The organism is Luteolibacter pohnpeiensis, assembly GCF_016595435.1.
Classification (GTDB): domain Bacteria; phylum Verrucomicrobiota; class Verrucomicrobiia; order Verrucomicrobiales; family Akkermansiaceae; genus Luteolibacter; species Luteolibacter pohnpeiensis.
Genome location: NZ_JAENIJ010000002.1, coordinates 173,014 through 230,684, shown reverse-complemented (window position 1 = coordinate 230,684; position 57,671 = coordinate 173,014). Strand labels below are relative to the sequence as shown.

Here is a 57,671-nt window from a genome sequence, read left to right as displayed (position 1 = left end):
AGGCAGCTCCTGCTCCGGCGGAGATCCCGACCATTATTGAAGAGGTGGCAGCCACCGAACTCGTGGTCGAGGAAACGGTCAGCCCTGCAGAGGATGTGGTGGAAGCACCGGCTCCTGCTGCTGAAGCGGAAGTCGTCGCTGAGCCCCCTGCGGCTCCTGTCGAAGAAACCGCACCTGCGCCAGTCGAAGAAGCTGCTGCAGAACCTGAAGAGGAAAAGAAATCCGCCGAATAAGCGGTTCTTTGATTCGATCAATCTACTGAAAATCAATACCCTGCCGCGGAAATTCCGGGGCAGGGTATTTTGTTTTCGTTTCCGAAAAATCTAAAATTACAGCCCGCTTTTCTGAATCAGCGCGCGCAATTGGGTCTGGAATTCCACGATATCCGCTTGGCTCGGACGGTAGCCAGGCTTGTCGGTATCGAGGCCCGGCCGGCCGGCTTCATCCACCACCCAGATGCCGGTTTCCCCATCGCTGAAGGTCACTTTTCCGCTGACCAATGCGCCTGGAAGAGTGATTTGATCCATGCTGACGGAAACTTTGCCGGTTGCGACGACTTCGACAGGTTCTTCAGGCTTAGGCTCTTCGGCCTTTTTCTCTTCCTTGAGCTCCAAGCCGAGATCGAGAACCAGAAAACGCGTGTCCATGTAGGTGATGCTGATCCCGAACTCATCCTTCAGGTTTTTCTGCAGGTCTGACATGGTGGCTCCATCGGCCGCCCAGCGGGTGAGAGCGTCTTTTTGATCCGGAGTAAGCTTGCTGGCGCTGAACATGCGTCACTGTTGGGCAATCCTGGCGAAATTACCAAGCCTGAATCATCAGGATTTCTTGATTCCGGTGCCGTTGCGGCGCGCCTGCACTGCCAGGTTGAACGCCTCCTTTTCGCCGTGGCGTTTCACGGAAAACCGGATGCTCTTGCGCTGGCCCGGGCCAGGGGACCAGGTCGCCTGCCAGAAATGGTAGGTCACGCCTTGGGCTCCGTGAATCGTGACTTTGGAAACTCCAACAACCCCCGATGAATTCCGCGAGGAGCGCGAGCAAACACGGGCCCGGTCGTCCTCGGTGAACTTTTCGAGTAAATCATCACGCCACTTTTTTGCGGCATCCAGTGACTGCTCAGATCCGCCGTGGCCTCGATCCGCAAAGTATTTGGCGTAGCGGGTCCCATGGCGCTGCAGCCGGACCTGCCAACCGAAGGTGCTTGAATCCGCGCGGTCCATGCGCGTGATCGCAAAAGTGTCGGTTGTATCTTTCATCGTCGGTCGCAAACTCCGGGCGTTTTGTTAGCTTGTCAAACGATGCTGCTTGTTCAGATGCCGATAGCGCTGGAATCTCTTTTGCGTGCGTGAGATTTTGGCCAAACATTTTGGATTCGAGCACTTCCGCGAAGGGCAGGAAGCCGTGATCGAACGCCTGATCGAGGGAAACTCCGTGCTGGCGGTTTTTCCAACCGGAGGCGGTAAATCGTTATGCTACCAGCTGCCTGCGTTGCTGTTAGATGGACTGACTCTGGTGGTATCACCGCTCATCGCGCTGATGAAGGACCAGGTGGATGCGCTCACCCGGCGTGGGATTTCCGCAGCGAGACTGGATTCAACCCTGGGGGCTGCAGAGGTGGCCGAAGTTTTTCGCAAACTCCAAAAGGAAGAGCTGAAATTGATCTATGTCGCGCCGGAGCGGCTTTCTAACGAAACTTTCCGGAAGCGGTTGAAAGGATTGCAGATCGCACTGTTGGCGATTGATGAAGCTCACTGCATCTCCGAGTGGGGGCACAATTTCCGGCCGGATTACCTGAAGCTGGCCGGTCTTGCCCGGGCGCTGAAAATTCCCCGTGTTTTGGCGCTCACGGCGACTGCGACCCCCAAAGTCTCGCGTGAAATCCGCAAGCATTTCAAAATCGCCGCCTCGAATCATGTCCAACTCAGTTTCCACCGCTCAAATCTCGATCTGCGGGTGACTCCCTGCGCCGCTGGCGAGAGGAAGGAGTTGTTGTTAGACCGACTGCGGAGTTCCCAAGGAGCGGCGATCGTTTACGTGACGCGACAGGAAACCGCCGAAGAAATTGCGACTTTCTTGAACCGGAATGGCTTGGCCGCGCGTGCCTATCATGCCGGGCTGCCAGCGGAATTCCGCTTCGATGCCCAACAAGCTTTCATGGCAGGTACGACGAGAATCGTAGTTGCCACCATCGCCTTTGGCATGGGGATAGATAAGTCGGATATCCGGCAAGTGATCCACTACAACCTGCCGAAGAGTCTGGAAAATTATACGCAGGAAATCGGTCGTGCCGGTCGCGACGGGCAACCCTCGGTGTGCGAGCTTCTGGCGTGTGGGGACGATCTCACGGTGCTGGAAAATTTCATCCACGCGGATGTCCCATCATCGCGGGCGTTGTCGAATCTGTTAGATCGGATTTTGCGATTGGGTGATGCTTTTGACGTTTCGGTCTACGATCTATCCATTACCTGCGACATCCGTGCAGTGGTGGTGGAAACGGTGCTCGCGTATTTGGAAACCGACCGGGTGATCGAGGCTGGCGGAACATTCTATGCAACCTATCGCGCCAGATTGTTACGGACGGAGGAGCAGATTTTGGCAGGAAGACCAGCCGCCGAACGCAAACGTGTGAAAGCATTGTTAGATGGTGGTGTGATGAGCCGCTATCAACTCACCTTCACTCCAACGGAGCTGGTAGAAACATTAGGAATGCCACGTGAGAAAATCGTGAAGATGCTGGGTGATTTGGAAGCGGCGGGGGATTGCACGCTGAAAGTTTCCGGTGTTCGAAAAGCTTTCCAATTGGGCAAGCATGCGGTGGAGGTGAAGGAGCTAGGCGAGCGGATGAGCGCATTTTTCCAAGCTCGTGAATTGGCGGATTTGGCGAGGCTGAAGCAAGTGCTGGATCTATCATCCTGCCGCTCCTGCCTGACGGGATATCTCACCAAGCATTTCGGCGAAAAGCTGGCGGAGTCTTGCGGGCATTGTGATCGATGCCGTGGAATCCCTGCACGAAAGGTTCACCGGTCCGTGCCACACGCGATAAGCATGGATGAATTGGAGGTAATCCAAGGATTGTCCAACGAAGGGCATGCCGGCCTTGCGACTCCCCGGCAACTGGCACGCTTTTTATGCGGCATGACCAGCCCGGCGACACTGCGCTCAAGACTGACGAAACATGATGCGTTCGGATTGTTAGATCGCCTGCCGTTTGAGGATGTGATGGCCATCACGAAAACGGTTTAGCAGCGCGATGATTTGAGCATTCGCGCCCAGATGTGAATAGACCTGCCAGGATGAGTCGGGTCAGACAGTGATGAATTCTAGTCGTGGTTTTCGAAATCTGCACCAGATGACCAGAATATTTGTGCTGGTGTATGGATCATCGGGAGTCGGTAGGTCTATCTTGGTTTGGTTCGGGGGGTTTTGGAGTTGGAGCTTTCATTGGTCAGCTAACGGAATCGGTTAGCTCAATGTATCGCGCAGCCATTGGTGCAGCGCTGCAGCTTCGTTCGAAATCGGAATGGCGGACTTTTCGCGATCGGCGAGGACGGCAAGGCGCTCCGGGATTTCGACACTGCCAGGGCCGAGCTCGGTTTCCATGACATCGATGAATTTCGCCGGATGCGCTGTTTCCAGGGAAAGCGTTGGGTGGCCGGCGTGGGTTGCCCGCCATTGACGAGCAGCCAGCCAGGCGACGGCGCCGTGTGGGTCGAGCTCGTAGTCATGCATCGACTTCACTTCGCGGATCGCAGCACGGGTTTGCTCATCGCTGAACGAGACTCCGTGGATGCGGGATTTCATGTTGTCCCAGGAATTTCCGGTCAATGCCTGCATGCGAACGAAGTTCGATGGCGAACCGACGTCCATGGCGTTGGAGATGGTGGCGATGCTTGGGTGAGGCTCGTAGTTGCCGCTGCGGAGGTAGCGCGGGACGACATCATTGCGATTGGTGGCGGCGATGAAATGTTCCACCGGCAGGCCGAGTTGGGCGGCGAGAAGTCCAGCCGTCAGGTTGCCGAAATTTCCCGATGGTACGACGAACACCGGATTGACTCCTTCTGGGAGCTGGGAAGCACTATAAATGTAGTAGAAACTCTGCGGGACGAGCCGAGAAAGGTTGATAGAGTTCGCCGAAGTGAGATTGAACTTTCGGGCCAGATCCTGATCCAAAAACGCCGACTTTACCATCGCCTGGCAATCATCGAAAGAACCATCGACTTCAAGTGCGGTGATGTTGCCGCCAAGTGTGGTGAGCTGCTTTTCCTGCAATCCTGAAACCTTGCCCTTGGGGTAGAGAATGACCACGCGGGTGCCGGGGACATGGTGAAAGGCAGATGCGACAGCGCCTCCAGTATCGCCCGAGGTGGCAACCAGAACTGTCAGCTCCTGATCGTCATCGCGGGTCAGCCATGCCATCAGCCGTGCCATGAATCGCGCTCCGAAGTCCTTGAACGCGAGGGTTGGTCCGTGGAATAGCTCCAGGATGAAATCGCCCGGTGCAAGCATCGTCAGCGGCGCGTCGAAGGTCAGGGTGCCTTCGACGATTTCCCGCAGCGCGGCAGCCGGGACGTCTTCGCCAAAGAACGCATCCGCCACGGCGAAACCCATTTCCTGGAAGGAAAGGTGGCGCCAAATGGTCCAGAAATCCGAACTCAAGACCGGCAGTTGATCCGGCATGTAAAGGCCGTTATCTGGCGGCAGGGAGCGCAGGATGGCTTCCTTGAGGCCGACCTGGTGCGAGGGATTGTTGGTGGAATGGTAGAGCACGGCGGTAGCGGTGGAGACTGCGGTTGGGTCAGGAAATCACGTGCACCCCTTTGGTGTTGATGCGGGAGATGTAGGCTTGGCTGTTGAGCGGGATGGCGGCGAAAATACCGGAGATGGCATCTGCCACTTTTTTCGCGCTTTGTTCTCCTTCGCACAGCGCGAAAACCGAAGGGCCCGCACCGGAGATGGAAAAGCCAAGCGCGCCGGCGGCGAGCGCAGCGCGTTTCGCTTTGTAGAAATCCGGGATCAGCTTTTGGCGACGCGGCTCGGCGATCACATCGTGAATGGAGCGGGAGATCAGGCCGTAATCTTCCTGGATGAGTCCGCAGAGCAGACCTCCCAAGTTGCCGATTTGCTGGGTCGCGTTTTCCAGCGGGATCTCTTTTGGCAGAATTTCCCGGGCGACTTTGGTGAGAATCTCAATGTCGGGGTGAACGACGGCAGCCCAGAGGTTTTTCGGGGCCGGAAGTTGGGCAACGTCCAACTCCGAGTTGGAACGGATGAAGACGATGCCACCGAGCAGGCAAGGGCCGACGTTGTCCGCGTGCCAAGCGCCGTCTGCGGACGCTTCACCAGCCATCGCGAAGGGCAATAGCTGGTTTTTGGTCAGCGGCTCGCCGATCAGTTTGTTCACGGCGAAAGCACCCGCGACGGCGGAGGCTGCGGATGATCCGAGGCCGGACCCGAATGGCATTTTCTTATGAATTTCCATCTCGATGCCGCGATCGGTCATTCCCAGATGCTTCAGCAGATCCAGTGCCGCGACACCGGCGGTGTTTTGCGCCGGATTTTTTGGCAGCTTGCCATCGTCCCCAGTAATCTTGGTGATGTGAAGGCCGGGTTTTTCTCCGTGGCGGACGACGATTTCATCGCCCGGAGCATCGATGGCGAAGCCGAGCACGTCATAGCCGCAAGCGACGTTGGCGACGGTAGCCGGGGCGAAAACGCGGATTTCAGATTTGGCGGACATGGGTTGTGGGAATGGGTTGGCCGATTGGCGGGCGCGGAGAATGGGCTGGAAATGCGATGTGATTCAAGCTTTCCCCGCGTGGGCTCAATGCTTTACATCGTAGATGAGGAACTTGTTCACGAATGGCTTGAGAACGCCGTTGAGTTGCTTTTGGTGAATCGGGTTTTGATCGTAGTCGCGCAGGGACTTTTCCGAATCGAACCGGACGACATAACAAACGTCGAATGAGTCATCCACGACGTCACGCGGGCTTTCGAGCGCGGTGCCGGGATCGATGGAAATCACGCCAGGAATTTCGCGCAGCGGCTCGGCGGCCTCGAGCAAAGTCTTTTGATCATCCGTGTTCCCCGGGCGTTTTTGCCACATCAGCACGACGTGATCCACGCTACCTGGTGCCGCATGGGGTGGGGTGGCGCAGGATGAGAAAGCGGCGGCGGTGGTGATGGCGAGTAGAAGTTGGGTAAGTTTCATGGTGACGCAGGAGTTTCTCGCATTTGAAATGAAGGGCGAGGTTTTTAATGGGTTGCGATCCGTGATTGAGGAAGCGAGACTGGCTCCCGGATTTCTGCACTTTCGATATGAGGAGACTTTTCGCGTTATTGTTGCTGGTTTTGGTTTCGGGATGCGCCAGTAGCTCGAAGTCGTTCTACATGCTCACGGCGGAAGGCCCTGCGCCAGCGGGCGGAGGGCGTGGGATCGGGGTCGGCCCCGTCACGGTGGCGGAGTATCTGGACCGGCCGAATTTGGTGATTCAGGAGTCGGAAAACTCACTGGCTGTCGCCGAAGATCATCGCTGGGCGGGAGATTTGCCGACATCGGTGGCACGGGTGACGGCGACCAATCTCGGACGGAAACTTTCCACCGGAAATGTCCGGGTTTATCCGTGGCAAGGAGATGATGGTCTGTCGAACCAAGTCACCTTGGACATCCGCCAACTTCATGCCGGAGCGGATGGTTATGCCGTATTGGAGGCTGGCTGGCGTGTTTATTCCCTGCCGGATCGACGCTTGGTCGCTTCCAAAACCTTCACGGATCGCGAAGCGCTGGAGCGGGATGGTTACGAAGCCATGGTCGCTGCGGAATCGCGCCTGCTGGGAAGGTTGGCGGATGAAATTGCGAAATCGATCCGTTAAGCGGGTTTCGGACCTTCCTCGATCGCTTCTCCCTCAACCGCTTCCTCAGCGGTTGCGGTGATCACGGTTTCCGCTGAAACTTCAGCAATCTCGGACTCTTCGCTTTCCGCAGCTTCCGATAAAGCGACTGTCTCCTCGCTGGGCGGGGCAGGGGTTTCTTCGGGAGCTTCCGTTTCCGCTGCGGGCTCTTTGTCAGGCAGGCGGCCGTTGTTCTCAAGGAGCACAATGACCTCCTCCTGCACTGCTTCGATTTGATCAAGCGGAAGATCAGGGTCTTTGATGATGAGCACCTCGCCCGTTTTGCGATGTTCGTAGACCCGGAGGATTCCGTTCGGGGTTCGTTGGCTGTCGGTTTCGCGCAGGAGCTTCTGGCGCTCCAGCATGATCGCCAGAATGTAGCGGGTGTTTTCGGTGTAATCCTCGTCTTCCTCGACCAGCCGCTTCAGAATATCCTCGGCGCTGTCTTTGCGGATGGCTTCCGCTTTTTCCACGGTTTCCGGGGCGGCGTAGGCGGTGCGCCAAAAGGAGAACGGCTTTGGATCTTCTTCGCTGGTCGGGTATTCAGCCCAGGCATCGGTGCAGAAATCGCGGCGCAGGTAGCCACTCGATTCCGGGTCCGGGAACAGGGCGGTGACGATGATTTCCCCGTCGACAAAGCGACGTTGAGTCACGCTGCATTCACGGGATCTGGAGCGGATGTGCCAAGGTTCAGCGAGTGCCATGGGGGTGGGAAACGGGTGAAAACTTCAATCGGTGCCGGTCAGAGAGCGGATGGCTTGGTAAATCGGGCGGCCGTTGATGCGGCGCTGGAAGAGATAGATGCCGATCAAGGCGAAAATCAGGTTCGGTAGCCACGCTGCCAACGCAGGCGGGAGAATTGAGGCTTCCCCCAGAACCAGAGAAACGTTCGAAAACAGCAGCATTAACGCGGAAAGGACTACGGCGACAAACACGCTGCCACCGGGGCCACGGCGGGAGAAATGAATGGCCAATGGCGTGGCGAGCAGCACCGTCACCAAGCAGGTAAATGGGAGAGCCCAGCGGTAGTGCCACTGGGTTTGATAGGGTGCTGGATTGATCGAGACGTTGTTCGACGTATTGGCGGAGAGCCAGGTGGTGAGGTCGGGCACGCCGAGATAGGTGGGAGAAAGTCCCGGTTTGATGAGTTGCCATGGGGTTTCTTTCCAACCCGCTTTGACTTTTGGTTCGGCGGATTTGGTGAAAATCGGCGGCTCGCCCGGAGTAAATTCCGTGGTGGTGGCGCCGTTGAAAATCCACTTTCGGGTATCGGGCTGCCAGGTCGCATTTTTGGCGGAAAGCCTGGTCTTCAATGACCCGTCCGCGCGGGTGGTGGTGATTTCCACATTACGCAGTGGCTGGCCTTTTTCGTAATCCGGCGGGAATGCGCCGACGAGCCACAGGCGCCGTTTGTCGGCATTGTAGTAGAGAACGTCCGCTGCTTCTTTCGGCGATTTGCCCAAGGCGGTATCGAGAATTTTATCTTTGCTGCCTTCGGCCACGGGGGCCCATTGGTAGTTCAGGCCAATGCAAAGCAGCGTGCCAAAAAGTCCGGCAATGATAAGCGGAGCGGTGATGCGGATGATGCCACGCCCGCTCTGGACCATCGCCACGATTTCACGGGTCGATGAAAGGTGGCCCAGGCTGTAGAGCAGCGAAAGCAGCAGCGCATAGGGCATCAGGAAAAGAACGATGGCGGACGATCTGGCGGAGTAAAATTGCGCCATCGTCTTGGCCGGATTTTTGGTTTCCAGGAAATCGCCGATGTTGTCCTGGAAGTCGATCAGCAGCCAGACGATGAGCAGCGCGCTCATGCAGATCAGAAAAATGCTGAAGAAACGCCGTGCCACGTAACGGTCGAGCGTTCCGCCGAGACAGTAGCAAATACCCGCCACGGCGGGCAGGAAGCAAAGACCGGCCAGGATCGGGATGCGGGCCAGGTGGCTGGTTGCATCTGCGTCAGGAAATCCGCTGATCTGGCTACGAACGGCTTGCTGCTCGGCCGGGAGCAACAGCATGCAGGCGATCGCTCCAAGAATCGCAAGTCCGATCGGCAGGAGGTATCGCTGGAATTTGGGGCGGGGAAACGTCATGAAGGGCCGTGCGTCAGGATGGCGATTCGCAAGGGGCGGTGGGAAGTGAAAAGTGCTGCCCGGGATAGATGCTGCTTGGCAGATGGTGGATTGCGGGATGCGATGGAGCGGCAATGATTTCGATCACGGAAGGGCAGCCGGTTCCCGGCCTGAATGAAGCGGTGCGTGAGGCATTCTCTTCCAAGGGCGTATTGGCGAAATCCCGTGACTTCGAATACCGGCCACAGCAGCAGGAGCTGGCGGTGGCTGTGGCCGAGGCACTTGCATCGGGTTCGCCGTTGGTGGCGGAAGCTGGCACGGGGGTTGGCAAGAGCCTGGCGTATTTGCTCCCCGCCGCAAGATTCGCTCTGGAAACCGGACGCAAGGGGGTGATTTCCACCCACACCATCAATTTGCAGGAACAGTTGGTGCGGAAGGATATTCCGATTGTGCGCAAGATTTTGGGCGAGGAATTGCCGGCGGTGCTGTTGAAGGGACGGCAGAATTATTTGTGCCCGCTGCGACTTGCCCGCGCGCTGGAGCAGGCGGGCGATTTGTTCACCAGCAGTGAAACTGAAGAGTTGAATGCGATCCGTCAGTGGGCGGAGAGCACCCGCGATGGGACCTTGAGCGATCTCAATTTCCAGCCACAGATGAAAGTGTGGTTGCAGGTTTGCAGCGAGGCGGCGCTTTGCACCTCCCGTCACTGCGGGCCGCGTGGGAATTGTTTTTTCCAGGAAGCCCGGAAGGCTGCGGCCGATGCGAAATTGGTGGTGGTCAATCACACTCTTTTCTTTGCCCTGATGAATAAAGAGGAGTTGGTGGTGGAGGAGGGGAGCAAGGTGAACGGCTTTTTGTTCCCAAACGATTTTGCGGTGCTGGATGAGGCCCATACGATTGAGCAAGTGGCGGCGGTGCAGCTGGGATTGCGGGTTTCGCAAGCGGGGCTGCGATTTGATTTGCAGCGGCTTTATCATCCGCGCACGCGCAAGGGCTTGCTGAAGTCGTTTCGCAAGGCATCCGCGATGTTGGCGGTGGAGGATGCGCTTGTCGCCTCGGACCGGTTTTTCCATGAGCTTGGAAGTCATGCGAAATTCGGCAATTTCGCCAAGGAATGCCGGGTCCGTGAGCCGGAGATGGTGCCGAACAGCTTGGCTCAACCGTTGCGTGATTTGTGGCAACAAATCGACCTCCTTGCGGCAGACGTCGAATCGGATTCGACCAAGGCCGAGCTGCAGGACGCGTCCAGGCGGCTGCGCGAAGCTCATGGCGCGGTCAGTGTGTTCCTTGATCAGGCCGAAACCGACAGTGTGTATTGGGTGGAAAAGTCAGGCCGCGATGAAACGCAATACAGCTTGCACGGAGCGCCCGTGAACGTCGCCAACCGCTTGCGGCCGCTGTTGTTTTCGGAAAAGAAGAGCGTGGTGTTGACTAGTGCGACCCTCGGAGTGGGGGATCCGGAGCTTCAGTATTTCCGCGGTCGGGTGGGGGCTGAAAGTGCCCGTGCGTTGAGCATCGGCAGTCCATTTGATTACCAACGGCAGATGCAGGTGAAGATTTACAAATCCATCCCTGATCCGGGAACGCCTCGCTATGAAGAGCTTTTGGTGGATGGAATTCGTGATGCGGTGACGCGGAGTGATGGCCGTGCCTTCGTGCTTTTCACCAGTTATAAGACCATGCGCGACGCGGCGCAGAAGCTGGCGGGCTATTTCAAGAAAAAGGGCTGGCGATTGCTGGTGCAGGGGGAAGGCCTGCCGCGCCATCGGATGATCGAGGAGTTTCGAGCCGATGTAAGCAGCGTGCTTTTTGGAACGGACAGCTTTTGGACGGGGGTCGATGTGCCGGGCGAATCACTTTCCAATGTCGTGGTGACCCGGCTGCCATTCGCGGTTCCGGATCATCCCCTCACGGCTTCCCGGCTTGAGGCGATTCAGGAGGCGGGTGGCAATCCATTCATGGAATATTCGGTTCCCGAGGCGATTCTGAAGCTGCGCCAGGGAGTCGGGCGTTTGATCCGCACGGGGAAAGATAGCGGGTTGGTCTGCATTTTGGACAACCGGATCGTCACCAAGCGCTATGGATCGATGTTTCTGAAGGCATTGCCGGATGCACCGGTCGAAATCATCCGCTGAGGATGGGGCATTAATGACCGCTGCCAGATGCGGAGATCGCTTGTTTCAGAAGTTGGGCAGGCCATTGACCAGGTGCGGTGGGGGCGTCCCCTAAATACCCGTAGTTCAAAACGCTGCCGCTTTGTGCGCAGAGCAGACGCGACGAGGGGGCGAGGGGACCCATCCCCATGGTGGCGACGGCAATGCCATGGTTTTCGCTCTGGAAATCTGCCAATCGGGCCAAATCGGCCGGACAAGTGACGCGGGCTGCGGCTTTAAATACGGCTGCGCCAGCCGCCGCTGCCTTCTCAAGAGCGTCTTTCAACGCCTCTGTCGGCGGCAATTGGGTGAAATCGTGGTAAGAGGCAACCCATGGGACGGCTTCTTTACGAAGTTCATCCAGCAGATCTTTCATCTCCGAAATGCTGGCAACTTCGATATCGATCAGTGCCACATCGGGCAATGCGAGGCGCAAAAGTTCCATTCGGGAGGCGGCATTGAGCTGGTTGGCGCCGCCCTCATCTTCGCGCCTGGCGGTGAATAAAAGTGGAATGCCCCCAAGGTGTGCCCAATCCGTTCGAGTGGGTCTAATCCCTTGCTGAATCAGCAAATCCAGGCGGATTTCGGCCAAATCGCACGAGGCTTCGGCATTGGATTTGGAGCAATTTGCCAAGGCTTTGGCCGATCCGAAACTCCCTACGACAGTTCCTGGAGAAATCAAATCGGTGGAGTGGAAAATTGGCATGCGCAGATCAATAGTCCCAATCGCCGGGCCGTCAATTGATTGCGTAAATCGTGGGATTGTTTGAAAATCCACGATTATTTTTTATTCATTCTTAGTCCTTTTCTCTGGTCAACCCGAAGCCCGTTTTCCTAGGTTTCAGGAAACCTGAAACGCATGCAGTCTTTTCTTAGAAAAATTCTTACTACCGCCGCCACAGCTTCGGCTTTCGTCCTGATTTCAGGCACTGCGCTTGGTCAAAAAGCAAAAGTTGATGTGGAGAAGCCAGTTTTTGATGATGTTCCATCGCCTGATGTGCAGATCAACAAGAACAAGTCATTCAAGCCAAAGAACTGGCTCGAAGTTGAGGCAAAATTGAATGTGAAAATGGCTCCCGCGCCACCGTCCAACACTTGTGAAAAGTTGACGGTGAAGTGGTATGTTGCCATTGCGAATCCAGAAAAACGCGGCACCTACCTGCTGCTGACAAAGGATGTTGATTATGTGAACGTCCCTCTGGAAGAGGATATTTTTGTTTCCATCTACCTTTCTCCGGCATCTTTGAAGCGCATTACTGGCACGGATCGTGGTGGTAAAAGTGCGGTGGAGCTCCTGGGTTTTGAAGTCCTCGTCAATGGCGAAGTGGTCGGGCAGGAAACCAACAAGGGTAAAGTCGGCTGGTGGAGCACTTCTTCCGATAAGATTTCCCGCAGCGATACGGTCCAGTTGCTTCCAAAGTCCAAGACCCCGTTCAGCATGTTCTGGTGGGATCGTTATGCTGAAGAAGCCAGCACAACTAAGTAATCGCCTGCTTTCGTGAATCGATATCGGTTCACGAAGCCCTCGCCTTCGGGTCTGGAATCAGCCCGCATCCCTTTCAAGCTCTAGATTTTTCTCTCATATCCAACCTTATCATGGCTGACTCTAACGCCACCGTCGCCCTAAACATCGGTTCCCAGCGCATCAGCATGGCCGTTTTCGATACTTCGAAAAATGGCAGTCTGATCCTGAAGTCTTACGACTCGGAATCCATCGCCGCGGATCCTGCACTGGATGCCGCAAGAATTTCACAAACCCGCGTTGCTATTGCGAACCTCACGCAGCGCCTGAAAGTCTCCAAGAGCAAGGCTCGTTACGCGATTTCAGGTCAGTCCGTGTTCACTCGCTTTGTGAAGCTGCCACCTTTGCAAGATGATAACATCGAGCAATTGGTGACTTTCGAAGCTCAGCAACACGTGCCATTCCCGATTGATGAGGTCGTCTGGGATTACGAGTTGATCGACAATCCGGTGGAAAAGGAAGTCGTGATCGTCGCGATCAAGGCGGATGCGTTGGATGAGATCAACGATGCGGTCAATGAAAGCGGATTGGCCACTGCTGAAGTGGATGTTTCGCCGATGGCGATCTACAATGCATTCCGCGCTTCATATGGTGAGCCTGCGGAAACGGTATTGCTGATCGATATTGGAGCCAAAACCAGTAACCTGCTTTACATCGAAGGTAAGCGCTTTTTCACCCGCAGCGTGAGCGTCGGTGGTGCTGCTGTGACCTCGGCGATTGCCAAGGAATACGGCGTTGCTTTCAATGATGCCGAGCAACAGAAAGTTGCGAACGGGATGGTTGCTCTGGGTGGTGGTCACACCGCCCAATTGGATGAAAGCGTTGCTGCACTTGCTGGCACGATCCGGAATGCTCTTACCCGACTTCCTTCGGAAATCACCCGGACGACCAATTACTACCGCAGTCAACATGGTGGCAGTGCTCCGCAGCGAATCATCATCGCCGGCGGTGGTGCGAGCCTCCCTTACACCCTGGAGTTCCTGCAGGAAAAACTGAACCTGCCAGTCGAGTTCTTCAATCCTCTGCAAGCGATTTCCTTTGGTAAAGGAGTCAATGCGGAAGCGCTGAAAGGCGAAGCTCATCAAATGGGTGAGTTGATTGGTCTCGGTCTTCGCGGCGTTGGCAAATCCTCGATCAATATCGATCTGGTTCCTGCGGTTATCGAAAAAGCCCGTGCGGATCAAAAGCGGAAGCCATTCCTGATCGGTGCAGCAGCCCTGCTCCTTCTTGGTGTTGGTGGCTGGGCTGGAATGCAGCACCTCGCTGCCAACAAGGCAGAGGAGAAGGCGAACGCGATGAAGGAAACTCAAGAGTCTCTGGAGCCTTACAACAACAGCATCAATTCCCTTCTCAAGAAAGAGGACGATTTGCGCAAGATCGCAACGACCTATACCGATGCCGAGCGCGATCATACTTACTGGTATCAACTCCTGACTGAAGTCGAGACGGCCTTCGGAAGTGATGTGGTCTGGGTGACCGACTTTGAGCCACTCGTTGGCTACAATCCAATTCCGGAAGACACTCGCGGCGTCAATGGTCGTTCCGTAGTCAAGCCTGACTTCGTCAGTGTTCCTTACGGCACCAGCTGCCTGGCAGATATCCAAGTGGAAGTGCCTACCAAAGGTAAAAGTAAGAGCAAGAGCCGCAACCAGAAGACGGAAGCTCCTACCATCAATGCAATCCGCATGCGCGGTTTCTGGCTTGAGAATCCGAAGAGCCAGACGGTTGTTTCGGATTTGTTAGCTCGCCTTCGCGCTCAGCCTGACAAGTTCACTTTCATGGCTCCTTTCAACAAGGAGATGGTGGAATTGAAGGACGAGGAAATCCTCAAGGTTGCCGTTACGGGAGAAGGACCGGAATTCGGTCTGCCATTTGAGATCGACCTACCCCTTGCTCGCAAGATTGCGATTAAATAAAGAAAACACCTTTCAAGCCACATCATGAGTTGGATCAAAGAAAATCAATTTGTCGCGGTGCTTGGCGGCGCTACCCTCGTTGGGGCGATCGCACTGGTAGCTGTGGGAATGGCCGGTTCCTCGAAATACCAGAAAGCAAGCGAAGCTTATCAAGCTTCTGCGGATCAAGTTGCTACCTATGAGAGATTGCCGCTCTACCCGAGTGAGGCAAACCGCAACGGTAAAACCAAAGCCTTGGCTGATTACCGGGAAGAAGTCCTTTCGCTGCAGCAAAAGTTTGATGCTTTCAGACCTGCAATGCCCCTTGAGAATATATCTCCTCAAGAGCTGACCACCCGGGTGATTTCATCCAACGCGGGCGTCAAAAGTGCTTTCACTGACAATGGTGCAACCGTTCCCGATGCATTCTTCCTCGGATTCGAATCCTACAATGGCACGCTTCCTCGTGAGGCTTCCACTGGGATCCTAAATTATGAGCTGGAAGCGGCTACGGAAATGACCACAGCTTTGGCTGAATCGAAGCCTACGGCCTTAGTAAACTTCCTCCGTGTTCCTCTGCCTGAAGAAGAAGGTGGTAAGTGGGAAGCTGACAAAGGCGCAACTTCCCGTCCGCTTTCCTTCGAAATCACATTCAGTGGTTCGGAAGAATCGCTTCGTGAATTCCTCACCAAACTGTCGAAATCTGAGAAGTTCTACACCGTTCTTCGGACCATTCGCGTGGTGAACGAAAATATCGAGCCGCCGAAGTCGACCGATGCTAAATTCGAAACTCCAAAAACAGCCATCGGCGGTGCAGCAGGTGCTGCAGCTGCAGATGATGATCCATTTGGGTTCTCTTCACCTGGAGATAGTGCAGCACCGGCAGCAGGAGGTGACTCCGCGGCGCCAGCTACGCCGGCCCCAAGTCCTGAGCGCATTTTGAGTCAGGTCCTCGGTAAAGAGAATCTTGATGTTTTCATCCGTCTCGACGTTCTTCAATTCCTTCCAGCCAAGGAGCTTCCTACGATTTCAAGCCCACAGTAATCCATGTCCTGGTTATCTCAAAATTATGAAAAAGCCGCCATTGGCGGTGCTGCAGTGATCGCACTCGGCCTGGCAGCCGTTGGCTGGATGAAGGTCGGATCTGTCGAAGAGACTTTCGATATTACCCCTAAAGGTGCCGGAAATAACAATCCTGCGGTAGCGTCCGCAGAGCTGGTTCCTGGTGCAATTGCTTCCCGGGACATGGATTTGACCCAATCACGGGTCGAAGCAAATGGCCGGAAGGTCGATTTCTTCACCGGCATTCCTCTCTACGTCAATCGGAACGCGCCTAACAAACCAGTCGATCCTTATACCAGTGAAGAAATTCATGCCGGTATTCCGAACAGCTGGTGGCTGACCTACAATCTGGATCCAGGTTTCGGTGATTCGCCTCAGCGCGACTCCGACGGTGATGGATTCACGAACCTGGATGAGTATCAAGGTCACACCGATCCCACCGATCCTAGTTCTTATCCATCGATTGTTGCCAAGTTGATGTTTGTCCGCGATGAAAGCGTGACCTGGGTTCTCCGTCCGGGATTTGATGTCAGCGGCGGTCGCACCTTCAACTACAAGGATAGCAACAAGCAAACGGCGAGGGTCACCGCGACCAACGCGGTGCAGCCGGGTGGCATATTCTTCAATGATGAAGGTGTGGTTAAAAATCGCTTCAAATTCCTCGATGTGCAAACGCGCGACGTGATGAATGAAAAAACGAAGCGCGAAGAAAAAGTTGATTTCATCCGCGTTGAAGATCAAAAGCCGAATAAGGCTGGCCTCGTTTATGAGATTCCAAAATTCAGTGAGCGCGACGAAGCCAAGTATTATCAATACGATCGCACCGCGGTTTTCACTCTGGAAGCGCTTGGGAATGAAGGACAAGAGTTTAAGGTCGAAGAAAATACCACCTTCGCTCTCCCACCTGGTTCAGCTTCTGAAAATTACCTGCTTAAGTCAGTTACACCTGAACAAGTTGAAGTGGAATACACCACATCAGATGGGGTGAAAAAGACTGTTGTTATTCCTAAAGGGCAGCTGCCTCAGATGAATCAGTGATAAATCCTCAAAAAAGCTCTTTCCATATTCTCAAAACATCGCCAGAAAACCTCCACCAACTATGCAAAAAACGCCAATGATTCGATCCAGTCGCACCGCCCTCGCGTTGATGGCCGTCGCATCCTCCATGCCGGTCACCATCTCGATTGCGAACGCTGGGGAAGACGCGGGCACCTCCAGCTACAGCAGTCTTGCCCAGCGGGAAATGATTCGCCGCCAGGAAGCTGTCACGGATGGTGATCGCCTGCTTGCTGAGGGCCGCGAAGCCTACGCCAAAGGAGATTTCCAAACTGCGGTTGATAAATATCGCCAAGCTTTGGATCGCCTTCCAGATGCGCCGACTCTTGCTGATCGTCGTGCAAGTTATACCGCACATCTTACCGATGCGAGTGTCGCGCTCGCTCAGAAGAATCGCAAGGAAGGCAAACTTCCAGAGGCACGTGCACTTCTTGAGAATGTTCTTTCTCCAAGCGTCGATCCGAACAACGCACTTGCTAAGCAAGAGTTGGACTATCTCGATGACCCGATCCGGACCAATCCTGCTTCGACCTACGAGCACACTCAAAACGTCGATAAGGTACGCAAAGGTCTCTACATGGCCGAAGGTAACTACAACCTTGGCAAATACGACGAAGCAAAAGCCAATTACGAAGATGTTCTTCGGATTGATCCATATAACTCCGCTGCACGCCGCGGGATGGAGAAGATTGCTGCAACCAAGACCGATTATTATCGCGCTGCTTATGATCAGACCCGCGCAGAGCTTCTGATGCAAGTGGATGCAGCTTGGGAACTCACGGTTCCTGCTCAAGCTCCAACGTTGATCAACGATCAGGGGCCGATCGACACACGTGGCGGTTCAGCCCTCATCAACGAGAAGCTTCGCCGCATCATCATTCCACAGATTGATTTTGAAGATGCTACCGTTGACGAAGCGATTGAATTCCTTCGTCAACGTGCTGCTGAGCTTGATACGACCGAGCTTGATCCTACCAAAAAAGGTATCAACTTCGTGGTTCGCCAAGGTTCCAGTGCGGGTGGCGCAGCTGACGCTGGCTTGGATGCCGGTGCAACTGGCGGTCTCGGTGGTGGCAGTGATAGCAGCGCTCTCCGGATTTCAAATCTCCGGTTGACCAACGTTCCTCTCGCTACGGCGCTGAAGTACATTTGCGATGCGACGAAGCTCCGTATCAAAGTTGACGATTATGCAGTCACTCTTCTTCCTGCTACCTCCACAGGTGAGGATGTCGTATCCCGTAACTTCCAGGTATCTCCTGATTTCGGTGCAAAACTGAGCGCAGGCGTTGATAGTGGTGGATCCGGTGCTGCTGCTGATGATCCATTTGCAGACAATTCGAACAGGCAACCTAGCTTGGTAGCTCGTCCGTCAATCCAAGAGCTCCTGAAAAAGGCCGGAGTGAGTTTCCCAGATGGTACTTCAGCGAACCTCAGCGGTTCCGGTATCCTTGTGGTCCGCAACACCTCCACCGAATTGGATAAAGTTGAGCAACTTGTCGAGGCATACTCGGAAAAGAGTCCTAAGCAAGTCAACATCACCACCAAGTTTGTTGAGATTTCTCAAGAGAACACCGATGAACTCGGTTTCGACTGGCTGGTTTCTCCATTCGGCTTGAACGCTAACAGCGTGTTCGCAAGTGGCGGAACGATCGGTAACGGAGCTGCCAAAATTGGTAGTGATTTCGTGAGCGCAGTTGGGTCTCAGGATGGTCTTCTTACGACAGTTTCCGGTATCAGCGGTTCCTCTGATAACGTTACGAATATCGTGACTGGCGGTCTTCGCAGCGGTGATTCTGCTATCAGCAGCGACGGTATCGATGCGATCCTCAACAACCCGAACCGGACTTCGGAAAGCTCAAGTGCTGCTCCTGGTATCATGGCTCTCACCGGTCTTTTCTCAGACGGGCAAGTGCAAATGATCATGCGCGGTCTCGCTCAGAAGAAGGGAACTGACCTCATGACTGCTCCTTCGATCACGGCACGCTCCACGGAGAAAGCCACGATCGAGATCATTCGTGAATTTATCTACCCAACTGAATACGAACCCCCAGAACTTCCAAACAGTGTGGATGCTACCGGCGGAACCACTTCCGTTGGCTTGGGTGGAAGCAGCTCCGGTATCTTCCCAGTTACTCCTGCAACTCCGACCGCTTTCGAAACTCGTAACACGGGTGTTACCCTTGAAATCGAGCCTACAATCGGTGCAAACGATCTGATGATCGACCTCCGCTTTGCTCCTGAGATCGTTGAGTTCGAAGGATTCATCAACTACGGAAGTCCGATCCAATCGCCATCTTCCAACGTTCTTGGTGAGCCTGTGACCGTTACGATCACGGACAACCGGATCGAGATGCCTGTCTTCTCGTCCCGCCGCGTTTCTACCGCTCTTACCATTTTCGACGGCTACACCGTCGCAGTCGGTGGTCTGATGCGCGAAGATGTCCAACACGTCGAAGACAAAGTGCCTATCTTTGGTGACATTCCAATCGTCGGTCGCTTGTTCCAGTCGAAGTCTGAGAATCGCATCAAGAGCAACTTGATCGTTTTCGTGACCGCGAAGATCATCGATCCTACCGGAACTGCAGTCCGTAAGGCAGATGAAGTGGCTGCAATGCCAGCATCGACCGATACCATGGATGGTAGCCTTCTTGGTGGTCATCCTTAATCGGGATCACTCATTCATCATGACGACAGGCGGGGAAGAAATTCCCCGCCTGTTTTTTTATGCCATCACAGCACTTCCCATTGCGGTTCTGGGTGGGATGCATAGGCTGAATTGCTCATTGAGATGAAAGTTTGCGTGCTTACCGGAGGGATCGCGTCAGGGAAGTCGACGGTTGGAAAGATTCTGCTAAGCCAGCTTCCCACCGCTGTCTTGTTTGATAGCGATCGGACGGTTCGGAGTTTGCTGGAGGGTGATCCACGGATTCGTGAGCAGATTGGCGAGGGATTTGGGCCCCAGGCGCTCACGGAAACCGGGGTGAATCGGGATTTTTTGCGATCGCGAGTTTTCGGAGATGCAAAAGCTCGTCTTCAGCTGGAAGGCATCCTCCATCCACGGGTGCGGAAGGAATGTCTTGATTCTCTTCGTGAAGCGCGGAATACTGGCGCAGGGATATTCATTGCGGATGTTCCCCTGTTTTTTGAAACCGGTTTCGATTTCGGTCAGGATCAAGTCCTCGTCGTTGCCTCGTCACGTGCCACCCAAATTCGAAGACTTCGAGAGCGCGGTGGGTTTGATGATTCATTGATTGAACACGTTTTGTCCGCGCAGTTGCCGGTGGAAGAAAAGATACGCAAGGCTGATGTGATTTTCTGGAACGAGGGACCTTTGTCCGTTCTCGAAGCCCAAGTCGGCCGTTTTTCCAAAGATTATCTGATGACTAATACCAATGAGAGCGAAGCTCCACACACGGATGTGGCCGCTTCAGAAGCAGCAGCTGTGCAAGTGCCGTCTGCTCCGATTCCGACTTCGATCGATATCAATGAATTCCGATTGAAGTCTTTGTCGGATTTACAGGCGATGGCGGAGGTGGTGCCGACTCGGATTGCCGGCGGCATTACCAAGAGCCAATTGATTTATGAGCTGCTGTGCTTTTACGGTCGCGAAGGGGCGGAGCTCGTTTGCGAAGGGGTGGTGGAGCCTGCGAAGGAAAACTTTGCGATGCTGCGTGATCCGCTGCGGAGTTTCCGCCCAGGCGCGGATGATATTCATATCCACTCCAACATGCTGCGTGAGTTCGGCATTCGTCCGGGTCAACTGGTGAAGTTGAAGGCGAGAATTCCGCGGGAGAGGGATAAGTTTTTGACGACGGAAGCGATCCTCGAAATCGAAGGAATTCCAGCTGCTGAATTTCAGCAAACGAAAGATTTTGATCATTTGACGCCGCTGTTTCCGAATGAGCGGATTCACCTCGAAGGTGAAGGCCCGGATTTCATCGGAGTGCGATTGATCGATCTGATCGCGCCGCTTGGTAAAGGCCAACGCGGGATCATCGTTGCTCCGCCTCGTGGTGGTAAGACGATTTTGCTAAAGCAGATCGCTCGCTCGATTCAGCTGAATCATCCGGAAGCAGAGTTGTTGATTCTGTTGCTGGATGAGCGCCCGGAAGAGGTGACTGACTTCGAGGAGACCGTGGGTGCTGAAGTTTTTGCATCGACCTTCGATGAGCCTGCAAAGCGTCATGCTCAAGTGGCGGACTTGGTTTTGGAAAGGGCGAAGCGCCTGGTGGAGCAGAAGAAGGATGTGATTCTGCTGCTCGATAGTTTGACGCGACTTGCTCGTGGTCACAACTCCGCATCGCAGGGTGGCCCGATTGGTAGCGGTGGCTTGAGCCCGGCTGCACTGCAAAAGTCTCGCAAGTTTTTTGGCACGGCGCGCAATGTGGAAGAAGGTGGTTCACTCACCATTCTAGCGACCGCGCTTGTCGAAACGGAGAGTCGTTTGGATGATGTGGTGTTCGAAGAATTCAAGGGAACCGGCAACATGGAGGTGCGATTGGATCGCGAACTCGCGGAGCGCCGCGTGTTTCCAGCCATCCACATTCCACAGTCGGGAACGCGGAACGATGATCGACTTTACCATCCGGATGAGTTTTTGAAAGTCGTCGATATTCGCAAGCAACTCGCGCAACTTCCGATCGGCGACGCGCTGACCAGTTTGCTGAGCAATCTGAAGGGGACCAAAACCAACGCGGAACTCGTGCTTCGAGGCTTGCGTTGACCGTCGCCAAAGATTGATTCTTGCAACTGTCCCATTGACACGTATCTGAGTGCTGCTAGCCTCCCGCGCCTTGCGCTGGAGGTTGGACGTATTTTCTATGTCGGCTCCGGCTCCAGTCTACAACCCGACATTCAATACAACGATGGCAACCAAGAAGAAGGCAGCTAAGCCCGCAGCCAAGAAAAGCGCTACCAAAGCCGCCAAGTCCGCGGTGAAAAAAACGGCAGCGAAGAAATCAACCTCCGGCAAGTCGACGAAATACGTCTACACATGGGGTGCCGGCAAAGCCGATGGCGATGGTAGCATGAAAGCCCTTCTCGGTGGTAAAGGTGCGAACCTCGCTGAGATGACCAAGATCGGTCTTCCAGTTCCAGCCGGTTTCACCGTGACGACGGAAGTCTGCACCTACTTCTACGACAACAAGCGTACTTATCCTGCTGTGCTTCGCGCGCAGATGGAAGCGGGTATCGCCAACATGGAGAAGATCATGGGCTACAAGTTCGGTGATTCCGAAGGCTTCCCACTTCTCGTCGCCGTGCGTTCCGGTGCACGCGATTCGATGCCGGGCATGATGGACACCGTTCTCAACCTCGGCCTCAACGACAAAACCGTCGCCGCTTTGGCCAAGGCAACCGACAACGAGCGTTTCGCTTGGGACTGCTATCGCCGCTTCATCCAAATGTATGGTGACGTGGTTCTCGGCGTTCAAAAGACTCCAGATGAAGATCACGAGCCATTCGAAGCGGTGATCGAAAAATACAAGCACGAAGCATACGGCAGCGACATCGTTGACTCCGATCTGACTGCTGAAGACAACAAGGAGCTGGTTTCCCGCTTCAAGACTCTCGTCAAAGACCGCACCGGTCACGGCTTCCCGGAAGATCCATGGGAACAGCTCGAAGGTGCTGCCGGCGCTGTGTTCGGTTCATGGATGAACGACCGTGCGATCGTTTACCGCCGCAAATACGGCATCCCTGCCGCATGGGGAACCGCTGTGAACGTTCAAGCGATGGTCTTCGGTAACACCGGCCCGAACTCCGGTTCCGGTGTGGCCTTCACCCGTAACCCTGCGAACGGTGAAAACGTTCTCTACGGCGAATTCCTCGTGAACGCCCAAGGTGAAGACGTCGTCGCCGGCGTTCGCACTCCAGACGAAGTTTCTGGCATGGCTGAAGCATTGCCTGCCGCATTCAAGGAGCTGATGAAAGTCCGCGCGATCCTTGAGAAACATTTCCGCGATGTGCAGGACGTTGAGTTCACCATCCAAGACGGAAAGCTTTACATGCTCCAAACCCGGAACGGCAAGCGCACCGCTGCTGCTGCTCTCAAGTTTGCAGCTGACATGGTGAAGGAAAAGCTCATCAGCTGGGAAACCGCTGTGATGCGCAACCCTGCTGACCAGCTGGATCAATTGCTTGCTCCGGTCTTCGACATTAACGAAGCGAAGAAAGCAACCGTGATCGCAAAAGGTCTCCCAGCGGGTCCTGGTGCTGCTTCCGGCAAGATCTACCTCAATGCCGACCGCGCGGTTGCCGCTGCCGAGAAAGGCGAGAAGGTTCTCCTCGTTCGCGTCGAAACCTCCCCGGAAGACCTTCGCGGCATGATCGCTGCGGAAGGTATCCTCACCGCTCGTGGTGGTGTTTCCTCCCACGCCGCACTCGTTGCCCGCCAAATGGGCAAGGTCTGCGTTTGCGGTGCTTCCGCAATCGAAGTCGACTACGACAAGAAGACCGTCACCGCAGGCGACCAGGTTTTCAAAGAAGGTGACTTCCTCTCCATCGACGGAACCGCAGGCACTGTTTACGGTGGCGAACTCGCAACCGAGCCATCCGAGATCATCACCGGTCTCATCAACAACAAGAAGGCATCCCAAAAGACCGAGAAGTTCCAAAACTTCGTCCAACTCATGGAATGGTGTTCCAAGGCGACCCGCCTCGGCGTCCGCACCAATGCCGACACACCAGAGCAAGTGAAGAACGCCGTGGCATTCGGCGCAGAAGGCATCGGCCTTACCCGCACCGAGCACATGTTCTTCGAAGGCGACCGGATCGACGCGATGCGCGAAATGATTCTCGCCAACACCGAGGAGGATCGTAAGAAAGCTCTCAAGAAGCTTCTTCCTCATCAACGCAAGGACTTCTTCGGCATCTTCAAGGCGCTCGAAGGCAAGCCAGCGACCATCCGCTTGCTGGACCCACCACTTCACGAATTCCTTCCAAACACCGAGGAGTCACAAGCAGACCTCGCTGAGAAGATGGGCGTGCCGGTTGAGGAAATCTCGCACCGCGTGCACGAACTCCACGAGCAAAACCCAATGTTGGGTCACCGTGGTTGCCGTCTCGCCATTTCCTATCCGGAAATCGCCGAGATGCAGGCACAAGCGATCTTCGAAGCTGCTGCCCAGTGCGTGAAGAAAGGCATCCCAGTGAAGCCTGAGGTCATGGTCCCACTCGTCGGCTACGCTCGTGAGTTGGAACTGCAAGTGAACATCATTCACCGCGTTGCAGCTGAAGTGAAGGCAGACAAGGGTGTCGAGTTTGACTACCTCGTCGGCACCATGATCGAAGTCCCACGTGGCGCGCTCACCGCTGACGAAATCGCGAAGCACGCTCAGTTCTTCTCCTTCGGCACCAACGACCTCACCCAAACCGCTCTCGGCGTCAGCCGCGACGACATGGGCTCGTTCCTCAGCAGCTATCAGGAAAACGACATCTATCCGAAGAACCCATTTGCCTCGCTCGACACCACCGGTGTTGGTCAGCTGATGGAAATCGCGGTGGAAAAAGGCCGCTCGGTCAAGCCGGACATCAAGCTCGGCATCTGCGGTGAGCACGGTGGTGATCCAGATTCGGTCACCTTCTGCCACAAGCTCGGCCTTGCTTACGTTTCCTGCTCGCCATACCGCGTGCCGGTTGCCCGCCTCGCTGCTGCTCAAGCCGCCATCGCTGAATCGGCTGGTGCAAAGCCAGCTAAAGCGAAGAAGGCTGCCAAGAAAGCCGCGAAGAAGAAGTAATTCTTCAAGTTCCTAGAACTTCCCAAGCCGTCCCGGACCACCGGGACGGCTTTTTTTATGCCTCGATTTGAGCCTGTGGCGTATCGGTTTCCTTGACGCATGACTCCCAAAGGCTGAATGCTCTCCGCAGATGAACGACTCACTCCGTCCTTTTTCCAGTCCAATGCTCGATGGCCCGGACCGTGCGCCAAGCCGCGCCATGCTCTACGCCGTGGGCTTTCAGAAAGAAGATTTCTCGAAGCCGCACATTGGCATCGCATCCACCTGGAGCCAGGTCACCCCTTGCAACATTCACATCGACAAGCTTGCTGAGGAGTCAGCGAAAGGCGCGGATGCTGCGGGCGGTAAAGCGGTGATCTTCAACACCATCACCATTTCCGACGGGATCTCCATGGGAACCGAAGGCATGAAATACTCGCTCGTTTCCCGCGAAGTGATCGCGGACTCGATCGAGACCGTGGTCGGCTGCGAGGGCATGGATGGCTTTGTCGCGATCGGTGGTTGCGATAAGAACATGCCAGGCTGTCTGATGGCGATGGCGCGCATGAACCGCCCGTCGGTTTTCGTTTACGGCGGCACGATCATGCCGGGCTGCGCGAAGATTCGCGGCGAGGAAAAGGATCTCGATGTCGTTTCTGTTTTCGAAGCGGTTGGCAAACACGCAGCGGGCGAAATGTCCGACGATGAGCTTGAGACCGTCGAGTCGTGCGCGATTCCCGGCCCTGGCTCCTGCGGCGGAATGTATACGGCGAACACGATGGCCAGTGCGATCGAAGCGCTCGGGATGTCGCTGCCGAACAGCTCGGCCCAAGCGGCGATTTCCGACGACAAGATGCGTGATTGCTTCGATGCCGGCGCTGCGGTGCTGAATCTGATCCAGCTTGGCATCAAGCCACGCGATATTTTGACCAAAGAGGCTTTCGAAAATGCAATCACGGTGTTGATCGCGCTCGGCGGCTCGACCAATGCTGCCCTGCACATCCCGGCGATGGCGCACTCGGCCGGCATCGACATTTCGATCGATGACTTCGAGCGGATCGGCAAGCGTGTTCCGGTTTTGGCCGACCTGAAGCCTTCCGGAAAATACGCGATGGCTGACCTGGTGAAAATCGGCGGTACCGTTCCATTGATGAAAATGCTTTTGGAAGCGGGTTTGCTTCACGGCGATTGCATGACCGTGACGGGCCGGACGATGCGCGAGAACTTGGAAAAGTCCCCGCTGGTTTACCCGGAAGGGCAGCAGATCATCCGTCCGATCGACAACCCGATCAAAAAAGACAGTCACCTGCGCATCCTCTACGGCAACCTCGCGGAAGGCGGCGCGGTCGCGAAAATCTCCGGCAAGGAAGGTGAGTTGTTCGTCGGCAAAGCTCGCGTTTTCAATTCAGAAGACGACGGCATGAAGGCGATCCTCGAAAAGAAGATCAACAAAGGTGACGTCATCGTGATTCGCCTGGAAGGCCCGAAAGGTGGCCCAGGCATGCGCGAAATGCTTGGACCTACGAGCGCCATCATGGGGCTCGGCCTTGGCAAGGATGTCGCGCTGATTACCGATGGCCGATTCTCCGGCGGCAGCCACGGCTTCGTGGTCGGTCACATCACCCCTGAAGCCTTCCTCGGCGGAACGATCGGGATTCTTGAAGATGGTGACGAAATCAAAATCGACGCGGTGAACAACCGGATCGACGTGATGCTTTCCGATGAGGAAATCGCCAAGCGCAAAGCCGCCTGGGTGCAACCCGCGCCTCGCTACACCCACGGTGTGCTGGCGAAATATGCCAAGCTCGTTGCCAGTGCCAGCGAAGGCGCGGTGACGGATAAATACCTCTAACAACTGGCGGCGATCAGCCGCTTTTCTTGCGAATCCGATCCAGCAGCTCTGGGTCGGATTCGAGCGTTTCGGCCAGTGCACGAATCACATCGAGCGTCGGCCGGGAGACGTGGTGCTCCATCCCTTCGACATCGTGATAGATGGTTTCTTCGTCGATGTTGAACAGGCGCAGAAAGCGCGTGAGGGTTTCATGGCGCTCGACGATCGCGCGGGCGATGCGGCGTCCGTCTTCGGTGAGGATGGTGCCGCGATATTTCTCGTGGTTCACCAGACCTTCGGCGTGCAGGCGTTGCAGCATGTTGGTGACGCTTGCCTGGGAGATGCCGAGGTTTTTTGAAATGTCCACGGCGCGCGCGTAGCCTTTTTCCTCGATGAGATGGAGGATCTGCTCGAGGTAGTCGTCCATGGCGACGGATCCGCTGGTGCGCCGGGGTGTTTGAGTCATGGGGAGGGAAAGCTAGTGCTTATCGGCTGGAAGGGAAAGCTCGGTTTCTCGATAAAGCTCGGCGTTCGATGCTTGGAATTCTGCCTTCAAACGCACCTGCAAGGTGGAGAGATCGACGATTCTCCATCCGCTGAATGTCCAGGCTCCGGTTTTTCCATCGTGCTCAATGCCGACCAGAAGATGGACGGCATCGTCATTGACCTTCAGCGTTTCGATTTTGGGCTCGAAGTAAAAACTGCGAAACGTGCTTCCCGCTGAGCCTTGCTCGACGAGTTTGGGATCGAGGTAAAAAATCGCGCCAGTCGCTTCATCTTCGATCCGTAAATCGGGATAGCCGGAGCGCTGGTGAACTCCGTCGCGAGTCGGCGGGATTTCACAGTTGAGTCCGGCGGTGGAGTTGAGTTTCTGGAGCAGCGCATCCTCGAAAAAGCGCGATGCCTCGTTGATGCGCCGCAGCTGGCGCACCGGAGAATCGGCTTGGCTCAGTTGGGGGAGGATTTCCGATAGGGCGACATTGATCGCCTCGACCACTTTTTGGCCAGCAGGGCTTTGGTCCAACGGAATGACTTTTTTCCCGGAAACCGCCTGGCATACGGTGGCAAAGGAGAAGGTCCGACTGGCCAGTTTCTCAGCGAGAATGTTGCGCACCAGTTCCACATCGGGATCGGGTTGCTGATTTTTAGCATCCGCGATTCTCTGATCATACCGCTGCTTCGCTTTTTTTAGATCGTTTTCAACCTTCTGAATGCGCGGCGTGGTGGGGCGTGCGCTCGGTTGGCGTAAGATCAAAATCGCCACGCCGAGTCCGATGAGGACAAAGAGGATGAGAAAGAATCTTTGGCGTTTTGGGTTGGCTTTCATGAGCGGCGCGATTGATGCCAGATGGAGGTGTCCGGGTGTAGCAGTAAATCGAGTGGTTGCTTGGTTAAATCGAATTGATCGATCAGGTGTTCTAACAAAACCAAAGAAGCGACGGTGTCGAACAGCGCATCGTGCCAGGATTTTTCGGGCACCCGTTGTTGAATGTTTTCGGTGAGTTCAAACTTTTTGCAAAGCGCGCCCAAGGAGTGGCTTGAGAGTTCCGGCCAGGCAGTGCGTGCGAGCAGCAGGGTGTCAATCCACGGGCCAAAGCCGTGCCCGGGGAATGCGCGGAGGAATTTTTTTTCAGTGCCTTTGCCGTGAGCCACCACGATTGCGCCGCCGAGTCTCAGTTTGATTTCCGGCCAGAGAGAAAGAAGAGTTGGCGCGTTTGTTAGATGATCGACGGTGATGCCATGAACTTTTTGCGCGGACCACAGAATCGGTTGCGTGGTATGAAGGTAAGAGGTGTAAGCATCCGTGTGCCCTTTCTCAACTGACCAACAGGCGATGCCGATCTGAATGGGAGTATCCGTTTTCCCGCGCTCCGCACCTGCCGATTCAAAGTCGATGGCAGAGAAATGGGAATCGCAGATGAGCATGTGATGAAAATAGGCTGAAGTCTGCGGTGCGATCAACCATCGGCTGAGAATGAATTCTTCCAAGGCATTTGCACAAATTGAGGGAATCCCAAGATGTGGCTTGCTCAAAAAGCCCCGTTGAATTTTCGACCGAGCCAGAATCCGCCAAGTAGCACGATGATTGCCGCGAGGGTTGCCCACTGGGACAGCAGGGATATGCGGGTTTCCAGCGGGCGAGGCTCGGGCAAGGCGTTGATCTCTTTGATCAGCTCCGGCAGTTGAGCGGGCTGAATCATGCGCCCTCGCGAAACTTTGGCCATTTCTTCGAGAACTTCAGGCCGGGCTGGTTGCCCGGTTTTTTCCAATTGGGTGCCTTGGGAAATGATGGTGGTTTCCAGAGGTTGATCTTCCGCACCGGTAGTGGTGGCGCGAACTTTCCATTCACCGGGTAAATCGATGCGGAATCTGCCGGAATAAGCCCCCCAGGCGGTTTCGTTTTTTTGCAATTCGATCCGCCGCGTGTTGCCATCCGGGGCGGTGAGGTCGACATGGACTGCGCCGGTTTTCATCGGGGCACCGTTCGAGTCGAAAGCATTCGCATTGAGGGTGACGGTGGTTCCCGGCTGGGGACGTTCTGGAGTGAAAAACAGGCGCACGCGCTGGCCAGCGGCCATGTTGCGTTGATAGGACATCCATCGCGCGACCTGGCCCCAGAACCGGTAGTGGTAAAGGTCTTCAACGCCGCGGCGCCAGCGCCAGGCAGAGTCGATTCCCATGAACAAAACTTTGCCGCTTCCTGCGGTTTTGGTGACCAGTAGCGGGATCGGGCCATAGGGGCCGCGGCGGTTGCCATGGGTTGCGAGAACTTCGGTGCCACCTTTTGCGCGCACGACCGGCGCGTGCCAGAAAAAGCCGGGAAGGTGACGCCAGATTTCCGGATTTTCCTCCTCGTTATTTCCGAGCATGGTCAGCAATGAGCTGCGACCCTCGGTGGTGAGAGTGAGTGGGGCGGCTACGGATTCTGAAAATCCGTGCTTCATGGTTTCATCCAAGGTCACCGGCATCAGATCGGCCAGGTCGGTGTCGAGCAGGGTGAATTGGTTTCCTTGGCGACCGGGCAGGAACACGACTCCGGATGCTTGGTTTTCAACAAGGCCACGGATGAGTGTGCATTGCTCCTTGGTGAGCTGGTCGGGGGCGACGCCGATGTCGCCGATGAAAATGACGTCGTATTGGGCGAGGTCTTCGATTTTTTCAGGAAACTTGCTGATGTAGTGAGCGCCAACTCCAGGGCCAAGCTGGGGTTGCAAGAGCAGGCACGAGAGCTCAACGCCAGGATCGCGGGAAAGGGCGTTTTTCAAGAATCGGTATTCCCAGCGTGGCAGTGTTTCCAGGATCAGCACGCGGATGCGTTCGGGCTTTCCGGCGATGTTGAATTTCCGCGAGTTGTTCGAGTCGAGCAATTCACCATCGGCGACGGGAATGGAAAGTTCCAACGTTGAGGCTCCTCCTTTCTCCAGCTTCCACAAGATGGATTCGTAGGTTTCAGCATTCGGTGGAATGATGATGTCTTTGGTGCGTTCCTGGCCGTTTTGATCGCGCAGCCGAACGATGGTCCGGACGGGATGATCGAGCGATGAGCGCACCGTGAACGGAATTTGTACATTCTCGCCAACGATGCCGTAGGTCGGCGCGGACACGGCGAGGAGGTCGAGGTCGGGCAGGCGGGTCTGGCTGCCAATCGGGATGGGAAAAAGCGGCACACCACGGAGCCGCATTTTCTGAGCGGCGGCGACGGGTGGTTGGCCGAGATTGTAGTCACCATCGGTGAGCAGGACCACGGCGCGGAGGTTGGTCTGCTTTTCCAGAGTTTGAGCCAACGGGGCATTGATATCGGTCCCGGCAAGTTGTGATTCACCGGAACCATCGGGAGCACTGGCGAAGGGCAGGGTTACGATCTCGTTTTTGCCATTGGCGGCGAGTGGTTGCCACAGGTCAGAGGCAAGTGTCTTGTCGACGAGCTCGGCGCGCGAGGTGATTTCTTCGGCATCGGACAGGATTTTCGGCAGCTTGGCATCGACCGTCGTCATCGAATCCGAATGATCCCAGAGAATCGCGATGGTTGGTTTGGCGTCCGGATTGATGGTGGTGCGCCATTCAGGTTGCCAAAGCAGCAAGACCACCACGCAGGCGATGGCAAATCGCAGGATTTCCAGCAACAGAGTCCGCCTGGGGTGGGCTGAGCGCCGCCAGGAGATTACGCAAAGAATCAACACCGCGATCAGCGAAGTGATCCCGATGCCAAGGGTGAGCGGTGTGGGGTTGAGGTGAAGCAAAGCAATATCAGGAAGTGGCGGCTAGCGGCGTGCTGCGGTCGCGTTTTTTCGGCAAGCAGAGGATGGCCTCAAAAATCAGGAATGCGAGAACCGCGATCAGAAATGGCATCCACAAATCGCGGCTGAGATCGGCAGTGGTGGCTTGTCCGGCTTGTTCTAACAGCGTGTAGGAAGTGCCTTCCAAAACGTCATCCAGTTCGTCACGTGTTAGAAGCTCAGGGGCATCCTCGGCTGCCGGGCGATTCACTGCGACCACTCTGGAACCAAGCCGGTAAACTCCACTTTCGTAGGCGGCGTTTGCTGGATCGGGCGTGCCGTAGTCATCGATTCGCTCGCGGATTTCGCCGGGAAGAAGAGCCGCGGCATCTGAGCCGATCTCGGCGGTATGCGAAGCATCAAAGCGGGCCGCGCCGAGCTCAAGAATCCGCTGAACGACGGGTAACAGCACATCGGCATCGCCAAGATTTGACCAGGTATAATCCGGTTTTGAGCCGATGAACCAAGCGATGCCGCGATCGGTGACGCGCCTTGTTAGAAAGGGTTCTCCATCTTCCCAGCGGGCAAGCGGAGCGGAGTCGCCTTGCGGGATCTGGCAGCGGATTGCCTTCATCCGTTCCGCTGGGAGCGAGGTGCCGTCGATGCCGTCACGCATCGGGCCGTCAGCGTGATTCCAATCCTTCAAGATGAGAAATTTGCCACTGGCAGCCTCAACCGGGGCAGACCACTTGTGTTCCAGAAACGATTCCGAACTCGCTTGGCCGGGTGGGAAGAAAAGGACCTGGCCACCTGCGCTGAGGTATCGGTTCAGACTTTCCGCGGCAGCTCCATCAGGCAGCGGAGCATTCCAGAGAATGAGCGAAAGGTCGTTGGTGACGACTGCGGAAAATTGATCGGGCTCAACCCGCTCGACCGATTGCTCGCCAAAGCCGGGAGGTGCAGCGGCCAGTGCAAGATATTGCGCGGCTTCTCCCTCTGCGGAAACGATTACAGACCGGACCGGCATCGCGGGGCCGTAGGCAAAGAAGGCGACGTTGTCGCGCGGGTTGCCATCGGCAGGGATGGAAAGATGGCCGTAACCAGACTCGCTACCTTCCGGGAGAGTGACCCGTTTTTGAAATCTCAGCGATTGGCCAGGCACCGTGAGCAGCTCGGTAGTGCGCGCTCCATTCAAGCTGCTGGTGACCGGGATGGAAATGGTGCCGCGGGCATTTTCGTCACGCAGCAGTTCCAAATCTAACAAAAGCTCGTCGCCGCTGCGGCGCGATGAAATCAGGCGCAGGGAGGTGTTCGATGCGCCGCCATTTTGGGTGAGCGATAGAATGCGGATGGCTGGCACTTTGGGCAGGCTGGACAAGCTGGCGCGAGCTGCGGCCCAACGCTCATCAGCTGGATGCCAGTTGCTGCTTTGCAAGTCAGAGGCAATCCAGACTTCAGAACGGCCGCTCGTTTCGGTGAGAAACTCGGCAGCCTTGGATAACAACCGGGGAAAGTCAGCTTCGCTGTCGGTGGCTGCGGTGGAGGAAAGCTCGGCGAGTGTGTCGGGTGAGGGGACGTCTGTCGGACTGGCGGACGCACTGTCGATCAGGACCAACCTGGGGGAGCCGAGGTCAGCCAGGGTTTTTTTCACTTTTTCCAACACCAGCTCGCGCTGCGATGCCAGTCCGTCGCCAGGTTTGGCTTCCATCGATGCGGATCGGTCGAGGATCAGAACCACGGTGTCGAGTCGGCCGGCGCCCCAGCCAAGCAGGCCGGAGGCAACCGGGCGCGCTGCGGCGAGAGCAAGCGCAGCCAAGGCGAGCGCGCGGCAGGTGAGGATCAGGATGTGACGCAGCTTCTTTTTCCCGCGGGACTCGCGAGTTGCCTTCAGCAGGAAACTCATCGCCGCCCACGGGATGGTTTTGTGGCGGCGTTTGTTGAGAAGATGGATCGCGATCGGGACCGCAGCGGCAGCCACAAACCACAGAAACAATGGACTCAGGAATATCATTCAGTAGGCAGTGGCTTCGGGTCGTCAGTGTTTTGACTTGGGCAGGCGTGCGGTGAGGAAATCACGCAACAGCGGTTCGAGTGGAGTGTCCGTGGTGACCAGTTGATAGTCGGCGTTCGCGTCGTGGGTTTTCGCCCGGACGGTGGCGAGAAACTCGTGCAAGGCGGACTTGTATTCATCCGCGATCAAATTGGGTTCGGCAACAATGGCCGTGCCGTCTTCGAGGTCGACGAAGCGCCGTGGACTATCGAACTGGAAGCCGATCTCAAGCGGATCCATCAGGTGAAATACGGAAATGTCGTGCTTGCGGTAGCGCAAGTGCTGCAGCGCGTCCGCGAGCTCGGAGGAATCCGTGAACAGATCCGAGAGAATGACCACAAAGGCGCGCTGGCCGATTTTTTCGGCAATGGTGTGCAGTGCCGGGATCAGGCCGGTTTCACCCGATGGCTGGAGGGCTTCGAGCGTGGTGAAAAGACGTTCCAAATGAGCCGGGCGGCGACTGGGTGGGACCTCAAGGTGCAGTTTGTCGGTGCAGATCGAAAGTCCGGCGGCATCGCCTTGGTTCACCAGCAGGTAGGCGAGTGACGCGGCGATGCGGCGTGCAAACTCGATTTTTGGCGGTGCTCCGCCCGAGAAATTCATCGAGCCGGAGGCATCCACGACAAAGTAGGCGCGGAGGTTAGTATCGGCTTCAAATTCCTTGATGTAAAACCGGTCGGAGCGGGCGAATGCCTTCCAGTCGAGTCGGCGCGTATCGTCACCGGGCACATATTTCCGATATTCCGCGAATTCGACCGACGAGCCATGGTGTGGTGAACGATGGCGGCCGGCCACATTGCCCATCATCGGGCTGCGCGCCTCCAGCGGAAGCGAGCCCAATCGGGACAAAAGATCGTGGTCGAGGAAAGAGTGACTCATGCCGATGCTGCTACTGCTTCGTCAAACTTCAGCTGATCGCCTGCTTTCAAATCGAGCCGGGTCCTGTGGACCGGTCGAATCGTGATCTGGCCCTTGCTGGTGACAGTTGCAGTCATGGTAAGAAAGTAAGCGGAAAAATCAGGCGGTTAAATCGGATCCAGAGGGTGATGGATTATTCTTCGCGCATTTCGCGGATCAGGCGTTCGACGATTTTCTTGGAAGTCATGCCTTGCGACTCAGCGGAGAAGTTGGTGATCACCCGGTGGGAGAGCACCGGGCTGGCCACGGCCTCCAGATCCTCAAGCGAGGCCATGTAGGAACCACGCAGGGCGGCGCGGGATTTGGCTCCTAGAATCAGGTATTGAACGGCCCTAGGTCCGGCTCCCCAGCCAACGGTTTCCTTCAGCCACTGCGGAGCTTCCGGTTGATTCGGGCGGGTGCGGCGAACCAGGTTCACCGCGTATTCATAAAGATGCTCTGGAACGGGCACGCGACGGACCAATTGCTGGAACGCGAGAATTTTATCCGCATTGAGGATGCGATCCAGGGTCTTGCGGGTGGTGCCGGTGGTTTCGCGGGCGATGCGGATTTCATCGGCCGCAGTGGGATAATCGAGCTCGATCAGGAACATGAAGCGGTCGAGCTGAGCTTCCGGCAGCGGGTAAGTGCCTTCCTGTTCAATCGGGTTCTGTGTCGCGAGGACAAAAAACGGCGGCTGCAGCGGGTAGGTTTTCCCCAGCACCGTTACCTTGTTTTCCTGCATCGCCTCCAACATCGCGGACTGAGTTTTGGCGGGAGCGCGGTTGATTTCATCCGCCAGAACCAGATTGGCGAAAACCGGGCCGCGGATGAACTCGAACTCGCGTTTGCCGCCGACACCGGATTCCTGGATGATGTCCGTGCCGGTGATATCCGCAGGCATCAGATCCGGTGTGAACTGGATGCGGTTGAAAGAAAGATCGAAAGTTTGGGCGACGGATGACACCAGCAGGGTTTTCGCGAGACCGGGAACCCCCATCAGCAGCGCGTGACCACGGGCAAACAGCGCGATGCAGAGTTGCTCAATGATATCCTCCTGACCAATGATGGCTTTGCCGAGTTCCTGACGGAGCGCTTGATAGGATTTTCCAAGTTCATCGATGGCGGCGACATCGTCCGGCGGGAGCTGATAGGAAGAAGAATTGGGTTCCATGGATGATTTTCGAGTACGGAAAGCTAAGTCAGGCTAGGTGAGGAGATTCGTTTGTCGAGGCGCGAAGCATGCGGAATGATCATGAAAAAGAGCGGAAGAATCTGCGGAAATTTCCATTTCCCGCTTGCCAGAGAGCTGATGTCTGCTAAATCACCCGCCCCGCGGAAAAGCCGGAGCGTTCCGGCGTGTTCCCGCGGCCACGCGAAATCACGCATATCATGGCACGTATCCTAGGCATCGAAATCCCCAACGAGAAGCGCATCGAAGCTTCTCTGCCGTATATGTTCGGCATTGGCCGTCCGACCGCGGCAAAAATTCTCGAACACGCCGGCATTGACCCAAATATCCGGACCGGACAGCTCAGCGAAGATCAACTTGTGCGTATTGCTCAAGTGATTCAGACTGAACAGATTCTCGTCGAAGGCGATCTGCGCCGGGAGCGTCAATCACAGCTGAAGCGCCTGACTTCCATCAACTGCTACCGCGGTATCCGCCACAAGCGCGGCTTGCCAGTCCGCGGCCAACGCACACGGACCAATGCCCGCACACGCAAGGGCAAGAAGAAGACCGTGGGCGTTAAGAAATAGTAGCATTTTCATCTACACTCATGTCTGACGAAGAAACGAAACCAGAAGCCGCTGTAAAGCCAGCGGTTGAGCCCACTGAAGCTCCAGCACCCGCCAACACGCCGGCTACTGCCGGTGCCGATGCCCCTGAGGCAGCGGCTCCAGCGGTCGAAGGCGCTCCTAAAAAGGAAGCGAAACGCGACATCTTTGCCGAAATTGCCGGAGGCGAAGAAGAAGTCAAAATTCACAAGGCGAAAGGCTCGAAGAACGTTCTTCGCGGTATTGTCCACGTGACAGCCACTTTCAACAACACCATCGTCAGTGTCACTGACGTGAACGGCAACTCCATCGGCTGGTCCAGCGCTGGCAAGATGGGCTTCAAAGGTTCCCGCAAGAGCACCGCTTACGCAGCTCAAGTGGTTTCCCAAGACGCATGCCGCCAAGCAATGGGTCACGGTTTGAAAGAAGTCGACGTGCGTGTCAAAGGACCAGGTTCCGGCCGTGAGTCCGCTGTTCGTGCCGTGCAAGGTCTTGGCCTCGAAATCCTCTCGATTCGCGATGTCACCCCGATCCCTCACAACGGCTGCCGTCCGAAGAAAGCGCGCCGCGTCTAATCCCAGATTTTAACCATTTAAGAACATGGCACGTTATACAGGTCCTCGCGCGAAAATCAGCCGCCGTTTCGGTGTCTCGCTTTTCGGCCCTTCGAAAGCACTCGACCGCCGCAATTTCCCACCAGGTCAGCACGGTGTTCGTGCAGGCCGTAAAAAGAAGAGTGAATATTCCGTCGCTCTTGGTGAAAAGCAAAAGCTCCGTTTCCAATACGGCATTCTTGAGAAGCAATTCCGCGGTTACTACGAAGAGGCAGCCCGCCGTCGTGGTGTTACCGGTGAAATCCTTCTGCAACTTCTTGAAACCCGCCTCGACAACGTCGTGTTCCGCGCAGGTTTCGGCAACACCCGCCAAGCTGCCCGCCAGTTGGTAAACCACGGTCACGTTTTGGTGAACGGTCGCACGGTCGATATCGCCAGCTTCCAAGTGAAGCCAGGTGATGTGATCAAGGTCGGTCCAAGACCGTCTTCCCAACAACTTGCACTGCGCATGGTGGATCTCACCCAAGCAGCTCCACAAGTTGACTGGCTCTCGGTAGATCGCGACAAATTGGAGGCAACCATGGCCCGCGTGCCAGAGCGCTCCGATATCGAACCGATCGTCAACGAGCAGCTCATCGTTGAGCTTTACTCCCGCTAATCGCCGAAAGGTCTATTGGTTTTCAAAGCGTCTGGACTTCATCGTCCAGGCGCTTTTTTTGTATCGTGATCCGTCGGCTGTGGAACCGGGTTTCTTAAGCATTTGAATGAACGCAATAAGGTGCTAGGTTGCGATCAATGATGAAAGATAAAGACGTCCGTCTGATTTGTTCGGACTTGGACGGGACTCTACTTGGAAAACCTGATTCGACCGCGGATTTTGCGGAAACTTGGAAAGCACAGGGAGAAAATCGACCTGTGTTGGTTTATAGCACCGGCAGGTTGCTCAAGGATGCCATCCGCGTGGTGAAGCGTGCAGGATTGCCCACGCCGGATTATTTCATTGGTGGGGTGGGGACGATGATGTGGAACCCGCGTGAAGAAAAAGTCGTCGAGGAATTTGAAGATCTTTTGAGTGAAGGTTGGGATCTGGGGGTGGTCAGGCAGATTGTTTCGGGCCTGCCGGACATCAAGGAACAGCCGCCGGAACAGCAGCATCCTTGGAAGAGCAGCTGGTTTTGGTTTCAGCGGACACGCGAGGAGCTTGATGTGTTGCGAACCACCTTGCTCGACGCGGGTGTTGAAGCGCAGGTCATCTATTCGTCTTCCCGCGATCTCGATGTTTTGCCGAAAAGCGCGAACAAGGCGAACGCCTTGAAGTGGTTGTGCAATCACCTGGGGATCGGGCTGGATGAGGTTGTGGTCGCTGGCGATACCGGAAATGACGCGTCGATGTTTTTGCTGCCATCAGTCCGCGGTATTGCTCCTGACAATGCGGAGCCGGAATTGTTAGAGGCGCTGGTCGATGCCAATGCGTATCGGGCGAGTGGAGTTTGCGCGGCAGGTGTGTTGGAGGGGCTGGTGCATTATGGCGTTTTCGAGCAGATCGTCCCCTGCGGAACTTCGATTGATACCCAGGCGCATGACCCGGAGATCATTCGATTGTTCGAGCCGCAGGCCAGAACCGCGGGAAGCGAGACGGCGTTTATCGAAAAGGCTTATGGCAAGGCGCTGGAGGCATTGGAGAAATGTGTCACGCCGATGGGTTTCAGTGCTTGTTCCATCAAGGACAATTCAGTCACCGGAACGGATGAAAATTACAACAGTGTCTGGGGGCGCGATGGGGCGATGGCCATCACGGGAAGCTTGTCGTGCCACGATGATCGTTTCCGCGATTGCCAGAGGATGACCTTGCGCACGTTGCTGGATCACTTGGCGGAAAATGGTCAGGTGCCTGCGAATGTCCACATCTCAACCGGCGTCCCGGATTACTCCGGAGTCGGCGGGATCGCCGCGATCGACAGTGGAATGTGGGTGGTGATCGCACTCCACGCCTTCGTCGAGAAAACCGGTGAGATCGATTTTTTGAAAGAGTATCTCGATCCGATCGCCAAGGTCATGAACTGGCTTGAGGCGCACGATAGCAATCAGGATGGCTTGTTAGAAATTCCCGAAGCCGGTGATTGGATGGATCTCTTCAACCGGAGCTACAACGTTCTTTATGACGAGGTGCTGTGGTGCCGTGCCAATGTCAGCTACGGCCGAATGATGGAGTTGTTAGGTGATAAGGCCGCAGCCAGTCATTATTTCGTCAAAGCGGAGCGGGTGAAGACCGCGATTCTTGATCGGTTCTGGCCGACGACGGGGAACGGTCCCGATGGTGTTGCTGGCTTCGACGAGGTGCAGAAAGCGATCGGCGATTCCCGCTACCTGTTAGCTCAGGTCACGCCATTTTCGTTCGATTGGCGATGCGATGTGGCCGGAAACATTCTGGCCTTTTTGTTCAATGTCCTGGATTTCGAGAAGGCGAAGGTCGCATTCCGATTCATGTGGGGCGTTGGCGTGAACCAGCCGTTTCCTGTTAGAAATCTCTATCCGGTGGTGAATGCCGGCGATCCGGATTGGAAAAGCTACTACACGGTGAACCTGTTGAATTTGCCACACCATTACCACAATGGTGGCATCTGGGGCTGGGTAGGCGGGCAATGGGTTCGCTTCATTCATCGGCTCGGGTTGCGCGATGTGGCCCGCAAGGAATTGCTGAAACTTGCGGAAGTGAGCCATCAGGGAATTTTCCAGCAATGGGAATTCAATGAATGGTATCATGGCGAGACGGGACGCCCGATGGGCAAGGCTTACCAAGCATGGTCGGCGTCCGAGTTCATCGCGGCCTATCATGCGGTGATGGATGATAAACCCGAAAAATCATGAGCGATCCCAAGAAGAGCAGCGGAAAAAGCAAAGGCCTGGATATCGTCCATTTGTCACTCCACGGGTTGATCCGGGGGGAGAATATGGAGCTTGGTCGCGATCCCGATACTGGTGGCCAGTGCCTGTATGTGGTCGAGTTGGTGAAGGCGCTTGCGCAAGACGAGCGGGTTCACCGGGTGAGTTTGTTGACGCGCAAGGTGATGGATCCGCGGGTTTCGGCGGATTATTCGAAAGCTCGCGAAAAGCTGGAGGGCGGTGGAGAAATCATCCGCATCGAAGCAGGTCCGCGCCGTTATTTGCGGAAAGAAGTTTTATGGCGTCACCTTGATGCCTTCATCGATGGCACGCTCGCCTACTTTCGGCGTGAAAAGCGGGTGCCAGACATCATTCATGCCCACTACGGTGATGCGGGGTATGTGGGGCGGCAGCTGTCGGCGGTATTGGGTTGCCCGTTTGTATTCACCGGTCATTCGCTCGGTCGCGTCAAACGGCAGAAGTTGGAACAGAGTGGGGCGACACAGGAAGAAATCGAAGAGCGCTACAATCTATCAGCCCGGATCGAAGCGGAAGAACTCAGCTTGGATGCGGCGAGCATGGTCTGCACCAGCACGCGACAGGAAGTGGAAGAGCAATATTCACTCTATCACCAATATGCCGAAGAGCGCATGCGTGTGATCCCGCCAGGGGTAAATTTGAGTCGCTTCGATGGCCCGGGCGATCCGGATGTGGTGAAGTCGGTCGATGCCAAGTTGTGCCGTTTCCTGAATGATCCAACCAAGCCGCCAGTTCTAACAATCGCGCGTGCGGATGAGCGAAAAAATCTTCCCGGATTGGTGAAGGCGTTTTCTGAAAATCCTTGGCTGCGTGAAAATGCGAACCTGATCCTCATCGGTGGCAATCGTGAGACCTTTGAAAAACTGCCGCAAGGTGCTCGGCGAGTTTGGCGGGATCTGCTGCGAACGATCGATGATGGTGATCTCTACGGCAGCATCGCCTATCCGAAGCGCCATGAATCGAAAGAGGTTGCCGGCTTTTACCGTTGGGCCGCCGAGCGGGGCGGCGTTTTTGTGAATCCTGCATTCACCGAACCATTCGGTCTGACCTTGTTAGAGGCAGCCGCCGCTGGATTGCCGCTGGTTGCAACCAATGATGGCGGACCCCGGGACATTCTCGCGAATTGCAAGAATGGCGAGCTGGTCGATCCTTACCATACGAAGGAGATTGGCGATGGTCTGGAACGAGTGATTTCAGATCCGCAAAAGCAAAAAGAACTCGCCGCGCGCGGTCATGCCGCGGTTCGTAAATACTACGCATGGTCGGCTCACGTGGACCATTATCTCAACGAGCTGAAGGCAGTGGTTCTTCCCAAGACTCCGATCCATCGAACCAGTGGTTCGCGTCGAACGCTTGTGGAACGCGAGCGTTGGATCGTGATGGATTTGTTGCCGAATATTGAAACCGAATCCGAAGAGTTGCTTTCCAAGTGGCGGCATTTGTTCGATGGGCAAAACATCGGCCTCGGCATCGCTACGGGACTTTCGTTTGACGAAGCTTGGGAAGTGATTTCCCGCTGCAACATGCCCGAACCTGGATTCATCATTTCCGGCTTGGGCGCGGAAATTCGCTACGGTCGACGGGGTGTTTTGGACGAGCGCTGGCGTGGGCAACTCGCCTCGCGTTGGGATCGGGAAAAGGTTCTGGATGCCATTTCATCGCAGGATGGGATTTATCTGCAGGAAGAGAAATTTCAACATCGCTTCAAGGTCTCCTTCCTGAGAGATCCGAATCGCGCGCCATCGCGGGGGGCTCTTCAGCGCTTGCTGCGGGAAGCGGGAGTCGCGGCCAAAGTCATCGTCACCGCCCGATCGTTCCTGGACGTGATTCCGATCCATAGCGGCAAGGATGTGGCGTTGCGGTATCTGGAACATCGCTGGGGGATTGATCCGGCGCGGATTTATTATTTTGGAAATTATGGCAACGATGTCGCTGCGGTGCGGGGCCGGAATTTATCGGCGGTTCCGTCCGATGCCGACCGGGTTCTGCGCATGGTGAGGGAGCGTCCGAGATTGTTTCAGGCGCAGCAACCTGGCCTGGCTGGATTTTTCGAAGGCCTTGATCACTATGGATTTCTGGAAGGCGAAGAACCACCCAAGCCGGTTGATTCCCCAGTCGCCGAGGAGACTGTCGATCAAAACGAACTCCATCCCTGAGTTCTTGGGACGTCACGGGTCTTGCACCCTCGTGCCAGACCGTTTAGGAACTTCAGGACATTCTCATGGCATCGGATTACACGGAATCGGACATCAAGTCGTTGGACTGGCGGGAGCACATTCGCATGCGCCCCGGAATGTATATCGGCAAGCTGGGGGACGGTGGTTCCCCGGACGATGGCCTCTACATTTTGCTCAAGGAAGCCGTCGATAACTCGATCGACGAGCACATCATGGGGCACGGCAAGGAAGTCCGAATCTCGATCGATGAAGAAGGCCGTGTTGAAGTCCGTGACTTTGGGCGGGGGATTCCGTTAGGGAAACTTTACGACTGCGCCGCACAGATCAACACCGGTGCGAAATACGATAGCGAGGCTTTCAAAAAATCCGTCGGTTTGAACGGTGTCGGGATCAAAGCGGTCAACGCGCTTTCGACATTTTTCGAAATCCAGGCGTGGCGCGAAGGCAAGACCAAGGCACTCGAATTTTCGAAAGGCCAGCTGACTGTGGATATGAAAAATCCGCGGAAGGACGACGGCCAGACCGGCACGCGTTTGGCGTTCGAGCTGGATCGCACGATTTTCCCGGCCAAGGCGAAATTCCGTGAGGCGTTTGTCGAAAAAATGTGCCGGTATTATTCCTACCTGAATCCGGCCCTGACAGTCGTGTTCAACGGCACGAAATATCGCTCCAAAGACGGATTGCTCGATTTGCTGCGGGAGGAGATGGAAAACGAGGCGCTCTATCCGCCGATCCATCTGGTTGGAAATGATATCGAGATCGCCTTCACCCACAGCGAGGAAAGCGGTGAGGAATATTATACCTTCGTCAACGGTCAGAACACCTCACAAGGTGGAACCCACTTGGCCGCATTCCGGGAACAATTGGTTCAGGTGATCCGCGGATTTTATAAAAAGCAGTATGATCCATCGGACATCCGGGCGGGCATCGAGGCGGCGATCTGCGTGCGCATCATCGAGCCGGTGTTCGAGTCGCAGACGAAAACCAAATTGGGCTCCACCACCGTAGCTCCGGAAGGGGAATCCCTGCGGACCTTCATCGGGAATTTCCTCAAACTGAATCTCGATAACTACCTGCACAAAAATCCTCAAACGGCTGAAGCGATTCAAAAACGGATCCAGGCAGCGGAGCGTGAGCGCAAGGATTTGAAGGGAATTCAAAAGCTGGCCCGCGAGCGTTCACGGCAGGCGAAGGTGCACAACAAAAAGCTGCGTGATTGCCGCGTGCGCTTTGATAGCAAACACAAGCGCCGTGAGGAATCTACCCTGTTCATCACCGAGGGTGACTCGGCTTCCGGATCCATCACCAAAAGCCGCGACGTGGAAACGCAGGCGGTTTTCTCATTGCGCGGTAAGCCACTGAATACCTTCAGTCTTCCACGAAAGATCGTTTATGAAAACGAGGAGTTCGCGTTGCTGCAGGCCGCGTTGAACATCGAGGATGGCATCTCGGAATTGAGATATAACAATGTGGTGATCGCGACCGATGCCGATGTCGATGGCATGCATATCCGTCTGTTGTTGCTCACTTTCTTTTTGCAGTTCTTCCCTGAGCTGATCCGCGACGGGCATTTGTATATTTTACAAACTCCGCTGTTCCGGGTGCGTAACAAGAAAGAGACGATCTATTGTTATGATGATGCGGAGCGTCAGAAAGCATTGTCGAAACTTGGCAAGAATGCCGAAATCACCCGATTCAAGGGCTTGGGAGAAATCTCGCCGGATGAATTCAAATTCATGATCGGCCCCGACATGCGACTCGACCCGGTGGAATATGAAGAAGGCAAAAGCGTGAAGGAATTGCTCACCTTTTACATGGGCAAGAACACGCCGAATCGCCAGGAATTCATCATCGAGAACCTGCGTGAAGATGTCGATCGCCAGGTCGCCTGATTCGGCTTCGAGAATCCGCCAATCTAGCTGCGCTCTGGGAATTTCTTTTTCCAGATCGCCAGCTTTTCTTTGATTTCCTCCGACCGGCGGGTCGGGCTGAGTTCCCAGATCAACGGGCAGCCTTTCGGGAAAAAGGGCAGCAGGTCTTCATACTTCAAGGTGCCGCTGAAGGGAACGCGGTGATCGCGCGCTGGCCATTGCACATCATGCACGTGACCGCCGATGATGTATGGCTGCATGTCGGCGAGCCATTGCTGATGATCTAACAATCCGAGGTTGTGCTTCAACTGCACGTGGCCGAAATCATGCCAATACCCGACCCATGGGTTGTCGGCGAAGTGCTTTTGCAACTCAATCATTTCGCGCTCGGTTGGCATGTCTTCGAATCTGGAGCGCGACTCGACGGCGAGTTTGATGCCCAATTCCGCAGCACGCTCGGCGATGGTGGTGAGTGCTTTGATGGCACGGTGAAAATACAAGGGGCCGACTTTTTCCCGCTTCTTGACGAAGTTGATTTTGGCCTTGGTGTAGGCGGTCGTGTGTTGGCCGCCTTCATTCACCATCGCGGTCAGGCGTTTCGTCCATTTGGAGGAATCCATGGGCACTGAGCCCATGTGAAGGACCACGTAATGCGCCTTGAACTCGGCGGCGATGTCCAAGGTCTTGAGCGTCATGTCCATCGCCCGCTGGCGGTCGAAAGGCCGGTGGGAGGTGAATTCGTAGGCGTCCGGCGCATCGATCATCACTTCCACGGGGGAGGGGAAGTAGTTGTGCACGCCGGAGCAGGTGAACATGCCCGCGTCGTAGGCTTTCTTGATGCCCGGATATTTCGCCACGGTCATGCCGTGGGAGAGCTCAATGTTTTTGAACCCGAGGGAAACGATTTCCTCAATCATGGCCTCACCATCGGAGTGACGGCTGTTGTTCCAGCAGGATGAAAAGGCGAGCATTGAGGGAATTCAGTTTTCTTCGATGACGTGGCGTGAGCTTCTGTTGCGGATCGAGCCGCTTGAGCAGAAACTTGCTTAGGAGATCGACCAGTTTTGCCGCGATATCAACCTTTTTCCCTATTTCAATCGGTTGCGTGGCTGTTACTTTGAACGGTATCCATCGAACTGGTCCAGATCCTGCCTTGGTTCCTTCAGCGGTCACGAATCACATCGGCTGGTGCCGGAAGCTTCGGCGATCCGGATTTCATCAAGGTTTTGATCAACTCCACGAACTCCGAACGTTCCTCATTGGAGTCCTTGCCAAGTCCGGTTTGGGCGAAATCCCGGATCCAGCTCCACGAAACTGATCGGGTATCCGGCCTGTCGCGAAGTTTCATGCCGAACAGTGCGACTGCGGTAGCGAATTTGAAGTCCGGGTCGGTGTCGATGATCGGTTTGGCCTCACCGCTGAGGGGAAATTCGATTTTCCGGCTCACGTCGCCATCCGGATGCTTGTAGCGGAGCTTCACCGTGAGCCATTCGTCCGAGGACGCCGAAGGATTCTGCCCGACTGATGGCTTGGTCTGGTATTTCAGGTCATCAGTGGCTGCTATCAATTCCGGCGATTGCAGTTCGTAAAATGCCGTGACGGTGTGGCCCGCGCCGATGTCGCCGGCATCGACCGCGTCGTTGTTGAAATCTTCGTTGCGCAGGACCCGGTTGGCGTAGCCGATCAAGCGGTAGCGCCCGACCTTCGCCGGATTGAACTCGACCTGGATTTTCACGTCCTTCGCGATCGTGACCAGAGTGCCACTCAGATTTTGCAGGAGCACTTTTTTTGCCTCGCGCGCCGAATCAAGGTAGAAGTAGTTGCCGTTCCCATCGCGGGTGATCGAGTCCATCATCGCGTCGTTGAGGTTGCCGGTGCCGAAACCCAGAACCGTGAGATAAACTCCGGATTGCGCACGGGATTTGACCAGATCCACCAATGACTCCTTGCCGGTGATGCCGACGTTGAAATCGCCATCAGTCGCGAGGATCACGCGGTTGACGCCACCATCGATTTTCTGCTCGGTGGCCAAGTCATAGGCGCGCTGAATGCCGGCTCCGCCGTTGGTCGATCCACCTGCTTCGAGTTTGGCCAGAGCATTCGCCACCGCTTCGCGTCCAGTTGAATCGAGTGCGGTCGATGGTAGCGCGACTCCTTCCGATCCGGCGTAGACGACGATTGCCACGTGGTCGCGTTCGTCCAGTTGATCGACCAGCGTCATCAACGATTGCTTGAGCAAGGGCAACTTGTCCGGGCTTTGCATGGAGCCGGAAACATCAATCAAGAACACCAGATTCGATGCGGGTCGATTGGCGTTTTCGACCTCCCGGCCTTTCAGGGCAATGCGGACGAGTTGGTGTGACGGTGCCCAGGGACAGGTGGAAATCGTCGCACCTACGGCAAATGGCGCATCGCCCCCCGGCTGCGGGTAGGAATAGCGGAAGGCATTGATGCATTCTTCGACCCGAACTGCATCAGCCGGAACGGGTCGACCCTCTTGGATCATTCGTCGGATGTTGCTGTAGGAAGCGGTATCGACATCAATGGAAAAGGTGGAAAGCGGAGAATCCTGCGTGGATCTCCAGAATTGATCGAGAATTCTTTCGTATTGATCGCGCCCAATGAGTTCGCGAGCGCGCAATTCTTTGTAGGTGGTGGAATTCCTCTCTGTAGCCGTCAGGTCGTCAGCAGGCGGAACGATTCTTGCTCGTGGCTGGCGGTCGGGGCTGACCATGCCGAATGGATTCCCCGTGGCATCTCGAGAGCCAGCTCCGCTACCTGTTCCAGCTCCGCTACCTGTTCCACCTCCATGGCCTGTGCCGATCCCGTTAGCAGCGAGATCGGAGGGGGGAGCGATGGGGGTGGGTTCGTCGTATTTGAGGTCGGCGAAATCCGATGCGGGTAGGGGAGGTGGGGGCGCGCTTGGTTGGAGGCTCAAGTCATGGAGCGATGGGGGCAAATATTCTTTTGGGTGCTTGATCTCTTCGTTCAAGTTGGAACGGACCAAGTTCGGTTCACTTCTTGGAGCCAAACTGGGACTGAGTTTCGAGTTGCTGATTACTGCCCACCAGATGGCGGTTCCAACGGTTAGAGTTAGGGCAGCAGCGATCCCGGCGCGTTGGTAGAAACGCGACGTTTTCCTGCGGACCTTCGCAGGCGACAGGGGCTCCGCATCCACTGCGGCTTCGAGTTGTTGGATGAATGCTTCGTCAGGCCCTTGATGCAGCTCACGGAGCAGTTCATCGAGCAGACGGTCTTCGGGCGATGGAGAGTTCATTCTGGAAAGAGGGCTGGAATTTCAGGCGTTGGATTCGAGGCATTGGCGGAGCGCCGTGCGCGCGCGTTCGAGTCGTTTGCGAAAGGTCGCTGCGGGTATGCCTATGGCTGCAGCTGCGGATTCACCGTCGGAATTACTATCATCATAGTAGGCTTGAACCGCGGATGAGAGGGTCTCTGGAAGTTTTGCCCGGCAATCGTGCAACCGCCCGAGCAAACCGGATTCTCCACTCTCGGCGCACCATTGGCGGATGACTTCCTCAAGTCCCACCAGCTCCGGTTCCTCCAGTGGGACTTCGCGTCGGTGCCGCCGGCAATCTTCACGCCACTTGTTCCGCACAATGCCACGCAGCCAGGAGCCGAAATCACGGGTGATGTCGAATTTTCCGATCGATTGCCAGGCGGCGACAAATGAATCCTGGACGATTTCCCGAGCTCGATCCGGGTGCCCGCAAAGTACGCGGGCATAGGCAATGAGCGGTTGATGATGATCGCGGATCAGCTCGGAAAATCGGGATCGGTCCATGATGGAGAAGTTTGCAGCTGCGACGGCGGATTTCATGGTTTTCGCCTCCTATTGATTGTGAGGCCATGATTTGTGACATCAAAATCAAAAAAAACCGGCTCAGGAAGAACGAGGTCTTCCGGAGCCGGGTGGATGGTTGCGGATTGGTCGGCGCGCGTGGCGGCAACATTCCGCGGTCAGGGATGATCAGGCACGAAATTGCCAACGCGTGTCGACATCGTTGTCGCGCCAGGCTGGGCGACGGGAAATGGGGTCTTGCAGCGTGCGCAGGGCCTTTCGACCACCGGTCGAAAGATGGGTCTCGGTATCGAGCACGATGGTTTCGAGTCCCATGTAGTAGGTGTCGCGGAGAGTGGCGACGGATTCTTCGCCGAATGCGCTCGCGAGGTGCTCCGAGAGAAGCCGGGCTTCCTTCTTCCCAAGAAAAAGGAAGGCCGGCGTCTCATCGTAATGCGACTTCGAGCGAATCAAGCGGGCAATTGCCATGGTATCCCATTCATCATCCAGAACGACTTCCGGCGTTCTGGTCGTCGATCCGGCTGACGAAGCCTGGGGTTCGATCGCAGTCTCAGTAGCGGGACCTGCTTCGATTTCAGTTTCAATGATACTCATATGGGGGTGAGAAGGATGACCTTCGCGCGGCAAATAGCATGAGCCGTGCCACCCGGGGTTTTCGGGTATCGGGGAAATTTTTCCGCGCCTGGCTGCACCCTGAAATTGCGGAGTCGGGAAGGTCGATGCAGGCTCCCGGCATGAAGACGATTGAGACCGGAAGCACCCTGCGCGCGGAGCTGGCTAAACTTCCTAAGCCATTGGTATTGGTGCCAACCATGGGGGCGTTGCATGAAGGGCATTTGTCGCTCATCCGCCGTGCGCGCGAGCTGGCCGGGCCAACCGGTACGGTGGTCGTTTCGATTTTTGTGAATCCGATCCAGTTTGATCGCGCATCGGATCTCGAGGGTTATCCACGGCCGATGGAAGCCGATTTGGCGGTTTGTGAGGCGGAAGGGGTGGATGTGGTTTTCACCCCGGAGGTGTCATCCATGTATTTTCCGGATCGATCGATCACCGTTTTGGAACAGTCGCTTTCGCAGACCTTGTGTGGCGCGACCCGGCCCGGGCATTTCGACGGAGTTTGCACGGTGGTGCTGAAACTGTTTCTGCTGTCCGGTTGCGAGATCGCGGTTTTTGGTGAGAAGGATTACCAGCAGTTGGCAATCATCCGCCGAATGGTTCGCGACCTGAATGTCCCGGTTGAGATTGTTGGCGGGCCGACCGTGCGGGAGGCGGATGGCTTGGCAATGTCTTCGCGGAATGTGAAATTGACCGCAGAACAGCGCGCGGATGCTCCACGGATTCGCAAGGCCTTGCTGAAAGCCAGTGAGGCGCTGACCAAGGAGGAAATCTTGCAGATCGCGAGTGAAGAAATTTCGGCCTCACCGCTAACCCGGATCGATTATCTATCGCTGGTGGATGCGGAAACGCTGCAGCCGGTGGATGATCTAAATCGCCCAACAGTCCTGGCGACCGCGGTGTTCTATGGCGATGTCCGATTGATCGACAACATCCAGATCAGCGCTCGCTGATTTCGGGATCGCTCAAGGCTCCGGGACGATTTGGCCACGTGGCGGATCCAGGTTTCCGCCATCGTTGTCCAGATGATCCCTAATCAGAAACCATATCGCGATCGCGAGAAGGAGTGACAGTATCTTCGCGATCCAGTTCTTCGTCATCTTCAGGTTCAGTAAGGGATTTGCCGGCTATGAAAATATCCGCCAGCCGGTCGCGGAATTGTTTTTCGGTTAGATTTCGTTCCAATCGACCATCGACGCAAATGGAAATCCCGCCCGTTTCTTCGCTCACCACGACAGCGACGGCATCGGTTTCTTCAGTGAGACCGATGGCGGCGCGGTGACGCAAACCGGTCGAGCGGTCCCGCATTTCGCGCTGAGTCACGGGGAATACGCACGCGGCTCCCGCCACGCGGTCATCGGCGATGATCATGCCGCCGTCGTGCAAGGGAGCTTTCGGGTAAAAAACGGCAGTCGCCATTTCGGGGGAAAATTGGGCATCCAGCACCACGCCGGTTTCGAGGAATTTCTTCAGGCTGATATCGCGCTGGATCGCGAACAGTGCGCCAATACGCTTTTTCGACAAGGCGATCACCGAATCCGCAAACCGTTCGAGGAAGGCCAGTCTGCGTCTGCTGGAAAAGGAAAAGATCCGCTTGCTGCCGAGTCGGGCAAGGGCATCGCGTAGCTCGGGCTGGAAAATGACGATCAAGGCAAACGCCAAAATCGCAGAGGCGCGGGTGATGAGCCACCAGATGACCTCGAAGCGGAAAACCTGGGAAACCAGGGTCAACACCACCAGGATCGTGCCGAGTCCGACCAGAATCTGAGCACCGCGCGTGGCCCGGAAAGCACGGTAAATCTGGTAAATGCAGACGGCGAGGACCAGGATCTCAATCCCGTCGCGCCAATGTTTTTGAATTTCGGGCCACATGGGTAACGTCCAGATCATAGGGCGTGCGGTTCCGGCTGTCACTTGGAAACCTTTGTTGCCGAAGAAGTCATCCCTTGCGGCGCGCGCCCGGCTAGGTTTTACTCGCCGCATGCACGAGGAAATCACCCTGACCCGCGAGGTGTCTGCCATTCAAATCCCAAGCGGCGATTCGCTTACCCTGCCAGCCGGCACCCCGGTGTTCATCACCCAGCGGTTGGGCGGCACTTTCACGGTCGCGACTTCCCAAGGCCTTGCTCGGATTTCCTCTCAGGATTCGGATGCCCTCGGCGTCGATTTGGAGGAAGAAGCCAAAAAACAGGCAGAGGCGGTGCGCCTTCACGATGCACCGATCGAAGAGCAGGTCTGGGCGCAGCTCAAAGGCGTTTACGATCCTGAAATCCCGGTCGATATCGTGAATCTCGGCTTGGTCTACGACTGCGTGCTTGAGGAGCTCGATGGTAAAAAAATCGTCGCCGTGAAAATGACGCTCACTGCGCCAGGCTGCGGCATGGGCCCGGTGATTGCTGCCGATGCTCAAGCGAAAATCATGACCATCGAAGGCGTTGACGATGCACGCGTTGAGCTGGTTTGGGATCCCGCCTGGAATCAGGAAATGATTTCCGAGGAAGGGAAAATGAAGCTGGGAATGATTTGATCCAGCCGGAAAGGCGACGTGTCAGTCGTCTTTCCAAGTTTGATCAATGTAAGAGAGAATCATCGGCAAGGCCGCGTCCAGAATCGCGGCCGTTTCTTCGTAAGCCCGGCGCCCCATGCCGATGGGGTCTGGAACATCCGCGCCGATGCCACGGCCGGGCAGTTCAACGAAATCACAGGCCAGGTGGTATTTCTCGGATTGTTCCGGGAATCTGGCTTCGAGGGTCGCCAGGTGGCTGGATGTCATCGCAAACACGTGAGTTGCCTCGTCCAAAAGTTCGGAAGTCACCGGCTGGCTGGTGAAGTTTTTGAGTGAAGCACCGCGTTTTTTCAAAATCAGCTCGGTTTCCGGATTGGCTGTATCGCCGGGGTAGGCGGACACGCCTGCGGAAGCGACACTGAAATCCTTCCGATCCGCGACGAGTTTGGTGAACAAGCCCTCCGCCATCGGGCTACGGCAGGTGTTTCCGGTGCAGACAAAAAGCACGCGTTTTTTCGAAGACATCGGCGGAAACATGCTTTTAGTTAGAGACCACGTCAAATGCGCATTGGCCATCCCTGTCAGGAATCTTGCCAATTGCTGTTTTAAAGATAAGATCCGCGCTGTGGATGGTGACTCGTATCAGATCGGTAGGTCGTTAATCGAAGCACGTGAGGCTGCTGGCCTGGAGGTGATCGATGTGATGTACCAGACCAAGATTCCACGCGCGGTGGTGGAAGCTTTGGAGTCAGAAGACTTTTCGTTTTTTTCCAGCCCGACCTACGCCAAGAGTTTCCTTCGGCAATACAGTGAATTTTTAAAGGTCGATGCCGATGAGTGGCTCAACGCACTCGAGCCGGGTTCCTACGTGGCTGGCCAGGTGTTAGGCCCATTGGTGGAAACGGTAGATGAGCCGGAACTGGGTGAAACCGCCGCGCCTGCGACGATGGGCGGCTTTGCCTCCATTTGGTTGCTCCTGATTTCCGGCGCCTTGGTATTCGGCGGGGTGAAGGGGTATCAATGGTTAGAGCAAAAGTTGGATCATGAGCCGAAGGTTTCAACGGAGCCGGGCCAGAAAGAAGATACCGAACTGAAAACGCAATCCACCCCGCCACCTGAGGAAATCAAGGCGGCGACCAGTTCATCCCTTCCGCCAATTCAACCGCTGACTGCGGAAAATCATCACCCGCTCCGCCAACCGGCGCAGCCAACTGAGTCGCCCGTGCCACGGGCCATCATCGTGCATGAATGATCAGCGCTGACTGCGCTGCCAATTTTGGATCGCGTGCAAGAAGGGCGTCAGGTATCGCTGAGCCTTCGCCACGCCGATGCCGGGAACTTCGAGGGCTTCGGTGGAATTGGACGGCTGATAGCGAACCAGTGCCTCCAGCGTTTTGTTGCCGAAAATGACATAAGGCGGAACGTTTTCCTGGCGTGCCATGGTTGCCCGCAAGTCCCGCAGGATTGAGTAAAGTTGCCCGTCGAATCCCTGATCCTGCAAGCTGTCAGGCTTTGGGCCCGCATCTGTATCCGGCCAGTTCATCGAGAACGATTTCTTGCCTCGCATCACCTGTTCGCCCTCATCCGTTAAGGTCAGCAGGGGATAGTCGCCATTGATCGTGATCACCAAACGGGCATCGTGCAGCGACCGCATCAGCGCGTTCAAATACCCCGCGCCTTTTTCTTTCAGAATGCCGTAGGTGCTCAGTTCATCGAGCTTTGCGGATAGAATTTCCTGCGACCGGCTCCCGGCGAGCATTTGCACGATCCGGCCGCGACCGAAACGCGCTTCCCAGCCATTTGCGGTGCGGCGCGACATGCGGGCGACGCCGCTCAGCGCCTTGCGCACGATCAATGCTTCTTCAGTCGTTGGTGGACGGATCTCGTCCGATCCTTCCTCGCGGCAAACGTCGCAATTGCCACACGGCTTGCCACCGTTTTCACCGAAATAGGTGAGAATCCACTGCTGGCGACAAACCCGCGAGTAACACATCTCGACCATCGCCTTCAGCTTTTCGCGATCGCGCCGGTCTTTTTCCTCGATTGAAGATTCATCGAGCTGCAGCTGGCTGGTCAGCACTTCAGGTTTCAGCAAACGTGTGCCTCGCGTCCGTTTGCCCGGAACGTCAAAGCGCTGGATATACCCCGACCGCGCCAACACCGTCAGTCCGCTACCCACCGACATTGGGTTCTTCACATCGGCGCCAGAAGCGATCTCGTCCAAAGTACGATGCACCTCGTATTCACGATCCGCCTCGTTGAGCAGGTATTGATAAATCGAACGAATCGTCGCAGCCGTCGGGTTGGCGCCTTCGATGAAAAATTCCTGAGTCCGGGTATCGGCATAGTTGAACAGCATTTCGCACACCGCAGCCTCGCCATCGCGTCCGGCACGTCCGGCTTCCTGGTAGTAGGCTTCGACACTGCCCGGAATTTCATAGTGGATCACAAATCGCACGTCGGGCCGATCAATCCCCATGCCGAACGCGTTGGTTGCGACCGCGATGTCGACCTTGCGTTGGATGAAAATCTCCTGGGCGCGATCGCGCTCCTGATCGCTCATGCCGCCGTGGTAGGCGATGCATTTGATGCCCCAACTTGCGAGCGTTTCTGAAACCGAATCCACTTTCTTACGGGTCGCGCAGTAGATGATGCCGGTGCGGTGGGCGGCGACGATCGATTTGATGCGCTCGTCCTTGTGCGAGGCCTTGTCGACCCCGGTGATGGATAACGCGAGGTTGGGACGGGAAAATCCGCTGACCCGCTCGAAGGGGTTGCGCAGCTTGAGCACGCTGCGGATGTCCTCTCGAACTACGGGAGTTGCCGTAGCGGTAAGCGCGACACATTGCGGACTACCGATTTTTTCCAACGCCTTGCCGAGCCGGAGGTAGTCCGGGCGGAAATCGTGCCCCCACTGGCTGAGGCAGTGGGCTTCGTCGACCGCAAACAGTGAAACCTCGACCCCGCGAATCGCATTGAGAAAACTTTCCGCACGAAACCGTTCCGGTGCAACGTAGACGAGCTTCCACTTTCCAGCCCGCATGTCGTCCAGGCGTTCGCGTTGTTCGGCCCAGCTTAGCGTTGAGTTGATCATCGTCGCGGAAATGCCGCGTGCGACCAGCGCGTCGACCTGATCTTTCATCAGCGCGATCAATGGTGAAATCACCAGGGTCACGCCGCTGAAGCACAATGCCGGAATTTGATAGCACAGCGACTTTCCGCCGCCGGTTGGCATCACGACCAGCCCGTCCTTACCGGAAACGATTTCGGAAATGACGCTTTCCTGACCATCCAGAAACCCGGAAAATCCGAAGTGCTTTGCCAGCGCCTCGTGAGGCGTCGACAGCAGCGATTTGGATGGGGCAGGGGATGGCATGTCGGCAGAAAGGACAATCCCTCGACCGCCCGGCGTCAATCTTTGTCACAAGACTGAACTGATCAAATGATTAGTAAAAGTCGGAAATTTACCCGATCAGGTCACCAATCGAGCCGAAATCGGGCGAAAACAACCGCTTGTAGGTTCGCGCCGCGTAGCCATCGGTCATGCCGGACAGGAAATCACACACCAAGCGCGCCCGCCCGGCGGCATCGGGTTCGGCGAGGATTTCCGCTGCGGAATCCGCAGGCAGGAGCTGGAAATCCTGGCCGTCGATCGATTCGTTTAGCACGTAGCGTTGGTAAAGCAGCTCCCAAAGTTGGCGCAACAGGCGGCTGCCTTTGTGCTCGAGTTGCTTGAGCTGCGGGGAAAGGAAAACGACTTCGAACGCGAGCTTTTTGAACAACGCGGACTCGGCTTTCACCGCCGGATCGATCACCAGCCGGAATTTGTAGCGATTGGTGGTATCGCTGAGGAAATTGGCGTCGGTTTCGATCCGCGTCGCCTGGATGTAGCGGCCGATGCGCGCGCCGACGAATGGATCGACTTTTCTCCGACGAATCGCCCGCATCAGATCGCCGAGCGGGGTGCCCTCGCCAGTCGGGTGCTGATGTTGCTCCGCCCAGGCTTCGATTTTTTCGAGATGGAGAAATCCCGCGCGCACGCTGTCCGACAAGTCATTGAGCGAATACGCCGTGTCATCCGCCCAGTCCATGATCTGGCACTCGATCGATTTGAAGGAGTCGCGGGTTTTTCCTGGGATGAGCTCCATCGGGAAATCATTGCCGCCGATCGCCCAGTCGAGATGGGAAAATTGTTCGTCGTAGATGAAATGGTGAGCGGGTGCTTTGCCGTCGGATTTCAGCTCGGTCCACAGTGATTTGTATTTCAACACTCCGTCGAGAAAGGCGCGGGTCGGATTCATCCCGGTGCGTTTCGCCGAGAAAATCCGATCGGTCAGCAAGCGCAGCGTTTGGGCATTGCCTTCGAATCCGCCGTGGTCGCGCATCAGGTGGTTCAACGTTCGTTCGCCGGCGTGACCGAATGGCGGGTGGCCGAGGTCGTGCGAAAGGCAGACGGCCTCGACCAGATCGGGATCGATGAAAAAGTCATCGTTGAACGGTCCATCGGGTCGGGTTTTCAGCCAATGGGAAATCGCTTTGCCGATTTGCGCGACTTCGAGCGAATGGGTGAGCCGAGTACGATAGAAATCGTATTCGCCACTCCAGAAAACCTGGGTTTTGTTTTGCAACCGGCGAAACGTGGTGGTGTGCAGCACCCGGTCGCGATCGATCTGGAACGGGGATCGGTAATCGCCCTGATCCTGCATTCCAGAGCGTCGTTCGGTGTCAAAGGCCCCGTAAAATCGGTTCAGCATCGGCAGTATCCGACGCGAGCCAGCGCACGAAGTCGAGACGGAATGACGCGCGAAGGGAGATCGGTGAAAATTCCGCAAAATTTCCACGAAGTTGCAATTCAATGATGAATCCGTGAGTATCCTACGCTTCCAACCATAGCATCCATGCACGCCATCAAACGCGCCTTCTTCTGGCTCTCTGGAGCAGGAACCGAAACTCTCGAACAATGCCCGAACTGGGAGCAGCGGAAATACGTCGCGTTCGGAGCGACGGTTCTGGTGCCTTGCTCGTTCGCGTTCATCGCCTGCGCCTACGCGCTGTCGACCCTCACCTCGGAACCCCGCGTCATTTACCCGGTCGCGGCGGTTTGGGCGTTCATCATCATGACGATCGACCGCGCGTTGCTCGCGGGTTACCGGCCGTATCTTTCGATTTTCCGCAAGGGCGCGCAATTTTCGCTGCGCTTGCTGGTGGCGATTCTGATGGGAATCACGATCGCGCACCCGCTGGTCTTGTTGTTGTTTCGCGACACGGTGACCTCGGTGATCGAGAAGGATCGCGCGGCGGAAATTGAGGTGGTGCGGTCCGGATTTGAGAAGGAAAAATCTAAAGTGCGCGAGCAGATCGGCGTTCTGGAAACCGCGCTCGCCGAACAACGCCAGCGTTGGAATGAGTCATTCCAGGCGAAGTTCATCCTGCAGGAGAAAGAGGATGCTACGGCTGCCATTCCCGGCATCACGGAGGATCAGCAGAAAGAGCTGAAGGCATCAATCGATAAGGCCACTGAACCTTTTCGGGATCGATTGACGGTGGTCGACAAGCAGATCGATGAACTCACTCCGCAATACACGACGCTGCAAACCGAGCTCGGATTTTGGCAGGCCGAATTTGAGCGCGAGCTGAATGGTCAACGGTCGGGGATCGCCGGTGAAGGGCCGCGTGCGCGGTCGATACGATCGGACCAGCTCGAACCACGGCGCGAGGAATCCAAACGGATCGGCGGATTGCTGGAACACCTCACGGCGGAAAAGGCGAATCTGCAAACGCAGTCGCGCCAAGCCGAAGCTTCGGCGATCGCTGCATTTGAGCAGAAGCTGAAAGAAATCGAAGCTGCGAACCAAGCCGAGGCGGATCGCGTCGCGGCATTGAAGCAAAAGGTCGAGGAGGATCAGGCCGATCAATTTGTGACTCAACAGAATGCGCTGCGCGAAACGATCAAGCAGCAGATCGACAGCCGCATCAAGGAGCTTGAGCTGGTGCAAGGTGAGCTGGCTGCGGTGGTGAACGAAGAATCCGAGCGGCTCGATGCGATGCGCGCGGAACCTCGCAAGGACATCCTCACCCAGACTCTGGCGCTGCACGCGTTGTTCGAGGCGGGCAACGAAGGCGGCAAGTTTGCGTTCTACACGTATGTCATTCTCACCGCGTTGTTCATGTTGGTGGATACCATTCCATTGATTGTGAAATTTTTCACCAAACCCGGGCCCTACGACTCATTGGTCGATCGCGATGAAATCGCCTTCGACTCCGAGCATCGCGCTTACAAGCAAAGCCGCAGCCGCTACATGCAACAGCTTTCCAGCGGAAATCTGATCGCAGTGACCCGCAACCAAGGACTGGAACACGCGCTGGTCGATGGCGTTGAACACACCCGCGCGGCCCGTGAATTTCTCGATTCCTTGATCGAAATGGAGCGCTCATTTGCCGAGAAAATGAAACTGGAGGAGCAAACCATCGGCATTGCCGAAAGCGACAAACGCGCCGCGCTCGAGGCGATCAAGAAACGCTTCTACGAAGACCTGCACCACCGGATGGAAATCTTCTTCACCGCCCGGAGAGCGTAAATTTAAACAATATATATCTATCTGTTGTGGTGGATAATGAATAATTCCATGTGGATAGTTGTTAGTATGATGATAGGTAATGGTACGGGTATTGCTAATTCACTCATACCCTATGACTATTGCCACTGCTCCCCGTATGGCATTGCTATCTGCAATGTTTCTAACAATTCCAAGCATTTACGCTGCTACTCCGATTGCTGCTACTGGTGCTAATCAGGACATCATCGTTGAAGGCTACAATCCTGGTGGTGATTTAACCACTTATGCCACCTCATCATTCGATGTAGCTAACGGATCCACTTTCCTCGCGAAAGGAATTGGTTTTGGCGGTGATCCGGGTCTCCTTCAATCATTTGTTAGTGAGAGCGATCCTTCCGTAGAATTTGAACTTCTTGGAGGTTATGATGAGTTGAATACTCTTCAACTAATTAATGGCACCTCAGGGACATTGACCATGGTAACTCCAAGTGCCTATTCTGAAATCTACGTTCTGACTGCATCCGCAAACGGAAGTGCTACAGGTACAGCAACTGTAAATTTCTCAGGTGGTTCATCACTCGTTCTGGCATTTGCTTCTGGCGACTGGTACGGCTCCGACGATGTCGCAATCTCAGCTGGTCCGGTATATGCAGGCACTTCTGGAGGAACTCGTGCTTATTATACCAATGGGAACGATGCTCCAGCCCCGCCTAGATTATTCCAATATGAACTCGCTATTCCATTAGCATATCAAGGTTTGGAGGTCACCTCGATTGATTTTTCGATTGATTCAGCTGGAAATGACCAGCTTTATACTTCGATCATGGGGCTTAGTGGCAATGCTGTTCCTGAACCATCTGTAGCAGCAATGATTTCAGCTTTGGGATTGTTTGGTCTTGTTAGACGTAAACGCGCAAATGTTTGATTTTCACATTCTTATCTTGTTGAATTTAATCTGGTGAAGAGCTAAATCTAACGGTTAAAAACGATTTCGCGATTATCGCTCTATGCTGCGGTAATCGCGTTTTAGTATCGAGTGATCTCATCGTATGATGATCCAAATTTAGTAGTTTTTATTTCATTGATGCGTTTTTTGGTAATCCTAGTTGTTACGGAAGCGATACCAGAGTGGAAGATTGATCATTGTGCTGACTTTGCCTTTTGATAAGCGGAGAGGGTTAGGAAAAACCATTTCTTGCGATAAGCAAAGACGAGGAATGTGACCATGAGGGCGATGCCTAGAGCGATCCACATATAGAATCGAAACTTTCGCCAGAATATCAATGATTGGTAGAACTCAATCTTCTGATCAATTTGACCGGGCTTAGGATAGCCGTATTCTCGCGATAGTTCCATCAGCTCGATCGCAGGTTCTACGGAGTTCAAATGCGCTTCCAGTAAAGCATAGGAATATAATAAGTCCGCTACAATGGGATCGGTCGGTTTAACAAAGACGAGCCTCTCCTTGAGTTGATGATGCAGCGCGTTCTGGAGGTTCAGGGCGAATTGCTC

The 57,671-nt window shown here is 55.7% G+C and carries 48 protein-coding genes (2 of these 48 only partly in view); 23 read left to right on the top strand and 25 right to left on the bottom strand.

Features of this window, described 5'->3' with window-relative positions; all coding sequences use genetic code 11:
- A protein-coding gene (locus tag JIN85_RS02125; protein WP_200267135.1) for an RNA recognition motif domain-containing protein crosses the window boundary here: on the top strand, positions 1–233 show its final stretch. The gene continues 760 nt to the left of window position 1, outside the view; the window shows 233 of its 993 coding nt (coding positions 761–993); the start codon falls outside the window, past its left edge; it ends in the stop codon at positions 231–233.
- A 96-nt stretch (positions 234–329) separates the two neighbouring features.
- Here the strand turns inward: JIN85_RS02125 and JIN85_RS02120 are convergent, their stop codons facing one another.
- Together JIN85_RS02120 and JIN85_RS02115 are read right to left on the bottom strand one after the other, a co-directional pair.
- On the bottom strand, positions 330–773 hold the full coding sequence (locus JIN85_RS02120; RefSeq protein ID WP_200267133.1) for a hypothetical protein: 444 nt from the start codon (positions 771–773) through the stop codon (positions 330–332).
- Between the two features lie 45 nt (positions 774–818).
- A complete protein-coding gene (locus JIN85_RS02115; RefSeq protein ID WP_200267131.1) occupies positions 819–1,256 on the bottom strand; it encodes an AP2/ERF family transcription factor in 438 nt (145 codons plus the stop codon).
- 85 nt (positions 1,257–1,341) lie between these two features.
- Here JIN85_RS02115 and JIN85_RS02110 point away from each other — a divergent pair, with 85 nt between their 5' ends.
- The gene (locus JIN85_RS02110; protein ID WP_200267129.1) at positions 1,342–3,243 is read left to right on the top strand and encodes a RecQ family ATP-dependent DNA helicase; all 1,902 of its coding nucleotides are present in this window, start codon (positions 1,342–1,344) and stop codon (positions 3,241–3,243) included.
- A gap of 219 nt (positions 3,244–3,462) precedes the next feature.
- On the opposite strand, the gene thrC is transcribed toward JIN85_RS02110, so the two are convergent.
- From thrC to JIN85_RS02095, 3 genes are all read right to left on the bottom strand, one after another.
- The gene (thrC, locus tag JIN85_RS02105; protein WP_200267127.1) at positions 3,463–4,767 is read right to left on the bottom strand and encodes a threonine synthase; all 1,305 of its coding nucleotides are present in this window, start codon (positions 4,765–4,767) and stop codon (positions 3,463–3,465) included.
- 28 nt (positions 4,768–4,795) lie between these two features.
- Positions 4,796–5,737 carry a homoserine kinase gene (locus JIN85_RS02100; RefSeq protein WP_200267125.1) on the bottom strand — a complete coding sequence of 314 codons (942 nt, stop codon included), beginning with the start codon at positions 5,735–5,737 and terminating at the stop codon, positions 4,796–4,798.
- Between the two features lie 84 nt (positions 5,738–5,821).
- Entirely contained in the window at positions 5,822–6,208 is a 387-nt protein-coding gene (locus JIN85_RS02095; RefSeq protein ID WP_200267123.1) for a Dabb family protein, read from the bottom strand.
- Positions 6,209–6,315: 107 nt separating this feature from the next.
- Here JIN85_RS02095 and JIN85_RS02090 point away from each other — a divergent pair, with 107 nt between their 5' ends.
- Positions 6,316–6,870, top strand: coding sequence for a PqiC family protein (locus tag JIN85_RS02090; protein ID WP_200267121.1), 555 nt, complete (start codon positions 6,316–6,318; stop codon positions 6,868–6,870).
- Here JIN85_RS02090 and JIN85_RS02085 read toward each other — a convergent pair.
- Together JIN85_RS02085 and JIN85_RS02080 are read right to left on the bottom strand one after the other, a co-directional pair.
- Entirely contained in the window at positions 6,867–7,592 is a 726-nt protein-coding gene (locus JIN85_RS02085; protein ID WP_200267119.1) for a hypothetical protein, read from the bottom strand. The two genes, JIN85_RS02090 and JIN85_RS02085, sit on opposite strands and share 4 nt — an antisense overlap.
- 24 nt (positions 7,593–7,616) lie before the next feature.
- Complete coding sequence (locus tag JIN85_RS02080; protein WP_200267117.1) at positions 7,617–8,981, bottom strand: LptF/LptG family permease; 1,365 nt, start codon at positions 8,979–8,981, stop codon at positions 7,617–7,619.
- A 113-nt stretch (positions 8,982–9,094) separates the two neighbouring features.
- On the opposite strand from JIN85_RS02080, the gene JIN85_RS02075 reads away from it, so the two are divergent.
- Positions 9,095–11,095: an ATP-dependent DNA helicase gene (locus JIN85_RS02075; protein WP_200267115.1), complete on the top strand. Its 2,001-nt coding sequence runs from the start codon at positions 9,095–9,097 to the stop codon at positions 11,093–11,095.
- 10 nt (positions 11,096–11,105) lie between these two features.
- Here the strand turns inward: JIN85_RS02075 and JIN85_RS02070 are convergent, their stop codons facing one another.
- Complete coding sequence (locus JIN85_RS02070) at positions 11,106–11,819, bottom strand: type I 3-dehydroquinate dehydratase (protein WP_200267113.1); 714 nt, start codon at positions 11,817–11,819, stop codon at positions 11,106–11,108.
- 153 nt (positions 11,820–11,972) lie between these two features.
- On the opposite strand from JIN85_RS02070, the gene JIN85_RS02065 reads away from it, so the two are divergent.
- From JIN85_RS02065 to ilvD, 8 genes are all read left to right on the top strand, one after another.
- Positions 11,973–12,599 carry an Amuc_1102 family pilus-like protein gene (locus tag JIN85_RS02065; protein WP_200267111.1) on the top strand — a complete coding sequence of 209 codons (627 nt, stop codon included), beginning with the start codon at positions 11,973–11,975 and terminating at the stop codon, positions 12,597–12,599.
- Positions 12,600–12,709: 110 nt separating this feature from the next.
- The gene (gene mul2B / locus JIN85_RS02060; RefSeq protein WP_200267109.1) at positions 12,710–14,551 is read left to right on the top strand and encodes an Amuc_1101 family PilM-like pilus complex protein; all 1,842 of its coding nucleotides are present in this window, start codon (positions 12,710–12,712) and stop codon (positions 14,549–14,551) included.
- A 24-nt stretch (positions 14,552–14,575) separates the two neighbouring features.
- The gene (locus tag JIN85_RS02055) at positions 14,576–15,574 is read left to right on the top strand and encodes an Amuc_1100 family pilus-like protein (RefSeq protein WP_200267107.1); all 999 of its coding nucleotides are present in this window, start codon (positions 14,576–14,578) and stop codon (positions 15,572–15,574) included.
- A gap of 3 nt (positions 15,575–15,577) precedes the next feature.
- The gene (locus tag JIN85_RS02050; protein ID WP_200267105.1) at positions 15,578–16,630 is read left to right on the top strand and encodes an Amuc_1099 family pilus-like system protein; all 1,053 of its coding nucleotides are present in this window, start codon (positions 15,578–15,580) and stop codon (positions 16,628–16,630) included.
- Positions 16,631–16,691: 61 nt separating this feature from the next.
- Positions 16,692–19,313: an Amuc_1098 family type IV pilus outer membrane protein gene (locus JIN85_RS02045; protein ID WP_200267103.1), complete on the top strand. Its 2,622-nt coding sequence runs from the start codon at positions 16,692–16,694 to the stop codon at positions 19,311–19,313.
- Positions 19,314–19,436: 123 nt separating this feature from the next.
- The gene (gene rho, locus JIN85_RS02040) at positions 19,437–21,371 is read left to right on the top strand and encodes a transcription termination factor Rho (protein WP_200267101.1); all 1,935 of its coding nucleotides are present in this window, start codon (positions 19,437–19,439) and stop codon (positions 21,369–21,371) included.
- A gap of 142 nt (positions 21,372–21,513) precedes the next feature.
- A complete protein-coding gene (gene ppdK, locus JIN85_RS02035; protein ID WP_200267099.1) occupies positions 21,514–24,384 on the top strand; it encodes a pyruvate, phosphate dikinase in 2,871 nt (956 codons plus the stop codon).
- A gap of 130 nt (positions 24,385–24,514) precedes the next feature.
- Positions 24,515–26,215 (top strand): dihydroxy-acid dehydratase, encoded by a 1,701-nt coding sequence (ilvD, locus tag JIN85_RS02030; RefSeq protein WP_200267097.1) that lies wholly within the window; start codon positions 24,515–24,517, stop codon positions 26,213–26,215.
- Positions 26,216–26,228: 13 nt separating this feature from the next.
- Here the strand turns inward: ilvD and mntR are convergent, their stop codons facing one another.
- Genes mntR through JIN85_RS01990 form a run of 8 tightly spaced genes read right to left on the bottom strand, consistent with a single transcriptional unit; the run spans position 26,229 to position 34,532 of the window.
- A complete protein-coding gene (gene mntR, locus JIN85_RS02025; protein ID WP_200267095.1) occupies positions 26,229–26,621 on the bottom strand; it encodes a transcriptional regulator MntR in 393 nt (130 codons plus the stop codon).
- 51 nt (positions 26,622–26,672) lie between these two features.
- A complete protein-coding gene (locus tag JIN85_RS02020; protein WP_200267093.1) occupies positions 26,673–27,521 on the bottom strand; it encodes a hypothetical protein in 849 nt (282 codons plus the stop codon).
- Complete coding sequence (locus JIN85_RS02015; RefSeq protein WP_234047177.1) at positions 27,518–28,228, bottom strand: 3'-5' exonuclease; 711 nt, start codon at positions 28,226–28,228, stop codon at positions 27,518–27,520. Before JIN85_RS02015 ends, JIN85_RS02020 begins: the two co-directional genes overlap by 4 nt.
- Positions 28,225–30,435, bottom strand: coding sequence for a hypothetical protein (locus tag JIN85_RS02010; protein WP_200267092.1), 2,211 nt, complete (start codon positions 30,433–30,435; stop codon positions 28,225–28,227). The genes JIN85_RS02015 and JIN85_RS02010 overlap by 4 nt, the downstream gene beginning before the upstream one ends.
- A gap of 7 nt (positions 30,436–30,442) precedes the next feature.
- The gene (locus tag JIN85_RS02005) at positions 30,443–32,422 is read right to left on the bottom strand and encodes a BatA domain-containing protein (protein WP_200267090.1); all 1,980 of its coding nucleotides are present in this window, start codon (positions 32,420–32,422) and stop codon (positions 30,443–30,445) included.
- A gap of 24 nt (positions 32,423–32,446) precedes the next feature.
- Positions 32,447–33,340, bottom strand: a complete 894-nt coding sequence (locus JIN85_RS02000; protein WP_200267089.1) for a DUF58 domain-containing protein — start codon at positions 33,338–33,340, stop codon at positions 32,447–32,449.
- The gene (locus JIN85_RS01995; RefSeq protein ID WP_200267088.1) at positions 33,337–33,456 is read right to left on the bottom strand and encodes an AbrB/MazE/SpoVT family DNA-binding domain-containing protein; all 120 of its coding nucleotides are present in this window, start codon (positions 33,454–33,456) and stop codon (positions 33,337–33,339) included. The genes JIN85_RS02000 and JIN85_RS01995 overlap by 4 nt, the downstream gene beginning before the upstream one ends.
- Positions 33,457–33,512: 56 nt before the next feature.
- Positions 33,513–34,532, bottom strand: coding sequence for an AAA family ATPase (locus JIN85_RS01990; RefSeq protein WP_200267087.1), 1,020 nt, complete (start codon positions 34,530–34,532; stop codon positions 33,513–33,515).
- A gap of 218 nt (positions 34,533–34,750) precedes the next feature.
- Here JIN85_RS01990 and rpsM point away from each other — a divergent pair, with 218 nt between their 5' ends.
- The 6 genes from rpsM (at position 34,751) to JIN85_RS01960 (ending at position 42,682) form a co-directional block, all read left to right on the top strand.
- On the top strand, positions 34,751–35,119 hold the full coding sequence (gene rpsM, locus JIN85_RS01985) for a 30S ribosomal protein S13 (RefSeq protein WP_200267086.1): 369 nt from the start codon (positions 34,751–34,753) through the stop codon (positions 35,117–35,119).
- A gap of 20 nt (positions 35,120–35,139) precedes the next feature.
- Positions 35,140–35,712 carry a 30S ribosomal protein S11 gene (gene rpsK / locus JIN85_RS01980; RefSeq protein WP_343225473.1) on the top strand — a complete coding sequence of 191 codons (573 nt, stop codon included), beginning with the start codon at positions 35,140–35,142 and terminating at the stop codon, positions 35,710–35,712.
- Between the two features lie 25 nt (positions 35,713–35,737).
- Entirely contained in the window at positions 35,738–36,349 is a 612-nt protein-coding gene (gene rpsD / locus JIN85_RS01975) for a 30S ribosomal protein S4 (protein ID WP_200267085.1), read from the top strand.
- A gap of 137 nt (positions 36,350–36,486) precedes the next feature.
- On the top strand, positions 36,487–38,559 hold the full coding sequence (locus JIN85_RS01970; RefSeq protein ID WP_200267079.1) for an HAD-IIB family hydrolase: 2,073 nt from the start codon (positions 36,487–36,489) through the stop codon (positions 38,557–38,559).
- Positions 38,556–40,769 carry an HAD family hydrolase gene (locus JIN85_RS01965; RefSeq protein ID WP_200267077.1) on the top strand — a complete coding sequence of 738 codons (2,214 nt, stop codon included), beginning with the start codon at positions 38,556–38,558 and terminating at the stop codon, positions 40,767–40,769. Before JIN85_RS01970 ends, JIN85_RS01965 begins: the two co-directional genes overlap by 4 nt.
- Before the next feature lie 65 nt (positions 40,770–40,834).
- Positions 40,835–42,682, top strand: a complete 1,848-nt coding sequence (locus JIN85_RS01960) for a DNA topoisomerase IV subunit B (protein WP_200267075.1) — start codon at positions 40,835–40,837, stop codon at positions 42,680–42,682.
- Between the two features lie 23 nt (positions 42,683–42,705).
- Here the strand turns inward: JIN85_RS01960 and JIN85_RS01955 are convergent, their stop codons facing one another.
- The 4 genes from JIN85_RS01955 to JIN85_RS01940 all read right to left on the bottom strand — a co-directional run bounded on the left by JIN85_RS01955 (position 42,706) and on the right by JIN85_RS01940 (position 47,075).
- On the bottom strand, positions 42,706–43,632 hold the full coding sequence (locus tag JIN85_RS01955; RefSeq protein WP_200267073.1) for a sugar phosphate isomerase/epimerase family protein: 927 nt from the start codon (positions 43,630–43,632) through the stop codon (positions 42,706–42,708).
- A gap of 191 nt (positions 43,633–43,823) precedes the next feature.
- Positions 43,824–45,938, bottom strand: a complete 2,115-nt coding sequence (locus tag JIN85_RS01950) for a vWA domain-containing protein (protein ID WP_200267071.1) — start codon at positions 45,936–45,938, stop codon at positions 43,824–43,826.
- A gap of 21 nt (positions 45,939–45,959) precedes the next feature.
- A complete protein-coding gene (locus JIN85_RS01945) occupies positions 45,960–46,499 on the bottom strand; it encodes an RNA polymerase sigma factor (RefSeq protein ID WP_200267069.1) in 540 nt (179 codons plus the stop codon).
- Positions 46,500–46,649: 150 nt separating this feature from the next.
- A complete protein-coding gene (locus JIN85_RS01940; RefSeq protein ID WP_200267067.1) occupies positions 46,650–47,075 on the bottom strand; it encodes a hypothetical protein in 426 nt (141 codons plus the stop codon).
- A 38-nt stretch (positions 47,076–47,113) separates the two neighbouring features.
- Here JIN85_RS01940 and panC point away from each other — a divergent pair, with 38 nt between their 5' ends.
- Positions 47,114–48,049 carry a pantoate--beta-alanine ligase gene (panC, locus tag JIN85_RS01935; protein WP_234047176.1) on the top strand — a complete coding sequence of 312 codons (936 nt, stop codon included), beginning with the start codon at positions 47,114–47,116 and terminating at the stop codon, positions 48,047–48,049.
- Between the two features lie 79 nt (positions 48,050–48,128).
- Here panC and cdaA read toward each other — a convergent pair whose 3' ends face one another.
- The gene (gene cdaA / locus JIN85_RS01930) at positions 48,129–48,968 is read right to left on the bottom strand and encodes a diadenylate cyclase CdaA (protein ID WP_200267065.1); all 840 of its coding nucleotides are present in this window, start codon (positions 48,966–48,968) and stop codon (positions 48,129–48,131) included.
- 109 nt (positions 48,969–49,077) lie between these two features.
- Between cdaA and sufT the strand changes: the two genes are divergently transcribed.
- Positions 49,078–49,623 (top strand): putative Fe-S cluster assembly protein SufT, encoded by a 546-nt coding sequence (gene sufT, locus JIN85_RS01925; protein WP_200267210.1) that lies wholly within the window; start codon positions 49,078–49,080, stop codon positions 49,621–49,623.
- A 21-nt stretch (positions 49,624–49,644) separates the two neighbouring features.
- On the opposite strand, the gene JIN85_RS01920 is transcribed toward sufT, so the two are convergent.
- A complete protein-coding gene (locus JIN85_RS01920) occupies positions 49,645–50,127 on the bottom strand; it encodes a low molecular weight protein arginine phosphatase (RefSeq protein ID WP_200267063.1) in 483 nt (160 codons plus the stop codon).
- A gap of 10 nt (positions 50,128–50,137) precedes the next feature.
- On the opposite strand from JIN85_RS01920, the gene JIN85_RS01915 reads away from it, so the two are divergent.
- Positions 50,138–50,854, top strand: coding sequence for a helix-turn-helix domain-containing protein (locus tag JIN85_RS01915; protein ID WP_200267061.1), 717 nt, complete (start codon positions 50,138–50,140; stop codon positions 50,852–50,854).
- Here JIN85_RS01915 and JIN85_RS01910 read toward each other — a convergent pair whose 3' ends face one another.
- Both JIN85_RS01910 and dgt read right to left on the bottom strand, forming a co-directional pair.
- Positions 50,855–52,978, bottom strand: coding sequence for a RecQ family ATP-dependent DNA helicase (locus JIN85_RS01910; RefSeq protein WP_200267053.1), 2,124 nt, complete (start codon positions 52,976–52,978; stop codon positions 50,855–50,857). It lies immediately after the preceding gene.
- 88 nt (positions 52,979–53,066) lie between these two features.
- Entirely contained in the window at positions 53,067–54,356 is a 1,290-nt protein-coding gene (dgt, locus tag JIN85_RS01905; protein WP_200267051.1) for a dGTP triphosphohydrolase, read from the bottom strand.
- Between the two features lie 144 nt (positions 54,357–54,500).
- On the opposite strand from dgt, the gene JIN85_RS01900 reads away from it, so the two are divergent.
- Positions 54,501–56,180, top strand: a complete 1,680-nt coding sequence (locus JIN85_RS01900) for a DUF4407 domain-containing protein (RefSeq protein ID WP_200267049.1) — start codon at positions 54,501–54,503, stop codon at positions 56,178–56,180.
- A gap of 112 nt (positions 56,181–56,292) precedes the next feature.
- Positions 56,293–57,084 carry a PEP-CTERM sorting domain-containing protein gene (locus JIN85_RS01895; protein WP_200267047.1) on the top strand — a complete coding sequence of 264 codons (792 nt, stop codon included), beginning with the start codon at positions 56,293–56,295 and terminating at the stop codon, positions 57,082–57,084.
- Between the two features lie 215 nt (positions 57,085–57,299).
- Here JIN85_RS01895 and JIN85_RS01890 read toward each other — a convergent pair whose 3' ends face one another.
- Positions 57,300–57,671, bottom strand: partial view of a hypothetical protein gene (locus JIN85_RS01890; protein WP_200267045.1) — the 3' end only. 552 nt of this gene lie beyond the right edge of the window; only the last 372 of its 924 coding nucleotides appear in the window; its start codon lies off the right edge, out of view; its stop codon occupies positions 57,300–57,302.

Bases quoted from the DNA above. Each gene is read 5' to 3' on its own strand.
- JIN85_RS02120 (WP_200267133.1), bottom strand. From the start codon at position 773: ATGTTCAGCGCCAGCAAGCTTACTCCGGATCAAAAAGACGCTCTCACC.
- JIN85_RS02115 (WP_200267131.1), bottom strand. From the start codon at position 1,256: ATGAAAGATACAACCGACACTTTTGCGATCACGCGCATGGACCGCGCG.
- JIN85_RS02100 (WP_200267125.1), bottom strand. From the start codon at position 5,737: ATGTCCGCCAAATCTGAAATCCGCGTTTTCGCCCCGGCTACCGTCGCC.
- JIN85_RS02095 (WP_200267123.1), bottom strand. From the start codon at position 6,208: ATGAAACTTACCCAACTTCTACTCGCCATCACCACCGCCGCCGCTTTC.
- JIN85_RS02090 (WP_200267121.1), top strand. From the start codon at position 6,316: ATGAGGAGACTTTTCGCGTTATTGTTGCTGGTTTTGGTTTCGGGATGC.
- JIN85_RS02085 (WP_200267119.1), bottom strand. From the start codon at position 7,592: ATGGCACTCGCTGAACCTTGGCACATCCGCTCCAGATCCCGTGAATGC.
- JIN85_RS02080 (WP_200267117.1), bottom strand. From the start codon at position 8,981: ATGACGTTTCCCCGCCCCAAATTCCAGCGATACCTCCTGCCGATCGGA.
- JIN85_RS02075 (WP_200267115.1), top strand. From the start codon at position 9,095: ATGATTTCGATCACGGAAGGGCAGCCGGTTCCCGGCCTGAATGAAGCG.
- JIN85_RS02070 (WP_200267113.1), bottom strand. From the start codon at position 11,819: ATGCCAATTTTCCACTCCACCGATTTGATTTCTCCAGGAACTGTCGTA.
- JIN85_RS02065 (WP_200267111.1), top strand. From the start codon at position 11,973: ATGCAGTCTTTTCTTAGAAAAATTCTTACTACCGCCGCCACAGCTTCG.
- mul2B (WP_200267109.1), top strand. From the start codon at position 12,710: ATGGCTGACTCTAACGCCACCGTCGCCCTAAACATCGGTTCCCAGCGC.
- JIN85_RS02055 (WP_200267107.1), top strand. From the start codon at position 14,576: ATGAGTTGGATCAAAGAAAATCAATTTGTCGCGGTGCTTGGCGGCGCT.
- JIN85_RS02050 (WP_200267105.1), top strand. From the start codon at position 15,578: ATGTCCTGGTTATCTCAAAATTATGAAAAAGCCGCCATTGGCGGTGCT.
- JIN85_RS02045 (WP_200267103.1), top strand. From the start codon at position 16,692: ATGCAAAAAACGCCAATGATTCGATCCAGTCGCACCGCCCTCGCGTTG.
- rho (WP_200267101.1), top strand. From the start codon at position 19,437: ATGAAAGTTTGCGTGCTTACCGGAGGGATCGCGTCAGGGAAGTCGACG.
- ppdK (WP_200267099.1), top strand. From the start codon at position 21,514: ATGGCAACCAAGAAGAAGGCAGCTAAGCCCGCAGCCAAGAAAAGCGCT.
- ilvD (WP_200267097.1), top strand. From the start codon at position 24,515: ATGAACGACTCACTCCGTCCTTTTTCCAGTCCAATGCTCGATGGCCCG.
- mntR (WP_200267095.1), bottom strand. From the start codon at position 26,621: ATGGACGACTACCTCGAGCAGATCCTCCATCTCATCGAGGAAAAAGGC.
- JIN85_RS02020 (WP_200267093.1), bottom strand. From the start codon at position 27,521: ATGAAAGCCAACCCAAAACGCCAAAGATTCTTTCTCATCCTCTTTGTC.
- JIN85_RS02005 (WP_200267090.1), bottom strand. From the start codon at position 32,422: ATGATATTCCTGAGTCCATTGTTTCTGTGGTTTGTGGCTGCCGCTGCG.
- JIN85_RS02000 (WP_200267089.1), bottom strand. From the start codon at position 33,340: ATGAGTCACTCTTTCCTCGACCACGATCTTTTGTCCCGATTGGGCTCG.
- JIN85_RS01995 (WP_200267088.1), bottom strand. From the start codon at position 33,456: ATGACTGCAACTGTCACCAGCAAGGGCCAGATCACGATTCGACCGGTC.
- JIN85_RS01990 (WP_200267087.1), bottom strand. From the start codon at position 34,532: ATGGAACCCAATTCTTCTTCCTATCAGCTCCCGCCGGACGATGTCGCC.
- rpsM (WP_200267086.1), top strand. From the start codon at position 34,751: ATGGCACGTATCCTAGGCATCGAAATCCCCAACGAGAAGCGCATCGAA.
- rpsK (WP_343225473.1), top strand. From the start codon at position 35,140: ATGTCTGACGAAGAAACGAAACCAGAAGCCGCTGTAAAGCCAGCGGTT.
- rpsD (WP_200267085.1), top strand. From the start codon at position 35,738: ATGGCACGTTATACAGGTCCTCGCGCGAAAATCAGCCGCCGTTTCGGT.
- JIN85_RS01970 (WP_200267079.1), top strand. From the start codon at position 36,487: ATGATGAAAGATAAAGACGTCCGTCTGATTTGTTCGGACTTGGACGGG.
- JIN85_RS01965 (WP_200267077.1), top strand. From the start codon at position 38,556: ATGAGCGATCCCAAGAAGAGCAGCGGAAAAAGCAAAGGCCTGGATATC.
- JIN85_RS01960 (WP_200267075.1), top strand. From the start codon at position 40,835: ATGGCATCGGATTACACGGAATCGGACATCAAGTCGTTGGACTGGCGG.
- JIN85_RS01955 (WP_200267073.1), bottom strand. From the start codon at position 43,632: ATGCTCGCCTTTTCATCCTGCTGGAACAACAGCCGTCACTCCGATGGT.
- JIN85_RS01950 (WP_200267071.1), bottom strand. From the start codon at position 45,938: ATGAACTCTCCATCGCCCGAAGACCGTCTGCTCGATGAACTGCTCCGT.
- JIN85_RS01945 (WP_200267069.1), bottom strand. From the start codon at position 46,499: ATGAAATCCGCCGTCGCAGCTGCAAACTTCTCCATCATGGACCGATCC.
- JIN85_RS01940 (WP_200267067.1), bottom strand. From the start codon at position 47,075: ATGAGTATCATTGAAACTGAAATCGAAGCAGGTCCCGCTACTGAGACT.
- panC (WP_234047176.1), top strand. From the start codon at position 47,114: ATGAGCCGTGCCACCCGGGGTTTTCGGGTATCGGGGAAATTTTTCCGC.
- cdaA (WP_200267065.1), bottom strand. From the start codon at position 48,968: ATGTGGCCCGAAATTCAAAAACATTGGCGCGACGGGATTGAGATCCTG.
- sufT (WP_200267210.1), top strand. From the start codon at position 49,078: ATGCACGAGGAAATCACCCTGACCCGCGAGGTGTCTGCCATTCAAATC.
- JIN85_RS01920 (WP_200267063.1), bottom strand. From the start codon at position 50,127: ATGTCTTCGAAAAAACGCGTGCTTTTTGTCTGCACCGGAAACACCTGC.
- JIN85_RS01915 (WP_200267061.1), top strand. From the start codon at position 50,138: ATGCTTTTAGTTAGAGACCACGTCAAATGCGCATTGGCCATCCCTGTC.
- JIN85_RS01910 (WP_200267053.1), bottom strand. From the start codon at position 52,978: ATGCCATCCCCTGCCCCATCCAAATCGCTGCTGTCGACGCCTCACGAG.
- dgt (WP_200267051.1), bottom strand. From the start codon at position 54,356: ATGCTGAACCGATTTTACGGGGCCTTTGACACCGAACGACGCTCTGGA.
- JIN85_RS01900 (WP_200267049.1), top strand. From the start codon at position 54,501: ATGCACGCCATCAAACGCGCCTTCTTCTGGCTCTCTGGAGCAGGAACC.
- JIN85_RS01895 (WP_200267047.1), top strand. From the start codon at position 56,293: ATGACTATTGCCACTGCTCCCCGTATGGCATTGCTATCTGCAATGTTT.